Raw genomic sequence first — 48,808 nt, 5'->3', positions numbered from 1 at the left:
TCAGCGCGCTCAAGGGGCGGAAGTGGGACGCCGTGATCGACGAATCCGCGTCGCTGGCCAGCGCGCCCGAGTGGGTGAAGCTCTCGGCCGAGCTGCTGCGCGACAACGTCGACCAGTATCTGTTCATCTCGACGCGCTCGGTGTACCAGGATCTCAGCCGCGTGCCGATGTCGATCGAGGCCCCGGTGCTCACGCTCGAAAACTCGCCGGTCGAGGCGGGCAAGCCGCTCCCCTACGGTCATGCGAAGGCGTATGCCGAGAAGGCCGCGCACGCCGCCATGCCGGGGCGTGTCACGGTGGTGCGTCCGGGGCTCATCGTCGGTCCGGAAGACGACACCGACCGTTTCACGTCCTGGCCCGTGCGCATCGCCCGCGGCGGCGAGGTGCTGGTGCCGGGTGATGGTACCGACCACGTGCAGGTCATCGATGTGCGCGACCTGGTGAAGTTCTGCGTCACGTTGGTCGAGAACCGCACGTATGGCGTGTTCAACGGCGTGGGCCCGCAGATGGGGATGCCGTTCAAGGAGTTCGTGTCGCGCATTCAGAAGGGTGTCGGCAGCAATCCCACGTACACATGGGTGGATGCCGACTTCCTGCGGGCGAATGGCGCGAACCCCTATGGAAAAGAGTTGCCGGTGTTTCAGGTGATGCGTGGACGCACGGCTGGCTTCGCGCGCATCGACATCACGCCCGAACTCAAGGCGGGGCTCACGGTGCGCCCCATGGAAGACACCGCGCGCGACACGCTCGCATGGTGGCGCACGCTGCCGGCCGATCGTCAGGCCGCGATCAAGACCGGCTTCACGCCGGAGCGGGAAGCGGCGCTGCTGGCGCTCTGGAAGGCGCGTAGCCCCAAGTGAGCCCGGGCGGCACGTCGGCCCCGCTTCGTCTCGACGATTTCGACGCGGGGCCGGCCGCACTGGCCCGCCGGTGGTCGGTGTTTTCCGATCGCGTGATGGGTGGCGTGAGTATCGTGAACGGTACGATGGCGACCGTGCACGGCCGCCACGCGCTGCATCTCACCGGCCGCGTGTCCCTCGAACAAAACGGCGGATTCATCCAGGCAGCCTGCTCGCTCGGCGAGCCGCCGGGGAGCGGTGTCAACGCGCGCGGATTTCGCGGCGTGGCGCTTAGCGTGTGTGGCACCCCCGGTTCGTACTTCGTGCATCTGCGTACCGCCGATACGCGCGCGCCGTGGCAGTACTACGGCGCGCCGCTACCGGTGTCGGCGGAATGGACGCGCGTGGTGCTCGACTGGGGGGCCTTCACGCCGGTATCGCTCGCCACGCCGCTGGATGTGAGCCGCATCGTGCGCATCGGCGTCGTGGCGGCGAAGACGGCGTTTCGCGCGGATGTCGCGCTGTCGGAGCTGTGGCTCACGTGAGCTGACGGCCGCGGCGGCGTGAGCCGGCTCAGCACGGAACGCCGCCGCGCACACCGCTGATACTCACGAACAACGAATCACCAGCGCGCGCCGTGCCCGCGCGTTGCATCGGTACCGCCACCCGTGATCCGCATCGCGACGATGTGCGCACCGACGGAGTGCGCCCACCCGCAATGACACCAAGCGTGTACGAGGTTTCCTGTTCCACCGGACCGAGTGTCAGCTGTGCGTGTGCCGCCGTATCGGCGTTTGCGCCGAGGATGAGGACGGAGACAGGCAGCGTCGCGCCGCTGTCCAGCGGCATTTCCCCCGACACCAGAAACGGGTGATACGGCGCCAGCTCGATGCCACGCAAACTCCGGAGCTGCTTGCCCGAGCCGACATTCACCCGGAGTGGTTCGGCATCGGTGAACGCCGAATCCTGTGCGTAGTACGACACCTTGAGCGTTGACGGGAGCCGGGTGTCCTTCGCGCAACCGGCGCAGGCGGCCACGAGGCTCAGGAGTGCACACACACGAGTCATTCGAGGGCCAGCTGGGAGTGTTGAACGACACGCCTGGCCTACCGGCGACGCGTGCCTGCTCCACGAAACTAGCGCACGGGGCGCCGCAGGCGTCACAGGAATCGGCAGCGCAGGCGGTGTTTCCCCGTCACGTCGCCGCGCGACCCGGTGCCTCGAGACCCAACGCCGCCCATCCACCCACGCCCAGGCGGCGCATGGTGTCGATGTTCCGTTGGTAGATGTTGGGCGCGTCGGGGAAGGCTGCCACCGCGCGGCTCACACTCGCCTCGCGCAGCAGGTGGAGCATGGGGTACGGTGAGCGATTCGTGCAGTTCGTCACGTCGCTGCTCGACGTGCCGGCGAACTGATACGCCGGGTGAAAGCTGGCGATCTGCACCACGCCTTCCAGCCCCAACGCCTCAACGGTCGCCTCGGCGATGTCGAGGAAATCGTTGTACTCGAGAAAGTCGGTGAGCACGAGCGGGTGAATGAGCAACGTCGTATCGATGACACTCGCATCCGCTTGCACCAGCGCGTGCAACTCGCGCTCGAGCGCTGAACGCAGCGCGTTCGTGTTCTGCGCATCGCTCACGGTGTAGCGCACCTGCTCGTTCACGTACACCGCGCGCGCGAAGGGACACAGCTGCAGGCCGATCACCGCGCGCTCCAGCCACGTACGGGTGGCGGCGACGACGGCGGCCACCTGTGCCTCTTCACGGGAATCGCTCATCGGCGGGGCTGCGGTGCGACTGGCCGCTTCAACAACCGGTCGAGTCGTGCCGACAGCTCGTCGCGCACACCGGCCGGTGCGTTGTCCGGCAACAGGTTCCGCAACTCGTGCGGATCGGCCTGCAGATCGTAGAGTTCGTCCATCCCCGTGAGTTCGTCGTAGCGGATGTACTTGTAGCGGTCGGTACGCACAGCCTTGTATCCCATGCCCTTGAGGCGTGGGAACTCGGTATCCGAGTAGTACTCGATCAATAGCTCGTCGCGAATCTCCGTGGTGTCGTGGCGCAGGGCGCGCAGCAGCGAGCGCCCGTCCATGCTGGCTGGGATGGTCGCACCACCGAGTTCGAGCATGGTGGGCGCGATATCGACGTTGCTGGCGAGCGCATTCGGCGTCACGCCGGGCTTCACGACGCCCGGATAACGCACGATCAGCGGGATGTGCGTGCTGGGCTCGTACGCCAGCCGGCGCTCCTGCGCCAATCCGAACTCGCCGTAGAAGAACCCCTGATCGCTGGTCACGATGAACACCGTTTCGTCGAGCACGCCCTTCGCTTCCAGCGCCGTGATCACGGCGCCGATGCCACGATCCACCGCGAGGAGCATACGCAGCCGATCACGCACGTACTGGTCGGGCAGCCCACCCTGCGGGCTGCGCGGATCGTTGGCATCGACCGGCCGTTGGAGCGCCGGCTTCCCGGTCAGCGGCGCGCGCCAGCTGACGCCGTGCGGAATCGAGTCGTGGACGAACGCGCCTTCGTCGCCGGGTGCTGGCGGGAAGGAGCGCACCTGATTCGGGTAGATCTCCGGATGCGCCGCTTTCTGGGCGATGAACGCCAGGAACGGCGTGTCGGCCGGGGCGGCCTTGATGAACGACACCGCATGCGCCGTGAGAATATCGGTCATGTAGCCTTTCACGCCGGCCACCACACCGTCCACGTTCAGCGTAGGATCGAAGTAGACCCCCTGCCCCACGAAGCTCACCCAGCGGTCGAAGCCCGGCCTCGGGGAATCGTCCTCGTGGCCCATGTGCCATTTGCCGAAGAAGCCAGTATGATAGCCGGCGTCGTGCAACAGCTTCGGGAAGGTGACGAGCTGATGGCTGCGCTCCGCCCGCTCGCCGTTGTCGACGATGCCGTTATGGAATGGGTACTGTCCGGTCATGAACACGGCGCGGCTGGGCGAGCAGAGGGGCGCCGAGGTGAAGAACCGGCGGAATGACGCGCCTTCGGTGGCCAGCCGCTTCAGGTTCGGCAGATCCACGAACGGGTGGTCGACCATGTCGTCGTAGCGGACATCGTCGAGCAGGATGAACACGATGTTGGGTGGTCGCGGCGGAGCGGTTGGGGGTGCCGAGGCATCTCGGGCGCCCGCCGTGCCCGCCGATGTCAGGGCCAGCAACGCGCTGGCGAGAAGCACGAAAGGGCGTGCCCACTGCCGTGCCCGAGGCGCATGCATCCCGACGCTCCGTTTGCCCAAGGGTGAGGTCCTGCCGGTCCCGGTCAACCGCCGGCACAGCGGAAGCGCCCGGAATGTCGTACAATATGGCGTGGTTGGCTTGGAGCGTGTCCGCCTCTGTCCGGCCCCATGGAGTCTCCGTTGTGCCCGCCGCGCCACCACAACCCGAGGATCTGCTCATGACGCCGTTCACGCCATCGCCGCTCTCCCGCCGCCAGTGGCTCAAATCCTCGGGGCTGGTAGCCGGAGGGGCCATGGCCACCGGATCGCTCACGCCCGCCCTGCTCCCGGCGCTCGAACCTGACGCCACGCACGTGATCGACGGGCAGACGACGGCGGCCGGCTTCGCCGCGCATGAGCAGATGGTGGCGGCAGCCCGCCGCGCCGAGGGGCCGATCCGCCTCGCCTCCAACGAGAACCCGTACGGCATGGCGCCGAGCGCCCGCAAGGCGATCGAAGCCGGCTGGAAGCAGCATGCCTGGTACGGCGCGCCGTCGCTGCCGAATCTCAAGCAGATCTACGCCGATTCGGTGGGCGTGCCGGCCGACCATATCATGATCGTGGCCGGATCGAGTGAGCTGCTCAGCATCGTCTGTCTCGCCTACGGCATGAAGGGTGACGTGCTCACCCCCTGGCCCACGTACGAGGGACTGCCGCGGTACGCCGAGTCGCTCGGCATCCGGGTGCACAAGGTGCCGCTGGCGGCGGATCTGTCACACGATCTCGAGACGATGGACCGCCGTCTCACGCAGGCGGTCGATCTCACCTTCGTGTGCAATCCGAACAACCCCACGGGAAACCTCACCAATGACGCGAAGTTGCGCGCCTTCGTGAGCAGTGCCTCTCGTCGCTCGATGGTGCTGGTCGACGAAGCGTACCACGATTTCGTGACCGACCCGTCGTACACGTCGCTGGTGGACATGGTGAAGAAGGGCGAGAACGTGATCATCTCGCGCACCGCGTCCAAGATTCACGGACTCGCCGGCCTGCGCACGGCCTTCGTGATCGCGCGTCCCGACATCATTGCCCGCTTGCAGCCGCTCAGCACGAGCGCGCCCGGTGTGTTCGGTGCCTTGGGCGCCGCGGCCTCGATTCAGGACACGGCGTTTCAGGCCATGTGCAAGCAGCGCAACCAGGAAGGGCGCGAAATCATGAAGGCCGCCATCGCGAAGATGGGGCGCAAGATGACCGAGTCGCAGACCAACTTCGTATTCTTCCACGCCGGCATGCCGGTGGAGCAGGTGCAGAAGGCGATGCTGGCGAAGGGCTTCATGATCGGCCGCGCGTTTCCGCCGTACACCGACTGGGCGCGCATCTCGATCGGCACGCCCGACGAAATGCGGGCGGTCGCCGCAGCGCTGCCGGAAGTGATCAGCGGAGCGCCGAAATCACTGGGGTCGTCGGAGCGCTGACGCTGGCCGGTGCGGGGACGGTGCCGTAACGCCGTTCCCGCTTGGCGTAGTCCGCGAACACCGCATCGAGATCGGCGGTGGAAAGATCGGGGAAGTTCACGTCGAGAAACGCCAGTTCCGCGTACGCGCTCTCCCAGAGTAGGAAGTCCGACAGCCGTCGTTCGCCGCCGGTACGCAGCACGAGATCGACCGGCGGCAGGATGTTGGTGTCGGCCAACGCGTCGCCTCGCCCTTCGGCCATCGCGTAGGCCTCATGAATGGCCGCCCGGCTGGAGTAGTCCACCGCCACGCGGAGATGCATGCGCGTGCCCTTGGCGGTGCGCGCTTCGGTCGCGGTAATCGCCTCGCACAGCGCGCGCGGCAATCGGTCACGGCGTCCGATCACCGACAGCCGGATGCCGTGCTTGAGCAGCTTGGCGAGCTGGCGTTCGAGGTGCGACGCGAAGAGATCGAACAGGAAGCCCACTTCGTCCGCCGGACGTTTCCAGTTGTCGCTGGAGAACGCGTACAGGGTGAGCTGCTCCACGCCGCGTTGCGCACAGTACGCCACGACCTCGCGCGCCGTGTGCGCGCCGCGTGCGTGCCCCATCCAGCGGGGACGTCCCTTGCCGGTGGCCCACCGGCCGTTGCCGTCCATGATCAACGCCAGATGTTGCGGAACCCGCGTCATGCGCCTCCCACGCGCTTGATCAGCGCTTCCATGTGCGAAAGATACCGCTCGAGCGCCGAACGTCCGGCGGTCGCGAGTCGGTACTCGGTGCGCGGAATGCGCCCGTCAAAGCCCTTCGTGCAGATGATGTATCCGGCGTCTTCCAGCTTGCGCGCGTGCACCGACACGTTGCCGTCCGAGGTGTCGAGCACCGCTTTGAGTTCGTTGAACGTGAGCGATTCGTGCACCGCCAACGCACTCACGATCGCCAGGCGGACGCGCTCGTGGATGAGACGATCGAGCGTCATCGGCGTCAATGCGTCTCCGTCGACGGCGGTCAAGGGCGTTCCCTGGTTGGGTGCGATGGCGCCGGATGATGCGCGTCGGGCGCGGGCGGCACTGCCATCGCGCTTATCCACCATGCCGCCGGGCGATGCGGACGCCGAACACGAGATGCAGCGCGCCAAAGCCCAGCGCCATCATGAGGTCTCCGTTGCTGGCGGGCACGAAGAGCGCGAGCACGCCGAGGGTGATGAAGCCGCATCCCATGAGCGGCACGGCGCGGATGGAGAAGGTGCCGGCCGTCGTGACGCCGGTGCCGTACAGCAGCAGCCAGAGCCCGGGGAGCACCCGGGCGGTGAGCTGCGGCGGGATGCCCGGCGTGGTGACATCGACGAGCGCGACGGTGAGCACCGCACCCGCGAGCATGGCGGGCCAGAAGCTGAACAGGAATTTCCGGGCCGGCACACTGAGGAGGCGCGCACCGCCGTCGCCCACGCGGCGGCGCATCTTGGCGTACATCGCGGCGCCGCCGACCACCGCCCCGACCACGGCGGCCGCCAACCACACCGTCAGCCACCGTTGTGGGTCGGGTTGGCGATGGGCCAGCGGCGCGGCCACGAGCGCCATGGCGCCAATCCACGCCAATCCCCAGCCGGGCACGTCGGTGAACGACGCCGCGCCTTCCATGGTGCGCCGGATGAACGACAGGTCCTGCAGGGCCCGGTCGTGCAGGGCGGGCGGTTCCGACGACGGGGCGACCATGGGAAGGAATATCCGCCGGCCGTCGCCAGATGTCAAGTACTTTGTGTTGTAAAGTCAAATACCCGTGACCCAGTCAGATCCGGGGGGGCAGCGCGGCGTCGGGCAACTCTTCGATGAAGTGCAGCAGGTCCGCCTCCGTCACGATGCCCACGAGATGCTGGTCCTCGAGCACCGGCAGACACCCGATTCGCAGTGACCGCATGAGGTGCGCGGCCCGCTGCACCCGTTCGTCCGGCCGGATCGTGGCGATGGGCACATGCATGATCTGCCGCACCTCGATCGCGGCGTTGTGCTGCATCCGCTCGACCTCGGCGATCCGGACCTGTAGCGTCGAGATGGCAGCGCCCATGAGATCCCGATGGCTGACGATGCCGACCAGCCGCCCATGATCATCGACCACCGGGACGTGCCGTACGTGCGCCCACTTCATGATCTCCTCGACGGCGCGCAGGTGCTTTCCCGGCTGTATGGTGAACACCTTGGTCGTCATGATGTCTCTGACGCGCACAGATATCTCGCTGAGTCTCAGGTCCCGTCGACCCGGTGGCCGACGCACCCAACCTGGCCGCGCACGCCGCGGTGGACATCCGGTAAACCCGTACAACCACACCGGTTTTTGCCGTGAGCGCCCCCGGTCCGGTCGCGTGGCCGTGGCGGACCGCCCATACTTCCCGAGAGACCAGCCGTCGATCCGCTGCCGCAATCACGTGGCCGACCGACTCCACTCCGCGAAGGATTCCCGTCAAGATGAAAGTTGTCGTCACCGGCGCCGCCGGCATGGTCGGAAGCAACCTCGTGCATGGACTGAACGCCGTCGGCATCGACGACGTGATCGCCGTCGACGACCTGACCGACGGGCAGAAGTACCGCAACCTGGCCGGCGCGCAAATCAGCGACTACTTCGACAAGTCGGAGTTCTACGACCGCTTCGCGCGCGGCGAGTTCGGTCACGTCGACGCGGTCCTGCATGAGGGCGCCTGCTCCGACACGATGGAGCACAACGGCCGCTTCATGCTGGAGAACAACTATCGCCACTCGAAGGATCTGCTCGACGCCTGTCAGCGGCAGGGCACCCGCCTGCTGTACGCCTCGTCAGCCGCCACCTACGGCGGCAGTGCCTCGTTCCGCGAGGAGCCCGAGTTCGAGCAGCCGCTGAACGTGTACGGCTACTCCAAGCTGCTGTTCGACAACGTCGTGCGTCGCCTGCTGCCATCAGCCACCGCGCAGGTGGTGGGCTTTCGCTATTTCAACGTGTACGGGCCACGCGAGCAGCACAAAGCCCGCATGGCGTCGGTGGCGTTCCACCACTTCAACCAGTTCCGCGAAACGGGCAAGGTCCGCTTGTTCGGCGAGTACGGCGGCTACGCACCGGGTGAACAGTCGCGCGACTTCGTGTTCGTGAACGACGTGGTCGCCGTGAACCTGTGGTTCCTCCAGCACCCCGACCAGAGCGGCATCTTCAACCTCGGCACCGGTCGCGCCCAGCCCTTCAACGATGTGGCCGTGGCCACCGTGAACGCCGTGCGTGGGTTGCGCGGCGAAGCGGCGTTGCCGATCGACCAGCTGATCGAACACGGGCTGCTCGAGTACATCGACTTCCCCGATGCGCTCAAGGGCAAGTACCAGTGCTTCACGCAGGCCGATCTCACCCAGCTGCGCCGCACCGGCTGCGATCATCGCTTTGCCGACGTGGCCACGGGGATCACGCAGTACGTAACGTGGCTGGCCGCACAGCCGGCGGCGTGAGCAACCGAACTGGTCGTTATTGGCGGAGAGGAGTGGAGACAGACGGTTCCTGACGGCGACGCCGAACGGCATGGCGGACACGACCATCGTGACGCATACTCTCAGTAGATGGTCTGAGTTTCCGGCGCCGAGTCGGAGAGGTCCCCGATCTCGGCATGGACTTGCTACGAGGCGACGCCCCATGTCTTTGCACACGGATGTCAGCACGCCCGACCACTACCACAAGGTGGTGGATTGCCAGTGGGCCTGTCCCGCGCACACCAACGTCCCGGAATACCTCCGGCTCATCGCGCAGGGACGGTACACCGAATCGTATCTGCTCAACCGCGAATCCAACGTCTTCCCGGGCATTCTGGGAAGAACCTGCGATCGCCCCTGCGAGCCCGCCTGCCGGCGCGGCCGCGTTGACGGCAAGCCCGTCGCCATCTGTCGCCTCAAGCGGGTCGCCGCCGACCTCCGCGACGACATCAGCGCCTATCTCCCGAAGCCGGTCACCAATCGCAACGGTAAGCGTATCGCGCTCATCGGTGCCGGCCCGTCGTCGCTCACGGTGGCCAACGACCTGCTGCCGCTGGGCTACGAGGTCGTGATCTACGAGAAGAACGCGCAGGCCGGTGGACTGATGCGCGTGAACATCCCGTCGTTCCGTCTCCCTGAGCAGGTGCTCAACGAGGAGACGCAGTGCATCATCGATATGGGCGCCGAGGTACGGTACAACACGCCGGTGGAAAGCCTGCGCACCCTGCTCGATGAACAGTACGACGCCGTCTTCGTAGGCAGCGGCGCGCCCAAGGGTAAGGAGCTCGACATTCCGGGACGATGGGACCCGGCCGCGCGCGATCAGATCCATATCGGCATCGAGTGGCTCAGCTCCGTGCACTTCGGCCACATCGAGTCCGTCGGCGAGAACGTGCTCATCATTGGCGTGGGCAACACCGCCATGGATTGCTGCCGCACGTCGCGCCGGCTCGGCGGCACCAACACCAACGTCATCGCCCGCCGCGGCCGCAAGTTCTTCAAGGCGTCGCCATGGGAACTCGAGGACGCCGAGGAAGAAGGGATTCACATCATTGAGAATCACGCGCCCAAGCGGTTCGTCATCGAAGACGGCAAGCTGGTGGGTATGGAGTTCGAGCGGCTGGAGTGGAGCGAGGTGAACGGCCGCCAGACCAGTACCGTCATCGACACGATCATCATGCCGTGCGACACGGTCATCCTCGCCATCGGCCAGGACAACGCGTTCCCGTGGATCGAGCGCGACATCGGCATCGAGTTCGACCAGTGGGATATGCCGGTGGTCAACAAGGCGTCGTTCCAGTCGTCGCGCGCCGACGTGTTCTTCGGCGGCGACGCCGCGTGGGGACCCCAGAACATCATCTGGGCGGTAGAACACGGACACCAGGCGGCGATCTCGATTCACAAGCACTGCCTCGGCGAAGACGTGACCGACCGTCCCGCGCAGGGCATGCATCTGACCAGCACCAAGATGGGTATGCACTCGTGGATGTACAGCAACGAGTTCAATCCGTCGCCGCGAGCCCAGATGTCGCACGCCGAGCTCGTGAAGCGCTTCGCGAGCGTCAGTGAAGAGGTGGAGCTGGGCTACACGCCGGAGCAGACCGCCACCGAAGTGCAGCGCTGCCTGAATTGCGATATCGAGACCCACTTCACCGCGAAGCTGTGCATCGAGTGCGACGCCTGCATCGATGTGTGCCCGGTGAACTGTCTCACCATCGCGCCGGTGGCGGAGACCGAAACAGAGCTCCGCACGCGACTCAAGGCGCCGGCGGACAACCTCTCGCAGGATCTGTATGTATCCGAGGCGCTGCCGCAGACACAGCGCATCATGGTGAAGGACGAAGACATCTGCCTGCATTGCGGGCTCTGCGCTGAACGTTGCCCCACCGCCGCGTGGGACATGCAGAAATTCTCTCTCGTGTTGCCCTATGCGTTCAGCGCGTCGGGCACCGTCGTTCCGGTGAGCGTATGAGCGGCATCAACGATTTCGCCTTCAAAATGGCGACCGTGAACGGCACCGGCTCGGCCAGCGCGAACAGCTTGCTGATGCAGGCGATCTTCCGGATGGGCATCCCGGTCACGGGCAAGAACATCTTCCCCTCGAACATCCAGGGACTGCCCACGTTCTACGAAGTACGTGTCAGCAAGCACGGCTACACCGCGCGTCCGCAGCACGTCGATCTCGTGGTGGCGCTCAACCCCAGCACGTACGCCAAGGATGTGGCCACGGTGCGTCCGGGCGGCTACCTCGTGTACGACTCGTCGTGGCCACTCGACGCCGAGCTCGAGCGCGAAGGGATCACGATCATCGGCATTCCGTTCGGACGGATGTGCGTGGACACCTTCGTCGGTGACCGCGATCGCACGCTGCTGCGCAACATCGTGTACGCCGGCGCGCTGGCGGCGCTGCTGGAGATCGACATGGACATCATCGGGCAGATGCTGCTCGAGAAGTTCTCCAAGAAGAAGAAGCTGCTCGAAGCCAACAACACGGCCATCCGGCTGGGCTACGACTATGCGAAGGAGCACTTCGCCTGTCCGCTCCCCTTCCATCTCGAGAAGATGGACGCCACCGGCGACTCCATTCTCATCGACGGCAACACCGCCGCCGGCTTAGGCGCCGTCTACGCGGGCGCCACCGTGGGGGCCTGGTATCCGATCACGCCGTCCACGTCGCTCATGGAAGCGTTTCGCATGTTCTGTGAGCGCTACCGCGTGGAACCCGAGACCGGTCTACACAAGTACTGCATCATTCAGGCGGAAGACGAACTCTCGGCGGCCGGCATCGTGATCGGCGCCGGCTGGGCGGGCGCCCGCGCCTTCACGAACACGTCGGGCCCCGGCATCTCGCTCATGCAGGAGTTCATCGGCCTCGCGTACTACACCGAGATTCCTGCGGTCTTCTACGACATCCAGCGCACCGGGCCGGCCACCGGCATGCCCACCCGCACGCAGCAGTGCGATCTGATGTCGCTGGCCTACGCCTCGCACGGTGATACGAAGCATATCGTGCTGTTCCCGTGCAGCCCGGAAGAATGCTTCTACATCGGCACCACGGCGTTCGATCTGGCCGAGCGCTTTCAGACGCCGGTGTTCGTGGCGAGTGATCTCGACATCGGCATGAACGACTGGATGTGCAAGCGCCTGGTGTGGGACGACAGCTATCGGCCCGATCGCGGCAAGGTGCTCGATGCCGCCGCCCTCGAGCAGGTGAAGAAGTTCTCGCGGTACCTCGATGTGGATGGCGACGGCATCGCCGCGCGCACACTGCCCGGCGTGCATCCCAACGGCGCGTACTTCGTGCGCGGCTCGGGGCATGACAAGCACGGCGCGTACACCGAAGACTCCGACGCGTATCAGGAAGTGGTCGATCGGCTCACGCGCAAGTTCGCCACGGCGGCGACGGTCGTCCCGGCGCCGGAGTTCCACATGCAGCCGGATGCCCACGTCGGCATCGTGTCGCTGGGCAGCTGCCACGCGGCGGTACTCGAAGCCGTCGATCGCTTGCGCGAGCAGGGCATCGTGGCCGACTACATGCGCATCAAGGCGTTCCCGTTCAACAGCAGTGTGCGCGAGTTCATCGACGCACACGATGCGGTGTTCGTGGTGGAGCAGAACCGTGACGCGCAGCTCCGTTCACTGCTGGCGATCGAGACTGGTGTGCCTCGCGATAACATGACATCCGTGCTCGACTACGGTGGTATGCCGCTCACCGCGAATGTGGTCGTCTCCGCCATCGCGAACCATTTTGCCCAGGTGCCCGCATGACGTCCATTGCCAAACCACCGGTCCGCCATCCGGGGCTGCAGCGCAACGCGCTGGGCTTCACGGTCCGCGACTACGAAGGGGCCATGTCCACGCTGTGCGCCGGCTGTGGCCACGACTCGGTCACGGCAGCCCTCGTGCAGTCGTTTTGGGAGCTGTCGTTGCCGCCGCATCGCGCAGCGAAGATGAGCGGCATCGGCTGCTCGTCGAAAACCACGGCGTATTTCATGAAGCAGTCGCACGGCTTCAATAGCGTGCACGGGCGCATGCCGTCGGTCACGTCGGGCGCCAGCGCGGCCAATCGTGACCTTACCTACATCGGCATTTCCGGCGACGGCGACTCGCTCAGCATCGGTCTGGGGCAGCTGTCACACGCCATCCGTCGCAACGTGCGCATGCTGTACGTGATCGACAACAACGGCGTGTACGGCCTCACCAAAGGGCAGTTCTCCGCCTCGGCCGATATCGGCTCCACGTCGAAGAAGGGCGAGGCCAACCTGCAGCAGCCCATCGACCCGGTGTTGCTGGCGCTCACGCTGGGCGCCACCTTCGTGGCCCGCAGCTTCTCGGGCGACAAGGCGCAGCTCGTGCCCATCCTCAAGGCCGGCCTGTCGCACAACGGCCTGGCGCTCATCGACGTGATCTCACCGTGCGTGACCTTCAACGACCACGAAGGCTCCACCAAGAGCTACAAGTTCACGCGCGAGCACGAGGTCGAGATTTCGGCGGCGGACTTCGTGCCGTTGCGTCGCGAGATCACCGCACCCGAGACCGAGAGCGACGTGTCGGTGGTGGCCATGCACGACGGGAGCACGGTGCGCTTCCGCAAGACGGCCGACAGCTACGATCCCACCGACCGCGAGCAGGCCTACGCGCATGTGCGCGCCTGCCAGCTTCGCCACGAGGTAGCGACCGGGCTGCTGTTCATCGACGAGAGTGGCCAGGACATGCACACCATGGCCAGAACTGTCACGCAGCCGCTGGTCGACGTGCCGTTCGCGGATCTCTGCCCGGGGAATGCGGCGCTGCAGTCGTTGATGGAGCGGTATCGCTAGGACGGCTCGTCAGCACCGAACAAAGATCGGCTGGAGAGCGCCCTGCGCTCAGGCGCCCAGCAGCGAAGCGGCACCGCGGAGCGTCCGGTCGGGACGACACGCGGTGCCGCTTCGGCGCTGTGAGTCGCTACGTGCCCCGGCGCTCGCGACTCCCGCGACTGCCATCAGACGGGTTCCGCGGCTGCGCCGTGCGGGTGGGCGCGTTGCGTGGTTCGGGGGAACGCGCCTGCGGTGATTCCTGCGGTGACGAGGACTCCGGTGTGCGTAGCGGGGCGGCCCGCTCCGAGCGACCCTCGCTACGCTGGGTATCTCGACCGCGATTGCCGCCGCCACGCGCCTCGCCGTCACTCCGCCCGACCTCGCGCTGCGGCAGTCCGTTGCGATAACCGTCCGGCGACGCCGATCCGCCCTGCGCGCGAGGCTGCGCCGAGCGCCCGACGCGATTGTCGTCCACCAGGTCCCGACCACGCCCGTTGTCGCGCCCGTCGCGGTAGCCGTCGCGAGCACCGACGCGATTGCCAGCTCGGTACCCGTCACGGTACCCGTCACGATTGCCGTCCCGACGCGCATCGAAACGCACGTCGCGATGATAGCCCGCGTACCGATCCACGTTGCGATAGTTGACCGTGCGATAGACGACGTTGCGATTCACGAACACGTCGCGGTAGCGCGGGCTCACGTAGATGTTCGTGACGTGAATGAACGGCCGCGAGCGGGCACGCCAGCCGCCGCCATAGCCCACGTATACGTCATCCCAGCCGTTGTAGTACACGGCACGGCGGCCCCAGTCGAGATCGTAGTTCAGCCAGCCGCCGATCGGGAAACCCACCCCGAACGACCAGTAGCGGCTGGAGAACCCGACATTGAAGATGGGCCGCGTGTACACGAGAATGGGATCGTACACCGGCACGTAGATCACGCGTGGCTGTGCCGGCACGATCACGTAGCTGTTCGACTCGCGCACCACCTGCTGCTGCGAGGTGGACACCAGATTCCCCTGAGTGTCCGCCAGGCGACGCATGCGCTGCACGGCCGCCATCACGTCGCTCGACTGATAGGCGTAGGCACGCCCCAGCGTCGCGGTCCAGTCGCCCTTGTCGGCCATCATGTTGAGCGCCGACTGGTAGTGCGCGACCGATTTCACGCTCACATCCCACGACTGCTCGTCGATGCCGGCGGTGCCGTGCTCGCGCACCCAGCGCGCCGCGTCCTCCACCTGATCGGGGAAGGTGGACGCCACCAGCACCTGCGCCAGCAGCGCATCGGGATAGAGCGCGATCGGACCGACCAGATTGTCGAGCTGGTTGTCGGCGAATCGCTCGACGTCGATCACCTCGTTTCGTGGCGCCGCGACAACCTGGGCCGTGAGCGATGCGAGGGGGGAAGCAGTAACCAGCGACAGCGCCAACAGAGGAACGAACGGACTATGGGACATGGTGCCGCTCCGACAGGGGACACGGGAAAACCTCTCACGCGCCCTACGGTGCAGGATGCATACCTCGACGGTGGCGCGGCGAAGTGCGTTATGTCACAACGACTTGGCGTTTGTCGTCGGTCGTTCGGCGGCGTCGCCCTATCCTCGATTCAGGACAGGAGGCTCGCCGAAAGTGGACATTTTCGCGGGGTCGGACGTGCGGGCTAGGCTCGACGGGAACCCCGCCGCTCTGCGGGCGCTCCGCGAGAGGGAAGCCACCGGCGGCGAGCCTGACGTCGTCAGCCTCGGGGGCGACGCCGACGCGCTCACCTTTTGCGATTGCGCGGCCGAAAGCCCGCTCAGTCGCCGGAGCTGCTGTTTCGATGAAGTGGGCGAATGACATCCGGTGCGCCGCCCTTCAGCATCATCCGTGCCCGCCACACGAGTCGTCGCGGGAATGCAGGCGCTCGGGCCCGAGTGCGCCCGCGTCGATCGCTGGTGTGACAGTGGTGGTGTGTCGGCGCCCGATCGTCAGAGCACAATCAGCGAGGCAGCGGTGGCCCCGCGCACGGCGTCAATGGCAATCGATCGATCGAATGTGACAAGTGCGCCGCCGCGGCTGACGGCGAGCGCCAGCAGGTAAACATCGGTCAATTGCCGCGGTCCGTGGATGCGTGTGGTGTCGACAAGCTGATCATTGAGTACGCTGACGTCGTCGGCCCAAAACTCATGAACGGACTCGAGGCTTGCTCGACGCAGCTTTCCGACGATGTCCACGACCGCGTGCGCGCCGGGGTAGCCCGCGTGACTCATGATCCTCACACACCCGTTTTGCGTGATAGGACACGAGGCCCAGCCATTGATCGCATTCGCCGAGAACCAGCCGACGGCGGCGTGGTGCGAAATGTGATCCGCATCAAACAAGGCGATGAGCACGTTCACATCGAGCAGCGCGCGCATTAGTAGGCATCGTCCTGTCGGAGTCGGTCGATCAGGTCATTGGTAACGACAGCGCCGCGCGACGCGAACGGCTGCACACCGTAGATGGCCCGCGGCTCGTGCACCGCCGACGTCGCGAGCCCTGTCGGCTCGCGAGGCGCGGTCAGCGCTTGTCGCATCAGTTCCGAGACGACCTGCCCCATGGATTTGCGCTCGCGCCGGGCGCGCTCTTTTGCCGCGGCGAGCACATCGTCGGCAATATCGAGTGTGGTTCTCATACGTTGATGCTAGCGCATCACGCATCAGATGTCCAGTTCGTTGCGCGGGCCGATTCGGCGGCGACGTTGGCGCGCGGTTGCAATGGGCCACCGGCGGCAAGGGTACCGAGCGCACGTGGAGTCGGCGTGAGCTGGAAGCGGTGCTGGCACCGTGGCGTACACACGCCGGAGTCCGATGATTTCCTGCTGGCGCGCCCGCACACCGCTAGAACTTCCAGTTGTAGCCCACGCGGACCACCTGCGTTTCGAGGTAGTCCGTGCTCACCATCCGGAAGTTCGTGCCGCGAAGCGTGCGCTCGGCCTGCATCGTGTTCAATAAATCCGTCGCGTTCACGACGATCTCCCCCCGTCCCTGCTGCACGCTCTTCTTCATGCCGACATCGAGCGAGTAGCGACTCTCGATGCGCCCCTGCGGCAAGAGGTCGGGGGCGAGGTACACCTGGCTGACCTGCGCTTGCCACGCCTGTGGCAACTTGATCGTCGCGTTCAGCTTGGCGTTTCCCGAGGTGAGCGTTTGCCGCGCCGCGGCGTACTGCACCGGCACCGGATACCGATTGACGACCGCAAAGGCGTCGATGCTCCGGTGAAACGCATTCGCATTGGCACTCAAGGTCAGCCGCGGCGAGATGGTCTGCTGCCACACCACTTCGGCGCCCGTGCTGCGGCTGCGTCCGGCATTCTGGAACACGTTGTACAACAGCACACTGCCCGGCACCTATGTGGCGATGCGCGTGATGGTGCCGTCCACGATGCGATGGTACACGGCGGCGTACACACTGCCCTTCGACGAGCTGGTCTTGTAGCCCAGCTCCGACGACGTGGAGTACTACGGTTGCAACGCGGGGTTGCCGACCTTGATCAGCTCCGGTTCGTCGTACTTGGGGAAGATGCGGATATCGACTTCATTCGGCCGATCCACCCGCCGGTTGAAGAACAGCGACAGCTTGCGGGAGTCGTCGAACTTGTACGCCGCGCGCACATTCGGGAACGGCTGCACGTACCGGTAGCCGTCGCTCGTGTACGTGTTGTGATCGGGGTTCACCTCGTAGTCCACCTGTACCTGCTCGAAGCGCACGCCACCCTCGAGCTCTACGCGCTGCCCCTCGAACACATAGGTACCGTACAGCGCCGGGATCGTTTCACGGTACGTGGCCCAGCCGCCCGCACCGGTATCGAGGGGTGAGTTCCTGCCGGCAAAGAACTGCATGTTCACCGGAATCGATCGGTACCGCCCTTTGAAGCCGGCCTCGAGGCGCCCCTGCTTCAGTGGCTTCGTGTAGTCGGCATTGATATCCACCACGTGCTCGTCCGACAGCAACTTGAAGGCATCGTTGCCGACGAACGTGGGCACGGTGTTCGTGAAGAAGTACTGCTCGTCTTCGCGGTGAAACGAGTAGTTGCCGGTGAACGCGAGCGTGTGCCCGGGCTGCAGGAACTTGTGCGTGAACACCGTTGAACCGAACGCCGTGTACTTCACCTCGTCTTCGAGGAATTGCCACAAGCGGTACCGATTCTGCAGTGAGCCGCTGAAGTACGGATTGTCGCCGTTGTCGAGAATCTTCTCGCGGTTGAACAGCCCGGACATGCTGAACGTGTTGCGCTCGTTGAACGCATGGTCCACGCCCGCGTTCACCGTGGCGTAGTCGGTGCGTCGGTTGCGCTTGATCTGCTGAATGATCACCGTCCCGTCGTCGTACGTGCGCGTCGAGAACTCGTTCTTGTTGAGCGTGGGCGAGTAGAGCCAGTCGGCTTGCACGAAGGTGTTGGTGGCACCCTTCCGATAGTTGATTGAGGCCGACGGATTGAACTTCGGCGTGCCTTGGTACTGCGGACGGATGGTGGGCAGGTTCTCTTTTCTCACCCACAACGCGCCGGCGCCACCCATCGGTTCAAGGGGTCAGAGTCGTTGAACGCCCGCGATGTTTTGTGGCCATTCAGCATGTTTTGGTGACGGTGAACGTCGCCGGCGACGGAATATTGGCGCCTCGTTACCCAGCTGCCCCGCAACGGACGTCGCGTGGACGCGAACGGTACCCCTTCGCTCATTTTTCTGCGTGTTCTGATATGTCTCGCATCCCGCGCATTCTCCTCCCAGGTGTCCCCGTTCACCATGTGCAGCGCGGTAACAACCGAGAACCGGTCTTCGTGGATGATCGGGACCGGCGGATTTATCGAGAACTCCTGATGGAGGGCTGCCACCGGCTCGAGTGTGCGGTGCACGCATATGTGTTCATGTCGAATCACATTCACCTGCTGTTGACCCCGGCACGGGCCGACGCGGTTGCGGCGCTGACACAGTGGATGGGGCGGAAATATGTCCGGGCATACAACACGCGACACCACCGCACGGGGACGCTGTGGGAAGGACGGTTCCGGTCTAGCGTGATTGACTCAGCTCGGTATCTCCTCAACTGCTGTCGCTACATCGACCAGAATCCGGTGCGCGCCGGCATCGTTCCGTTTCCGGCCGCCTATCGGTGGTCCAGTTACGCGCGGCTGGCTCACGGGGGGCGTGATGACCTCATCACGGAGCACTCGGAATACCGCGCGCTTGGCACTTCGCCGACCGAGCGACAGGCTGCATACCGAACGTTGTGTATGCCGTCGGTCGAACCGGACGTAGCTGGGGGGATTCGCCGAGCCGTTCGCCGAGGGGAGGTGCTTGGATCAGCGGCCTTTGCCGATGAGGTGGGTATGCGGCTCGGGCGGCCTGTCAGTCGTTTGGGACACGGAGGGAACCGTCGCAATGGGTCCTTCACGGGATAGTTCGAGCGGTCTTTTCAAAGGGTCAGTCTTTTCAAGGGGTCAGAGTCGTTGAAGTCCGTCGTTCAACGACTCTGACCCCTTGAAGACCTGGACCCCTTGAAGACCTGAGTCGTTGAAGTCCGTCGTTCAACGACTCTGACCCCTTGAAGACCCCGTGAAGAGACCCCCGGAAACCCCTACACGTCCTCGCGCGTCACGCCCGCACACGCCATCACCAGCTCCGCCCCGTACACCATGGCTGGCGTTTGATAGCCAGCCCGCACCTCGCCGCGCAGCACCCGCTCCACCACCGCCAACGCGCAGGCCACGGTCCACTCCACCCCGGCCTCGGGGCCGTGCAGTCGCGCCGCCGCGCGCCCGCCCGCGCCATCCGACACCTCGCCCCACACATGCGTCACCGTCTGCGCTCGGCGCGACGCTGACGGACCGGGCTTCACGCCGCGCCGCAACAGCGCGCGGAACCAGCCCATCGAAAGGAGCGGTCGCAGCCACTGCATCACGGCCATCGACTGCCGCGCCGCACTCGGCAACACCGTGTATTCCTCGATGTTCGGAATGCCCGTGCTGTAGTACGCGGTGAACACGTCGCCCCACGTCAACTGCGTCACCACCACCGGGCCGGCGCCGAAATCCACCGACCGCGTCTTCATCGCCGAGGTGGCACGTTCGAATCGGCCGTTCACGCGCACGCGATTCCCGAAGCGTAGCAACTCGATCACGGTGCGCTGCGTGCCCGGCGGCAATCCGCTCGGCCCTACACTGTGAAAGGCCATCGTGAGGTGCGTCGCCGAGGGCAATCGCTGCTTGAGATACACGGCGAGGCAATCGGTGGGCACCACATCGAATCCCACCGCCGGCATCACCATCACCCCGCGCTGCTTCGCCTCTGCATCGCGCGCTGCAGCGGCTTCGAACACGGGAAACTCCCCCGTGATATCGAGGTAGTGCACCCCGGTTCGCAGACACGCCTCCACCATGGGGCGTGAGGTGTACAGGAAGGGTCCGGCGCAGTGCATCACCGCCGTGACCCCCGCGAGCGCCGCATCGAGCGCGCGCGCATCGTCCAGCGCGCAGACGCGATGCGCCAGCCCCAACTCGTGACCCAGCGCCGCGAGCGCCGCCGCATTGCGGCCTGCCAGAATCGGCGCCATGCCGCGTTGCACGCACGCGCGGGCCATCGCTTCGCCCACGTACCCGGTCGCTCCGTAGAGCAGAAATGTTGAAGCCATACGGGAAGCTACCGCCGGGGGCACCGTCGCGTTCGCCCGGCGGCGCAGCACGGTACGACCTCAGCCTTCGCGGGCAACCTCGCGCACGGCAACCTCGCGAACGAAGTCCGCGACCCGATCGGGCACCGTGAGCGGAAGCATGTGCCCCGCGCCCTCCACCAGCTCGAGGCGCACCTGCGGCAGCATCGCCTGAAACGCCACGCCGTGGAGCTGCGGATCGAGCACGCGGTCGCGCGTGCCGTACAACACGGCCATCGGCAGCGCGAGCGTGTGATAGCGCTGCATCAAGGGGGGCATGTCGGCGGGAACGGCCACCAGATCGGTCGAGGCCGACACGAACGCCGATGGTCGCATCCCCAGCATGCCCCCGCCCGCCGTCGCAAAGTCGACCGGCACGGCGTCGGGTCCGAAGATCACGTCGAGCATGGCATCGCGACGCGCCATCGACAGTGGCGTAGCGAGGGTCCACCCGATCGCGGCGCGCACCACGGGACGCTCCACCATGAGACCCGTGAAGATGCCGGGCACCGTGTCCTGCGGCATCGTGAGCGGCGCGATCAGCGCGAGCGCGCGCACGAGCGCGGGATGCGCCACCGCCGTGGCCAACGCCACGGCACCGCCCAGCGAATGACCGACCAGCACCGGACGGTCGAGCCCGAGCGCGCGGATGAACGCCGCCACCGTCTCCGCCTGCGCGATCGGTCCCGCCGCCACACCCGCCGCCCGCGTGCTGTAGCCCGAGCCCGGACGCTCCATCACGATCACCCGGAACTGCGGCGCGAGGCGCGCGAGCAGCGAGTGCGTGAAGTGGAAGGCATTGCCGCCCAACCCGTGCACCAACAGCAACGTGACAGGGCCCCTGCCCTGCTCGATGTAGTGGATGCGCGCGCCATCGATCTCGACGAACCGGCCGGCCGGCGGCAGCGCGCGCTCCACGCGTCGCGCAACCTGCGCCGTGAACAGCACCAGGCTCGCCATCAGCAGTGCCAGGGTGGCGACCACGATGAGGACGATCGTGGCACCGCTCATGTAGGCAGCCCTCTCGCCATGACTGACCAGTACGAGACCGGCAGCAGCCGCGCCAACAACGACAGCCCCATCGCGTCACTCCCTACAAGAAGCCGTGCCCGGCGCTGCTCGACGCCGCGCACAATGATCTCGCCCGCCGTGCTCGGCGGCATGCGGAGGAACTTCGCGAACGCGGCGCGACGACGCGCCACCTCGGGGCCGTCCACGCCCTGCGGCGCGCGCGCACGCTCGGAGATGTTCGTGCGAACGCCACCCGGATGCACCAGCGTCACGCCGACCGTACTCCCGGCGAGCTCGTGGCGCAGCGCTTCCGAAAAGCCGCGCACCGCGAACTTGCTGGCGGCGTACGCCACCTGCTCGGCCGGGGCCACGATCCCGAAGATGCTGGAGATGTTCACGAGCCGGGCCTCGGTGCTGGCCCGCAGCAGCGGCAGAAAGGCGCGCGTCATGCCGACCACGCCGTGGAAGTTGATGTTGAAGAGCCAGTCGAAATCGGCTTCGCTCACCATCTCGAAGGTGCCGCCCAACGCCACGCCGGCATTGTTCACCAACAGATCGGCGCCGCCATGCTGGGCCGACACGATCGCCGGGAAGGCCGCGACCATGGCGCGATCGGCCACGTCGAGATGATGCGACGTGATGCGCACGCCACCCGACGGCAACAACGACACCGTCTCGGCCAGCCCGCGCGCGTCGATGTCGGCCAGCGCGAGATGACAGCCGCGCTGCGCCAGCGACGTGGCGATGGCGCGCCCGATGCCGCTGCCGGCACCGGTGATGACCGCCGTGCGGCCACGCAGGATCATCGCATCAGCCATGGACGGGCTCCGTAGGTTCGGTTCAGGGGGTCTTCACGGGGCCCCGGTTCAACGACTCTGACCCCTTGAAGACCCCTTGAAGACCCCTCCTTGAAGACCCCTCCTTGAAGACCCCTCCTTGAAGACCCCTTGAACCCCTTGAACGCGGACCCGCCAACTACCGCCGTGAATTCCAGCGCCGGATCGTCCACCCGCCCGTGCCGCAGCGACAACAGATCCTTCACATAATTCTGATACAGGCGCCACGGTGCGCGATCACCCTGCTTGGGCAATCGCGACGCCGCGCGCTGCACGTACCCCGACGTGAAATCGAACACTGGCGTCTCCTGCATCGCGGGATCGCGGCGTGGCGTCACCTGCACGTAGCCGCGTGCCCGCATGTGGTTGAGCAGACGGCACACGTGCTGCGCGATCAGGTCGCACTTGAGCGTCCACGATGCGTTCGTGTAGCCCACCGCCGCCGCCATGTTCGGTACGTCGCTCAGCATCATCCCCTTGTAGATCATCGTCGTGGCGAAGTCCACCGCCGCGCCGTCCACCACCAGCGTCACCCCCGACAGCAGCGACATGCGTAGCCCGGTGGCCGCCACCACGAGGTCCGCGTCGAGGTGGGCTCCCGACTCCAGCACCACGCCCGTGGCATCGAAGTGGGCGATCCGGTCGGTCACGATCGAGGCACGATGCTCGCGCAGGGCCACGAACAGATCGCCGTCCGGCACCATGCACAGGCGCTCGTCCCACGGCTGATAGCGCGGACTGAAGTGCTCGTCGAACGGAATCTCCGGACCCAGCTGCGCTTCCGCTTCCGTGCGCAGCGTCTTCTTGAACAGCGCCGGACGCGTGCGGGCGATGTAGTAGTAGAACATGCTGCGCGCCACGTTCTTCCAGCGCGTGAGCGCGTACGCCAGTCGCGACGGCAGCCAGCGACGGAGCGCGTCAGCGACCACGTCCACCGAGGGCAGCGAGGCGATGTAGCTCGGCGAACGCTGCAGCATCGTCACGTGCGCCGCCGCCCGGTCACCGCCGGCCATTGCCGGCACCAGCGTCACCGCCGTGGCGCCGCTGCCGATCACGACCACGCGCATGCCGTGGTAATCCAGATCCTCGGGCCAGTGCTGCGGATGCACCACACGTCCCGTAAACGCCGACATCCCCGGCCACTCCGGCGTGTAGCCCTGCGCGTAGTCGTAGTAGCCCGCGCAGCTGTAGAGAAAGCCGCAGCTCAGACGTTGCGGCGTGCGGTCGGCACCGACCTCGAGGTCCACCGTCCAGCGAGCATCGGCCGACGACCACTCGGCGCGGACCAGCCGATGACGGTAGCGGATCGCCCGATCGATCCCGCACTCGCGCGCCGTCTCCTCGATGTACGCCTTGATCGAGGGTCCGTCGGCGATCGCCTTGGCTTGGCGCCACGGGCGAAAGCGATAGCCGAGCGTGTACATGTCGGAGTCGGAGCGGATGCCGGGATAGCGGAACAGGTCCCAGGTGCCCCCCATCTGCTCGCGCCCTTCCACGATGGCATAGGTGAGCCCGGCACACGATGTCTGCAGGTGCCAGGCGGCACTGATGCCGGACAGTCCAGCGCCGATGATCAGGACGTCGAGGTGTTCCACGCGCTCTCCGGGAAGTCAGGCACGACCGGCGCATCGCCGACGCACCTTGGCAAGCTATGGTGTCAGCGCGTGTCACGGCGAGGGGGCGGCCATTTGATTCCCCACGCGTTTCGCGTCAGAATAGGGAACGACCGATCGCGGCGACCCGCCGTTGCCGGATGCCAGGTATGCCCCACCCTTCGTCATCGACCGCGTTCGTACGCGAACGCCGTCCCGGGAGTGCTTCGTGAACGTCGTCCGATCCCTGTGGTGCCTCGCCCTGCTCACCGCGAGCAGCCTCGAGGCACAGCAATCGTCCCGCACCGAGCCGGTCACCGGCCTGCGGAACAACAGCACGGGCTACCACGCCCTCGTGGGGGCGCGTGTGGTTACCGCCCCAGGTCAGGTGCTGACCAACGCCACCATCGTCGTTCGCAACGGCCTCATTACCGCCGTCGGCGCCGGCATGGCCGCACCGGCCGGGGCCCGCGTGTGGGACCTCAAGGGGCTCACGGTCTATCCCGGCTTCGTCGACGCCTCGGCCGATCTCGGCGGGGACGCTCCAGCGACCGGTGGCGATGTCGGCCCCACGCACTGGAATCCGCAGGTGCGGGCGTGGTTCAGCACGACGTCCAACGTGAAGGACGACTCCACCCGTCGCACCGCGCTCCGCTCGTTGGGCTTCGGCGCGGCCCTCGCCGTGCCGCGGCAGGGCATCTTCCGCGGCACCACGTCGGTGGTGAATCTCGACGATGCCGGCGTGCGCGAACGCGTGCTGCGCCCCGATCTCACGCAGTCGGTCGGCTTCCAGCGCTCGTTCGCGCTGGGCGGCATGTATCCCAACTCCGCCATGGGCACCGTCGCGCTGATGAAGCAGACGCTGATGGATGCCGAGTGGTACGGCCGCGCCTGGGGGGCCTACGAAACCAGCGGCCGCTCGCTGCTACCGCCGGAAACGAGTGAGGCGCTCGCCGCCCTCGGCAAGGCCGTGAAGGGCACGCAGCCCGTGCTGTTCGAGACCACGAGCGAAGAGGAATACCTCCGCGCCTACAAGCTCGCGCAGGACTACAAGCTCACGCCGTGGTTCCGCGGCAGCGGGCAGGAGTACCGCCTCATCGACGTGCTGAAGGGACGCACGCAGCCGCTCGTAATTCCGCTCACCTTCCCCGACGCCCCCAACGTGTCGAGCCCGGAAGCGGCCACCAACGTGTCGCTGGCCGATCTCCGCCACTGGTATCTCGCGCCCACCAATCCGGCGCAGCTGGCCGCGGCCGGCGTGCCCTTTGCCATCACCGCCGACGGACTCTCGTCGCTCACGCAGTTCCTGCCCAACCTCCGGACCGCCGTGGCCCGCGGCCTCACGCCCGACAAGGCGCTGGCGGCGCTCACCACCGTGCCCGCCACGTGGCTGGGCATCGAGAAGACGCACGGCACCATCGCCACCGGCAAGGTGGCCAACTTCGTCATCACCGAGGGCGACCTGTTCACCGAAGAAGCGGCGGTGCGCGACGTCTGGGTGAGAGGCGCCCCCTACGCCGTCACACGACCGCCCCAGATCGACCCGCGCGGGACGTGGGCGATCACCTCCGACGATGCCGGGACGTTCAAGAACGTCACGCTGCGTCTCGACGGGCCGCTCAATCGCATCCGTGGCACGGTGGAAATGTCCGGTCGTCGCCCGGTGCCGCTGTCGTCGGTGCGCGTCATCGCCGAAACCGGACGCCTGGAGGCGACCTTCCCGGGCGAACCACTCGGTCAGGAAGGCGCGCTGCTGCTGGCCGGCTCGGTGAGTGACACCACGTTCTTCGGCTGGCTGTCGCTCCCCAATGGCACCGATGCCCGCTACCGCGGCGCACGCACGGAAGCGTTCGCCGGCCCGGCCCGCGGCACGGTGGCGGTGAAGGTGCCGAAGATCGACCTGCCGTTCATCCGTCCGTCCATGGAGTTCGGCCGTTCGGCGCCGCCGGTGCAGCCGGCCGTGGTGCTCGTGCGCAATGCCACGGTGTGGACACAGGGATCGCAGGGGCGTTTGGAAAACGCCGACCTGCTGGTGCAGGCCGGCAAGGTGGTGCGCGTGGGGCAGAAGCTCGCCGCACCGGCTGGTGCGGTGATCATCGACGCCACCGGCAAGCACGTCACGCCGGGACTCATCGATCCGCACACGCACTCGGGCGTCAGCGCGCTCAACGAGTCGGGCTTCGCGATCGTCCCTGAAGTGCAGATGGGCGATGTGATCACGCACAACAACATCTGGTTCTATCGCCAGCTCGCCGGCGGTCTCACCACCACGATGATCAAGCACGGCTCGGCCAACCCCATCGGTGGCGAGAACGTGTTCGTGAAGACGCGGTGGGGCTCGCTCCCCGACGAGTACAAGATCGAAGGGGCGCCGCGCACGGTGAAGTTTGCCCTCGGCGAGAATCCCAAGCGCAGCCCCACGCGCTATCCGAACACGCGCATGGGCGTGCAGGAAATCATCCGCGATCATTTCCTGGCCGCGCGTGATTACGAGAAGGAATGGAAGAGCTGGGAGAAGACGAAGACGGGCATCCCGCCGCGCAAGGATCTGCGCATGGACGCCATTCTCGATATTCTCAACCAGAAGCTGCTGGTGTCATCGCACGGCTATCGCGCCGACGAATTCCTCGCGCTCGTGCGGTTGGCCGAAGAGTTCGGCTTCCGCGTTCAGACGCTGCAGCACGGCGTGGAAGCGTACAAGATCGCCAGTGAGCTCAAGAAGTCCGGGATCGCGGCCGTGGTGTGGAGCGACTGGGGCGCCTTCAAGCTCGAGGCGTACGATGCCACGTCGTACAACGCGCGCCTGCTCATCGAAGCCGGCGTGGTCACGTCGCTGCACTCCGACGACGCCGAAATCTCGACCCGCATGAACTGGGAAGCGGGCAAGCTGCTGCGCTCGGGGCTGGACGAGATCATGGCGCTGTCCACGGTGACCAATCAGTCGGCGAAGGCCATCGCGATCGACAGCAGAGTCGGCTCGTTGGAAGCCGGCAAGGACGCCGACTTCGTGATCTGGAACGGCAATCCGCTCTCGCAGTTCACCAAGGCCGAGCAGACGTGGGTGGACGGCCGCAAGTATTTCTCGCTCGACGAAGACAAAGTGCTCCGCGAGGATGTCGCGAAGCAGCGCGCGCAGCTCATTCAGGCCGTGATCGCGGCTGGCGGCACCGACACCGCACCTGCCGGTGGACCGGCGCGTGGTCGCGGCGGCGAGGGTGCACGCAAGTGACCCGTCCATTTCTTTCGACCAGGCACACCATGCGAACCATGAACACCACGGCGCACCTGACCGCGCTGGCGCTGGCGACGGCGCTTGCCGGCCTGCTCGCTCCTCGCGCCGTGAGCGCGCAGGAGCGTATGACGGTGGCGCCGCAGGAGCAGCCGGTCGTGCTGCGCGGCGCCACGATTCACACCGTCACCAAGGGGACGATCACCAACGGCACCATCGTCCTCGACCGCGGCAAGATCACCGCGATCGGCGGCCCCGACGTGGCCGTGCCGCGTGGCGCGAAGGTGGTGGACCTCGCCGGGAAGCACATCTATCCCGGTCTCATCGACGCTTATAGCACGGTCGGTATCACCGAGATCGGCTCGGTGGACGTCTCGAACGACATCCGCGAACAGGGCGACTTCAATCCCAATGTGCGCGCCGAAGTGGCGGTGAACGCCGAAAGCCGGCACATCGGCACGACGCGCTCGGCGGGCGTGCTGGTGGCCTTCAGCACACCGGAAGGCGGCGTGATCTCGGGGCTGTCATCGGCACTGTCCCTGGAAGGCTGGACGTGGGAAGAGATGTCGATGAAGGGCGCGGCCGCGCTCAACGTGAAGTGGCCCGACCCCAATGCGCGTCCGGGAGGACGCTTCGGCGGCGGTGGCCCCGGTGGTCGTGGTGCGGCGGGTCCGCCGCCGAAGACGTACGCCGAGCAGGTGGAGCAGATCAAGGAGTATTTCGCGGAAGCGCGGGCGTACCGTGATGCCGTGAAGTCGAAGCAGGTGGTGCGCACCGATGCGCGCTACGCGGCGATGATTCCGGCCATCGACGGCGCGATCCCGGTGGTCGTGGCGGCGGAAGGGGCGGCGCAGATCAACGATGCGATCACGTGGGGGAAGGCCGAGGGCATCAAGCTCGTGATTCGCGGCGGACGCGACGCGCTGTTCGTGGCCGATCGCCTGAAGGCCGAGAACGTACCGGTGATTCTCACGTCCACCATGTCGGCGCCCGATCGTGAGTACGAAGGCTACGACAATGCCTACGCCACGCCGGCGAAGTTGCACGCCGCCGGTGTGAAGTTCGCGATCGCCGGCGGTTCCGGTGCGCTGTACAGCTACCGCCTGCCGTGGGAAGCGGGCGTGGCGGTGGCGTTCGGCCTGCCCGAAGAGGAAGCGCTCAAGGCGGTCACCATCAACGCCGCCGAATTCATGGGCGTCGCCGACAAGGTGGGCTCGCTGGAGGTGGGCAAGGAGGCCACGCTGCTGATCACGACGGGAACGCCGCTGGACATGACGAGCAACATCATCCAGTCGTACATCCAGGGGCGCGAGATCAACATGATGGACATCCACAAGCTCTTCTTCCAGAAGTACATGGAGAAGATCAAGCAGCAGGCGCCGCGGAAGATCACGCCGTAAGTCGGGCGTACGGCCGAGGGGCCATCCTCCACGTGATGGCCGGACACAGCAACGGGCAGCCCGTCGCGACGCGAAGTCGCCACGAGCTGCCCGTTTGTGCCATCGGCGTGGGTCAGTCCACGATCACATTGTAACCCGACGCACTGGTCATGCCGGGATAACCGCCCGCACGGCCGGCAAGGTCAGATGCCTTCATCAGCAAATCCCGTTGCCACCACGTAGCCCGAGAAGTGCCACAGGTTGAGGCGAAGGGTGTTGCCCCTGAGGGTCGCGCTGAGCACCTCATCGATGCCCACCTGTCCCTTCGCCGCATCCACCTGCGAATTCGACTTGAAGTAGCCGCCGAACAGCGGCTGCTTCTTCAGCTCATGCTTGGTCGCCTTGACGTTGACCGAGAGGGTGAGCGGCTTGAGGAACACCGTGCCGTGCGGCGCGAAGTCGTACGCGACGATCTTCCCGGGGAGGACGGTCATCGTGATCGTCATCGTGTCCCGCGGAATCGCACCCGCGGGCACCGTGAGCGTGACATCGAGGTCCGGCAACGCCAGCGACCCGCCCGACTTGGCCGTGAGGAGCCTGGACACCGTCAGCGGCGTGGACACCACCGCATTGCGCTCCAACCCCGCCACCTTCTTGGCCTGCCCGGGCGGCAACACGCCGGCCCGTACCGCGACATCGAGTTCCGCCGGTGCCGTCGCCGTTTCCGACGCACAGGCCGCGGCGACGGCGATCGTCGCCGCGCCCATCACCACGCGGAACCACGCCTGCAAACTCTGCTTCTTTGTGTTGCTGCTCATTCGACTTCCTCCTCGTTAGGGAAATTACGTCGTCATTCGGAGCCGGGCTGCGACCTCCCGTAATCCGGGTCCGACGGTTTCGAGCATCGGCACCATGATTCCGCTTCATCGTCATGGTGGCAGCCGCACTCGTTTCAGGATGACAGGGTCGGCTGGGATCGTGACATTTTTGCCCTGTCGGACGTCGAATCGGGAGAGAACTCACGTATCCTCGACCCTGCCGATTCATGTGCTCCTTCCATCCCCGTCCGGCGCTGGCCCGATTCGTCACGATCCTGGCGCTGGCAACCGGTACGGCCTGCTCGTCACGCGATTCGAAGGCGGTCGCGGAACCCGGTGCGGTGCTCACGATCGTCAGCGCGGCCGACGCCGACGCCCTGATCCCACCGATTGTCAGCACCACTCAGGGCAAGCAGGTGGTGGACCAGCTGTTCGACCATCTGGCCGAACCCGACTCGTCTCTCGAAACGGTCGGTGACGCCGGCTTCCGCCCCCAGCTCGCGACCGGCTGGCGCTGGAGCGCCGACTCGCTCTCCATCGCCTTCACCATCGATCCGCGAGCGCGATGGCACGACGGCACACCGGTGCGCGCCCGCGACGTCCGCTTCTCCTTCGCGCTCTACACCGACCCCACGGTCGCGTCACCGCATGCGCAGGACTTCGCCGGCATCGATTCCGTCACCGTGCGCGATTCACTCACGGCCGTCGTCTGGTGGCAGACCCGCCATCCGGAGCAGTTCTTTCAGGTGGCGTACAACCTGGCCGTGATGCCGGAGCACCTGCTCGCCACCAGTGCCCGCGACTCGCTGGCCCAGTCGGCGTTCGCCGATCATCCCGTGGGCTCGGGCCGCTTCCGTTTTGAGACGTGGGATCGCCAGGCCTCGCTCGTGCTGGCGGCCGACACCGCGAACTATCGCGGCGCCCCGGCAACCGCCCGCCTCATTTGGGTGGTCGCCCCCGATCCGGCCGCCGCCAACCTGCGGCTGCTGGCCGGTCAGGCCGATGTGCTCGAGTCGGTCCGTGGCGATGCCTACGTGCAGGCGCGCGCGTCGACCCTGGTGCGGACGGTGGAGTACCCCTCGCTCGACTACGGCTACCTCCTCTTCAATTATCAACGGACGGTTTCCGGCGTCCCCCGCCTCTTCGCCGATCGCGCGCTGCGCACGGCCCTGACGCAGGCCATCGACCGTGCCACCGTCGTCGCCAATGCGCTCGACTCGCTGGGCCGCGTGGCGATGGGTCCCTTCACCCATGCCGCCGCCGGCGCCGACTCCACGCTGCGGCAACTGGCCTTCGACACCGTGGCGACCGCCCGGGCGCTCGATGCGCTGGGCTGGGTGCGCAGCGCCGACGGCCAGCGCCGCAAGGGCGGTCAAGCGCTCACGTTCGACGTGCTGCTCCCCTCGTCCAGCAGCACGCGGCAGCACCTCGCCGTCCTGCTGCAGGAACAGTTCCAGCGCGCCGGCATCGGGATGCGCATCACGGCCGTCGAGCCGGCCGTGTTCGGCGCCCGCCTCGAGCAGGGCGATTTCGACGCCGCGCTCAATGTCTGGCGTACCGATCCCAGCCCGTCCGGCATCCGGCAGGTGTGGGGCACCTCCCCGCGCGGCAACATCGGCGCGAACTTCAGCCGCTACACCAACCCGTCCTTCGACGCCTTGGTCGACAGTGCGGTGCGCACCTTCGGTCCCGCCGAGCGGCGAGCGCTGTTCAGCCGCGCCTGGCAGGTAGTCATCGACGATGCCGCCGCCATCTGGATGTACGAACCCCGCAACGTTGCCGCCGTGTCCAATCGCGTCACGCCGGTCGGTCTGCGCGGCGACGCCTGGTGGGCCTCCCTGGCCCAGTGGCGGGTGACATCGCCACCGTCGCCCTGACATGTGGGAACGGGTCGTTGGCCGGCTGGCGCACGCAGGTGCCGTCATGCTGGTCGCCCTGACGCTGAGCTTCGCCCTGCTGCACGTGGCACCGGGTGACGCGCTCTCGTCGGACACCTCCCAGAGCGGGCGCAGCGCCGAGGCCCGCGATGCGCTGCGCCGCCGCCGTGGACTCGACCAGCCACTCGCCGTGCAGTTCACGGGCTACGTGGCCCGCGTGCTGCGCGGCGACCTCGGACGCTCCTACACCACCGACCGACCCGTACGCGAGGCGCTGGCGGAGGCCATCGCCCGCACGCTGCTGTTGACCGGCAGTGGCCTGCTCGCTGCCGTCGTCCTCGGGATGACCGTCGGCATCCTGCAAGGGTGGCGCGGCGACTGGTGGATCAGCCGCGCCCTCGGCGCCGCTCTGGCCGGTACCTATGCCATGCCCGAATTCGTCCTCGCCATCGTCCTGCTGTCGGCGCTGGCCTACGGCACCGGCTGGTTCCCCTCAGGGGGCATGCACGACCCGCTGGTCCAAATCACGGGCAGCCCGTCGGCACGATGGCTGGACACCGCGCGGCACCTCGTCGTGCCCGCCCTCACGCTGGCCCTCGGGTGGGGGGCGGCGGTCAGCCGGCAGCAGCGCGCCGCGCTGCTCGACACCGTCGGCGCCGATTTCGTGCGCACCGCGCGGGCCAAGGGGGTCCGGGAGCGCGCCGTGCTCTTCGTGCACGCCGTGCGGCCGGCCATGCCGGCCGTGTTGGCCGTCATCGGCCTCATGCTCCCCGTGCTGGCGGGGGGGGCGGTGGTGGTGGAGGCGGTGTTCGGCTGGCCGGGCATGGGCTCGCTCCTGCTCCGCGCGGTGTCGGCACGGGACGTCCCGATGGTGGGTGGCGCGATCCTCGTCACCACCGCGGCGGTCACCCTAAGCAGCGTTGGGATCGACCTGGCCGTGCAGCACAGCGACCCGCGCCAGCGGTGACGCCCATGGCCCACCCACTCGTGACCCACACCGCACCCGCCACGCCCGGGCGCCGATGGACCACGGCCCTCGCGCTGGGCACCCTCACCGTGCTGCTGTTGGTGGCCATCGGCGCGCCCTGGCTCGCGCCCTACGATCCCACGGCGCAGCTCGACCTCGTCGCGCTCAAGAATCGCGCACCGTCGTGGAGCCACTGGCTGGGCACCGACGCCTACGCCCGCGATGTGCTCAGCCGAGCCCTCTTCGGCGCACGCACCTCGCTGGCCGTGGCGTCGCTCTCCACCACCATCGCCGTGGCGCTCGGCACCGCGTGGGGCGCCGGCGCCGCCTCGGCCCCTCCCCGACTGGCACAGGCCATGATGGGGCTCGTGGACGTCCTGCGGAGCCTCCCGCGCCTGCTCCTCCTGCTCGGTGCCCTCGTGGCCCTCGGCACGATGACCCCCGCCGTGCTGGCCGTCGTCCTCGGCCTCACATCGTGGACCGGCATCAGCCGTCTCGTGTTCATGAAAATCCGCGCCCTCGACGCCGGGGCCTTCGTCGAGGGCGCTCGCGCTCTGGGGCTGTCCCGTACCGCCGTGCTGCGGCGGCACATCGCCCCCCATCTAGCCGCCCCCCTTGGAGCAGCCGCCCCGCTGCTGCTGGCCGACCTCCTCGCCGTCGAGAGCGGCCTGTCGTTCCTCGGCCTCGGCGTGCGCCCGCCGCTGCCCAGCTGGGGGAACATGGTGCAGGACGCCGTGCCGTTCCTCCAGTCGGCGTGGTGGCTTGTGGCGGTCCCGTGCGTCCTCATCATGGCGACCGTGCTGAGCGCATCCAGCGTGGCCGACCGGCTGGGCGACACGCTGATGTTTTCCGGTCGTCAAACCGAGACTCACTAAGCCTTTTCTTTTTTCGTTCACCCCTCTTTGGTCTGCGTCGTCCCATGCTTCGATCCACCGCGTCGAAATCCCGGCGCCTCTCCATCGCCACAGCCGTGACAGATGAGAGCACGCCCGCGACGGACGTGGACTTCGACGCGTTGGTGGCACGCGGACGGGAGGAAGAGCGAGCCGGACATCGCGAGGCCGCGCGTGCGGCCTACGAACGGGCCATGCGGCAGGTTCGGACCACAGCCGACGCCGCGCAGGTGTCGAGCGTGCTGCGCTGGATCGCCCGCACCTACCATGTCGACGGGAACGTGGCGGCCGCCCGCGACTGCCTCGATGCCGCGCTGGCCATGGCCAACCTGTGGCACGACGACGCGGCCGCCGGTCATGCGATGAATATGCAGGCCGTGGTCTGCTGGCAGCGCGGCGAACTCGATGAGGCCGAGCGGTTGTACCTGCTGGCGCGCGGCCGCGCGGTCGTGGCCAGCGACCTCAAGCTCGCCGCCATGACGGCCCAGAACCTCGGTGTGCTGGCCAACATCCGTGGCGATTTCGAGATTGCCGAAACGCAGTATCTGGCGAGCCTCGCCGATTACCGATCGCTCGGTCTGATCACCGATGTCGGCGGCGCGCTCAACAACCTCGGCAAGATGTACATCGCGCAGCAGCGCTGGACCGAAGCGGAGGCGTCGCTGCGGGAAGGGGCACAGATCTGCGCCCTGAGCGGTGATCTGCTGATCCGCACGCAAATCGACATCAACCTCGCCGAATTGTGGCTCAAGCGCGGTGATTTCGGACGAGCGCAGGAGGCCGTGCGCAAGGCGCTCGATACAGCCGGCCAGACTGGCGATGCATCGGCCATCGGCACGGCCACCAAGCTGCTGGGCATCATTGCCCGCGACACTGGCAATCTCATCGAGGCCGACAAGCACTTTCAGTACGCCGACGAGCTGGCCATCGCGCGCGGCGAAGTCCTCATGCAAGCGGAAATCGCCCGCGAACGCGCCGATCTGGCGCGGCGCACGGGCAAGAACCGCGAGGTGCTGCAGCAGCTCAACCGCTCGCACCGACTCTTCACCATCCTGCGAGCCCAGCCGGATCTCGCGGACGTGGACCAGCGCGTGGGCGACCTCGAGCAGGAGTTCCTGCATGTGGCCCGTCGCTGGGGTGAGTCGATCGAAGCGAAGGACCGCTACACGCAGGGTCACTGCCATCGCGTGGCCGAACTCGCGTGCGCCATCGCCCGGAAGAGCGGGCTCGACGAGCACGCCCTGTTCTGGTTCCGCATCGGCGCGCTGCTGCACGACGTCGGCAAGCTCGTGATCCCGGAAGACGTGCTCAACAAGCCGGGGAAGCTCGACGAGCACGAATGGAAGCTGATGCGGAGCCACACGACCGCCGGGGTCGAGATGCTGGCCGACATCGAGTTCCCGTGGGACGTGCGGCCGCTGATCGAGTCGCATCACGAGCGCTGGGATGGTCGGGGGTATCCGCACGGGCTGGCGGGCGAGCAGATTCCGCTCATCGCGCGCATGCTGAGCATTGCCGACGTCTACGACGCGCTGACCTCGGTCCGCAGCTACAAGGCGGCGCACTCGCACGCCGACGCGATGGAGATCCTGCGCAAGGACGTCGGCACCGCCTTCGACCCGCAGGTGTTCGCGTGGTTCGAGGAGATCGCCGTCGATTGGCCATCCCAGATCGCGCACCTGGAAGAGCCGCCGGCGTCGGCCCCGCACGCCGATGCCGCGATCGCGGGCGCGCTCGCCGGCGCGAGCCAGCCGGCGGCCGAGCCGGTCGTGGCGATCGCCGCCGCCCAGCTCGACGACCTCACGGGGGTCCCGTTGCGTCGCGCCCTGCGCGAGACGGCGGAACACATGCTCGAGGCACGTCGCACCACGGGGCGACCGGTGGCGCTACTGGTCATCGACATCGACCATTTCAAGGCCGTCAACGACGCGTATGGGCATCTGCACGGCGACGCGGTGCTGCGCGGCGTGGTCGAGCAGATGCGTCTCAACTTGCGGCCGTTGGACTACCTGGCCCGCTACGCCGGCGACGAGTTCGTGGTGCTGCTCCCGGGCACGCGTCTCGAGGACGCCTGTGGCGTCGGCGAACGGATCCGCGCCGCCGTACAGTCGTGCCGGTTTACCGGTGCCGATGGCGTGACGCTTCCGCTCACCGTCACGCTCTCCATTGGTGCCGCGGGTGCCCCGGCCCATGGCGACACGTTCGAATCGCTGTTCGGTGCCGCCGACAACGCCCTCTTCGGCGCGAAGCGCGGTGGCCGGAATGCGGTGACGGCGGCGCCGCGTCCCGGCGAACACCGGCAGGAAGTACTGCTCGATTGTTTCGTCGGGCGCACTGCCGAGCGCCAGCGCCTGCAGCAACTCGCCATCGCCGCATGTGACGGGGAGGCGCATGCCGTGGTGGTGTATGGCGAGGCCGGCGTCGGCAAGTCCGCGCTGCTGCGGCGGCTCAGCCCCGACATCGCCGTCCGCGGCGGCGCCATGTTGCGGGGGCAGTGTATCGAGGCAGGCGGCGGTGTTCCCTACGGACCGTGGGTGGACATCCTGCTCTCCGCCCACCGCGCCGGCCTCGTGCCGCCGCGACCGTGGCGCGAACTCACGCGCCTCGTGCCGGAGCTGGCCGCCGAACCGCTGGGCCCCGAGCGCCCGTCGGCAGCAACGCTCGACGAGGGCGCATCCACGAGTGGCCTGAAACGCGTGCTGCTCGAAGAGATCAAGCACTTCCTGCAGATCGCCGCGACGTCGGGCGCGATCGTGGCGATCCTCGACGACATGCAGTGGGGCGACAGCGCCTCCTGGGACGTCCTCGAGTACCTGCTGTCGCGCATTGACGGACAACGGCTGCTCTTCTGCCTGACCGTCCGACCGGAAGACATGAACGACGCCTGCGAATCACGGCTGCGTCGACTGTCGCGATCGGAGCGGTGCTCGGATATCACCCTGCAGCGCTTCGGACCCGACGACGTGAGCGCGCTGCTGCGCGCCACCCTCGGCGGCCCCACCCCCTCGGCGGAGTTGGTCCACTTCATCAGCGCACGCAGCGAGGGGAATCCGTTCTTTGCGGTGCACACCCTGCGGGCCATGGTCGATGACGGGTCGCTCCGCGTGGACGCCGACGGATGGCACTTCGCCATCGGTGACGGGGCGCCGGTGCCGCGCGCCATCGAGAACCTGCTGGCGCGCCGACTCGAGCGGATGAGCCGCCCGCACCGCGACATTCTCGCGCTGGCTGCCGTGGTGGGACGCGAGTTCGATCCCTCCGTGCTCGCCGCGGCCCGCGAGGGTGACGAGGCCAGCGTTCACGAAGCGCTCGACGACGCGCTCGCGGCCGCCGTGCTGGTGCCGGCCGGTCGCGCGCGCGCGACGCTGGCCTTCAGCCATGCCCTGCTCACCCGCACACTGCTGCGTGGCGTCAATCCGCTCCGGCTGCGGGCGATGCACGAACGCGTGGCCCGGGTGTACGACGCCATGCCGCTGCGCGACGTGGCGACCATCGTGATGCATTTCGACGCCGCTGGCATCCCCGCCGAGGCTTACCGGACAGCGCTCGAGGCAGGCGCGCAGGCGCAAGCCGTGTACGCCTACGAATCGGCCGCCGATTACTATCGGATCGCCCGTCGGCACGCCGTCGATGCGGCGGCGCAAGTCGCCTGCGACTGGAAGCTGGCGCTGGTGGAGGAGCTGGGCGGACGCCTCGCGAACGCCGAACGCCATTGCGACGACGTGCTCGCGCACCACGACGTCGCCAGCCACGCGAACTCGAACGCGAACGCGAACGCGACGCGTGACATGGCGCCCGCAGCCCGCCGGATGAAACAGCGGCTCCGCATGCAGCGCGGTGCAGCCGCGCAGGACGTGCTGGCCGAGTGCGAGGCGCTGCTCGCGGACGCCCGCCACGAGCAGTGGATCGAGGAAGAGATCGCGCTGCTCACGATGCTCTCCACGCTGCATCAGCGCCTCGGCAACGTCGCGACCGCCGAAAAGATCGCGCGCGATGCGGTGACGGCGGCAGAACAGCTTGGTCGGCCGTCACTGGAGGCCGACGCCATCATGCGCCTCGGATCGGTGCTGCTCACGTCGAACCCGGCCAACGCGGTGCCTCGGTATCGCCGTGCGCTCGACATCTTCACCAGGATCGGTGATCGCTACGGCCAGCTGCGCTGCCAGATCAACATCGGCAGCGCCTGCGATCGCGCCGGGAGTCACGTGCTGGCCGAAGCCTCGTACCTCACGGCCATCGAGATCGGACGCGAGATTCACGCCGTCGACTTCACGGGCGTGGCCTCGCTGAACCTCGGCGTGCTCATGCTCAAGACCGGACGCCTCGCGCCAGCCCGGCAGCGTTTCGAGGACGCCCTCGGCGTGTTCGTGGCCACTGGATACGAAGTGTATCGCCTCGCGTCGCTGTACAACCTGGCCCACGTGGCGCTGGCCGAACACGATGCGGCGCGCGCCCTCGAGCTGTACGCCGCGAGCATCACGCTGGCGAGCACGATGGCGCAGGCCGACGTGCACATCGGCGCGCTGGCTGGCGCGGGGCTCGCCGAGCTCGAGCTCCAGTCGTGGCACGGGGCGCAGGCTCAACACGAGGTGGCACAGGCCCTGATCGGCGAGCGCACCGACTGGTGGTTCCAGGGACGCGAGCTGTGGGAGGCCCTCGGTGTGCGGCTCATGGACCGGAAGCAGGGCCCCCACGCGGCGCTCCCCATGCTGCTCGACGCGCTGTCGCACTTGGAAGAGCGTGACCCGTATGCCGCGCTCTGGCTGGGCGCGGAGTGCGCGCACCTGCTGCGCCTGCCCGACCCGTACGCGGCCGCGGCACTCGACCGGCTTCGCATGCGCGCACGGGCCCACGGGTATGGGGCGCTGCTGGCCCAGTTGACGCTGCCGACGGCCGCCTGACGCCGCGGCGGTGTCGGACGCGCCGCTTGAGATAGGGTGCGCCGCGGGGTGACTGTTATATCCGGCATGACACACATCTCATCCCGTTTCCGCACCGCCCGCCGTGCCGCGCGCCGGGTGTCTGTCTTCGCCGCCATGCTGCTGGCCGCGTGCGCCACCGAGTCGCCGGTGCAGCCTGATCCATCGGCCACCGACTCCCTCACCGCGCTGCCACGCGCGCTCTCCACGGCCGAGGTGCAGGCGGTCTCGGCGAGCAACGGCTTCGCGGTGGCCCTGTTCCGGCAGGTACTGTCGGCCTCCCCGGCCGAGAACGTGGTGCTCTCCCCGTTCAGCGCCTCGGTGGCGCTGGGGATGACAATGCATGGCGCAGCTGGGGGTACCCGAGCGGCCATGCGCTCCACGTTGGGGTGGAGCGCGGCGGCCGGTGACGCCGATGTGGCCGGCGCGTACCGGGACATGCAGGCGTTACTGCCCACACTCGACAGCAGTGTGACCATGACGTCGGCGAACGCCATCTGGTACCGGCAAGGCTTCCCGGTGGAGGCGTCGTATCTGCAGGCCACCAGGGACTTCTTCAAAGCCGCCGTCACGGGCGCGGATTTCGCGGCGCCCGCCACGCTCGCCGCGATCAACAGCTGGGCCAGCACGACCACGAAAGGACGGATTCCGAAGGTCCTGGATACGATCGAGCCGCAGCAGGTGATGTTTCTGCTGAATGCGCTGTACTTCAAAGGCGCATGGCGCACCCGCTTCAATACCGCGGACACCTATACCGGTACGTTCCGGCAAGGGAATGGACAGAGCGCGTCAGTGCCGTTCATGTCGCGAACCGGCGGGAGTGGCGTCCGCTTTGCTGCCACCAACCGGTACAGCGCGCTCGAGTTGCCGTACGGCAACGGGGCCTTCGTGATGGACCTGTTCGTTCCGGCTACTGGGGTGACCCTCGCGGATCTCACCAGCGATCTGGCCGGAGCCGGGTGGCAGCAGGCGGTGAACGCGATGGCGCCGGCGCCTTCGGTCCGCATCGCCCTGCCGCGTTTTCGCGTGACCACCACCGCCCAGCTCAAGACACCGTTATCCGCGCTGGGCATGGGCGTGGCCTTCGCGCCCGGCGCGGCCGATTTCACGGGCATCTCGTCGGCCCGCGGCCGGGATCTCTATCTCGACTTCGTGAAGCAGGACGCCATGATCGAGGTCACGGAGGCGGGCACCACCGCCGCTGCGGTGACCACGATCGGCGTGGGCGTCACGTCCGCCGGACCGGAGTTCCGGGCCGATCGCCCGTTCCTCTTCGCGATCCGCGAACGGTTCAGCAATACGCTGCTGTTTCTCGGCGCGGTGCAGCAGGTGAGTGCCTTCTAGGGCACGACACGGACGCGACGTCCGTCAGCGGGGGCGCGCTGACGGCATCCACCGCACCTTGTACACCTTTTCGCCCGGCAGCGTGATGGTCGTGTCCGGATCCTGCAGGTGCAGCACTTCACTCCACCACCGCGTGCCCTCGCCCTGCACCCAGAGCAGCCGCTTGCTGGCCGGGTCGACGTGCATCGACTTCACCTTGGCCGCATCACCGAGCAACGGATGCTTGGTGAACTGGTGGCTGTCCCGATCGAACAGCCACGTGTGCGCCGCCGTGGCCAGGAGCAGGTGCGGCGAATCGGGGACCGGCATCATGTCGTGGCCGTTGATGTCCGGCAGCGGCGCCACGATCTCCGCCGTGAGCCGCGGCGCGGCGGTGCCCCAGTCGGTCAGCCGATAGCCGACGACGTCCCGTTGGGAGTCGGCCCACAGGAGCTGTCGCGCCGCGTCCCAGATAACCGCATGCGGCCACGGCGTGTCCACATGAAAGAGCTCGACGTCCGAGCGATCCAGGTCGTACACACTGAGCCGGTCCCCCGTGCCGTTGGCCACATGCGACGCGGCGATCACCACGCGGTTCCCCGGCAGCAGCTCGATCGAGTGCCCGTTCATGGCGGTGGCATAAAACGCCACGCGCCCCGTCGCCCGCTCGATCACGGCCGCGCCATGCGATGACGACGCGATCAGCAGGCGGCGACCATCCGCGCTGGGCTTGCACTCGGCAATCGTCTGGAACTTGCCGCGCATGGCCTCCGGGAGCTCCGGCCGCTCGCGGGCCCGCCAGCTCCACACCTTGCGCGGCGTTGGCGTGGCCAAGTCGAGGATGTACAGCTCATCGGCGCCGCACACGACGACCTGCTGCGCGGGGAGCGGCGCGGTCACAAGCGGCGTGACCATGATGGCGACGAGGATCAGGGCTCGGCGGAAGCGCATGCGGCGCAAAGTAGCGCGAGGCGCCGTGACTTCGCGACCGCCCGACTCGGCAAGTCGCCCGCTCAGCGCGCGGTCAGCCAGCCCAGCGCGAAGGCCACCACGGCACTCGCGGCCGCGACGCCCACCAGCATGGCCGTGGAATGGCCCGGCGCGAGGTGCGGCGTGGAGCTCGTCGGGGTGTGCCGAGCCGGCGAGTCTCCGGCACTCCGTGGTTGGAGCGCCTGCACGAACTCGTCCGCGGTGGCGTAGCGATCCTCCGGCGCGCGGCTGAGCGCACGACGGACCGCCTCGGCCACACGGCTCGGCACGCTGGGACGCACCGTGGTGACCATCCGCGCTTCAGTGGTCATCATGCGGGCAAACACCACCTGCGCACTCGGGCCCGTGTGCGGTACCTCGCCCGTCAGCATTTCGAACAGCAGCGCACCGAGCGCGTAGATGTCGGCACGGCCATCGACGTCGCGCTCACCGGCGGCCTGCTCGGGGCTCATGTACTGCGGCGTGCCGATCGACATCCCCGTTTGCGTCAGTCGCGTGCCGCCGGCCTTGCGCATCGCGAGCGCGATGCCGAAGTCCAACACCACCGGCTGCCCGTGCTGCAGCATGATATTCTCGGGCTTCAGATCGCGGTGCACCACGCCGCGTGTGTGCGCAAAGGCGAGGGCGTTCCCGATGCCCACCGCGATGCGTACCGCATCGTCCACACTCAGCTGCCCCTCCCGCGTGAGCCGCGCGCGCAGCGTTTCCCCATCGAGCAGCGGCATGACGTAGTACAGCAAGCCGTTGGCTTCGCCGCTCTCGATGAGCGTGAGCAGGTTCGGATGCTGCAGCGTAGCCGTGACCTTGATCTCGGCGAGAAACCGCTCGGCGCCGAGGATCGCGCCCACCTCCGGATTGAGCACCTTGAGCGCCACCGGGCGGTCGTGCTTGAGATCACGGGCCTGGTACACCGTGGCCATCCCGCCCTTGCCGATGTGTCCCTCAACGAGGTAGCGGCCGGCCAAAGCCGTTCCCAGTTCGGCGGTATAGTGACGGGGCATCTACGGCCTCGGCACCTTTTTCACCAGCTCGGCGCGCCACCCCAGAATCACCCGGACCGGCAGCACCTCGGGCCGTTCCACCGGTTCGACCATCAGGAACTGCGACCCGTCGGCAGTGACATCGTAACCGGTGGTGCGGTACTGGTTGATGCGCCCGGCCGCTGCCAGCTGGAAGAGGCGGACCGGTGCCCCGGGGACACCGGTGGCCGGGTCGAACGGTGCCGCGTACACATCGCGTCCGTTCCGGAAAACGATCTCGCGCCCGCCACGCGTGAAGCGCGGCTGGTCGCCACCCGCGACCGAGATCTGAACGCGGGTGGCGCCGGTGCGCGCGCGCACGATGACCTGCACCCGCCCATCGGCCTGGCGTTCGCTCAGCGCAAGCCAACGCCCGTCGGGCGAGATGACCCCACCAAGCTGCCGGGTGCGGGTCACGTCAACGCGGGTGACCTGCCGGGTGCCGACGTCGAACGTCCACAGGTTCTCCAACGGATTCACCTCGCTGTACACGAGGGTGCGCCCGTCAGGGGAGATCCCCGTGGGATGCTTATCGTTTCCGGTGCGCAGCAGCGTGTCCACCGTGGCCCCGTCGATGGCGGTGCGGGCCAAGTCGTAGGCGGGGGTTTCGACGGCGTGATACAGCGACTTGCTGTCGGGGGCCCAGACGGGTGCGAAGGTGGCCCCGTTCGCCCTGCTCAGTTGATTCAGCGTCTGGCGTTCCCGATCGAACAGCCAGAGCGACCACGGTTCGGGGCGGCTGCGGGTAAGGGCGATCCAGCGCCCATCGGGCGACAGCCGCGGGTCGGCCCACCCGGCCAACTCTGGGAACGCGTCCCGGCGCGTACCGTCGCGCGAGACCCAGACCACCCGGTTCTTCTCCTCGTACAAGCTGCCCTTGATGTACACGAGATCGCCGTTCGCCGAGACGTCATAGGCCACGCTGCCGTCGGTCTGCAGGGTATACACATCTTCGACCACCGGCACCGCCGGACCAAGCAGAGCCACCTTGTCGGCGTCGAACGGCGCGGCGAACAGGGCATTATCCCGGCCGAATAGCAGGTAGCCCGGCGCCACGTATCGCGGGAAGAACGCGTTGTCGATGATCGCGGTGACCTTGCCGGTGGCCAGATCCAGCGCCTGAATGCTCGAGCGCTCGGCGGGGGCGGCGTAGGCGCCGAAGAGCAGCGTCCGGGCTCCCGGGAGGAGCGTGGGATACCAGTGACCGAGCTCCTTCCGCGCCGGGTTGGGGCGCGTGACGACCTCGACCGGTCCACCGCTTTCACGGACGCGGGACAGCCCCTCCGACGCCGAGGGCGAGAAGTAGACCCACCCGTCGGGCGTGGTGGCCGTCACCCCAGTGTTGGCCACGTCGGCGAGCACGGTGGCCGTTCCCCCGTCTACGGGAATCCGGTAGAGCGCGCCGTTCCGCCAGAAGGAGATCCACTTGCCGTCGGGGGAGTAATGGGCGGTACTGCCGCCCTCGGACCCCAGCACCGGGACGACCGTCGTGGACCCCATGAAGCGCTGCACCACAATACTTCCCCTCGCCGAGTCGCTTACGACCTGGAGCACGGCGCGTCCGTCGGGGGCCATTGCCACCACGGCCTGCGGCGAGCCCCGCGGGCCGGGGTTGAAGGCGAACTCCACGCGGGTTTGCGGCGCCGGCGGTGTCGTGCGGCGCCCCACGATCCACCCGCCAGCGCTCGTGGCCGCGAGCAGCAGGGCGGCGAACGGCAGCCACCGCTTCGCGAAGGCGCCGGGCCGGTCGCCGCCGGCGGCGGCCGCTTGGCGCGTCGTCGCCGATTCGTCGCGCAACGCCGCCTTGAAGCCCTCGATGCTGGCAAAGCGATCCGCCGGCAGCTTCTGCAGCGCCGTGCGCACCGCCGCCTCGATATGCTCGGGGACCGCCGGCCGCAGCACCCGGATGGGGCGCGGCGCCTCGGTGAGCAGCTTGGCCACGATGGCCTGCGCATTGGCCCCGGTGTACGGCGGCTCGCCGGTGAGCATCTCGTACAGCACCGCACCCAGGGCATACGTGTCGGCGCGGGCGTCGATGACCTTGTCCCCCATGGCCTGCTCGGGAGCCATGTACTGCGGCGTACCGAGGCTGAGCCCGGTCTGGGTCATGCGCGCGCCGCCCGCGGTCTGTACGGCGAGGGCGATGCCGAAATCGGCGACGAGCGGCTGGCTTCCCTGCGCCGACTGCTGCAGCAGGATGTTCTCGGGCTTGATGTCGCGATGGACGATCCCGGCCGCGTGCGCCTCGGCGAGGGCATCGGCCACGGCGGTGGCAATGGCGAGGGCATCGGCCACCGGCAGCTGCGTTTCCCGGGTGAGGCGGGCGCGCAGCGTTTCCCCGCGCACGAAGGGCATCACGTAGTACAGCAGCCCGTCGGCGGCGCCGCTGTCGAGCAGACCGAGGATGTGGGGATGCTGCAGCCGCGCGGTGGTGCGGATTTCGCTCAGGAAGCGGTCGCCGCCGAGCGCTGCCCCGAGGTCGGGGTGAAGGACCTTGATGGCGACGGTGCGGTCGTGCTTGCGGTCATGAGCGCGGAAAACGGTCGCCATGCCGCCGGCACCGACCTCGCCGAGGACGTCGTAGCGGTCGGCGACCGCCGAGGTGAGGCGCGAGGCGATATCGGTCATTGACATGGAAGATTGCACAGCTCGGCATGAGTGCGCTACGCGCGGCGCCAGTCCTGATCAGGACGTCAGTGCGTGAACATCCGTCTGCGCGAACTCCTCTCCCACGAAGAGCAGCGGAAGGCCGCGGGTCATGGCCAGCGCGTAGGAAAAGCAGTCGCCATAGTTGAGCGCTGCCCGATGCCGCCCGCGACCAAAACGGCGGGACGCATCGCGGGCCATGCGCAGCTGAGCCGCATCGAAGGCGACCACCTCCACGCTGAAGGCGTGCAGGAAGTCATCCACCAGCAGATCGGCGGATTCGCCGAAGCGCTGTTGCAGTACGAGGGAGACCTCGAGCACCGTCCCGGCGGAGATCAGGCGGGGGCGCATCACCTCCAGCTGTTCCGTAAGGGACATCGCCGACGCCTCGCGGGTCATCATGGCCACAACGGCCGAGCTGTCGAACACCACGCCACGCGCGATCACCTCGGGAGCCCGTGCTCATCATAGAGCATGTCGTCCGGGGCGCGCGGATCGAGCACCGGCAGGGTGGCCAGGCGCTCCTGGATGCGCTGCAGCGAGGCCCGCAACGGCGCGTACTGCACGGCGCGGGTCCGCTCCAACCGCTCCGCGAGCGCTGTCCGGATCGCTTCTGTGATCGATTCGCCGGTCGCCTCCGCCAGCGCGCGGGCGAGGCGGTCGGTCTCCGGGTCCTTGATACTCAATGCCATAACACCTCGGTATAGATTTCCATACTGAAGTCTATACAGGAATAATCTGACGGCAACCCGCGATGAACACCGCACCGCCCTCAGGCGAATCGCCGTGGCGTGAAGGGTGTCGTCGGAGTATGCAGTTAAGCCAAAGCACAGCAAATGCTTACAGAAGGCTTGTGCAAATCAAATATCGGATATACGATTTGCAATGCTTCATCGACGCCTGTTCGAAATCGTCCGGCAACGGCTCGACATCATGCCCGCCGTCGTCCTGCTCGGTCCACGCCAGGTCGGCAAGACCACCCTCGCGCGGACCATCGCCAGCGAGTGGGGTGATCAGGCGCTGTACCTAGACCTCGAGCGGGAGGCCGATCGTCGCCGCCTCGACGATGCCGACGCGTACCTGCGCGCGCAGACCGGACGCTTGGTCATCCTCGATGAGGTGCACCGCGCGCCCGACCTCTTTCCCGTGCTACGCGGGATCATCGATGAGCGCCGACGCGCCGGCGATCGTACGCGGCAGTTCTTGCTGCTGGGATCGTCGTCCATCGCGCTGCAGCAGCAGGCAGGCGAATCGCTGGCTGGCCGAGCGAGCTACCTCGAGCTCACACCCATCCGTGTCGACGAGTGGCTACCGCAGGGAACCGTAGACGCCCTTTGGCTCCGCGGAGGATTTCCCGACAGCCTCCTCGCCGCAGATACCGCGACCAGCGCGATGTGGCGAGAGGACTTCGTGCGGACCTTTCTCGAGCGTGATGTGCCGATGTTCGCGCCCGGCTTGCCGGCGCCCACGATCGGGCGACTCTGGCGCATGCTCGCCAACGCACAGGGCACGCCGCTCAACAAGGCGCGCCTCGCCGGCAGTCTCGAGCTCAGCGCCCCGACGATCGGTCGCTACCTCGACTTTCTCGAGCAGATGCTGATGGTGCGGCGGCTGATGCCCTGGAGTGGCAACGTCGGGAAACGTTTGACGCGCACACCGAAGCTCTATATGCGCGACAGCGGGCTGTTGCACGCGCTGCTCGGCCTCACCTCGCTCGACGACGTGCTGTCGCATCCCATCGCCGGGGCGAGCTGGGAAGGCTTCGTGGTGGAGCAGCTGCTCGCCGCGGCCGGCCCCCAGTGGCAACCGATGTACTTTCGCACCGCGACCGGGGTGGAAGTCGACCTGGTCCTCGAGCGCGGCGGTGTGGTCGACACCATCATCGAGATCAAACGATCCTCAGCGCCCGTTGCCTCAACGGGGCTCCATACGGCCATCGCGACGCTCAAGCCCAAGGCCACGTACGTGGTGCATGGCGGCGATGCCACCTGGCCCATGTCCGGTGACATTACGGCGATATCCGTGTCCGCCCTCATGCAGCGACTCGCCGACGGCGACGCTCGCCATCGCTCGCTCAACGGCGCATTTTGAGCACGTGAACAGCATCCAGTAACGACTTACCGCGTGCGAGCGGTGACGGCTCGCATCTTGTGCGGTGTAATCCTTAAGCACTGTACTGCTGAAGCGGTACACGGAACGGATCGTGTTCGGCTTCTGCCACTCTTCGTGGATCGCGAGCATGAGCGGGCGCAGCTGCGCGAGCTCCTTGATCGTCCGGGCCCAAGTCTCGCGCTGGTCACCGGTCGGCGGCGCGGGGGGAAGACATATCTGCTCACGAACACGTGGCCGGACGCGCAGACCTTCTACTTTGTGGCGGCAGAGGGGAGCAGCCCCATCAATCGTCGAGAGCTCGTGCAATCCGTCGCACGGCACTTCGACCTGCGGCTCGACCCGGCAGACTACCCCACCTGGCGCACCGTCTTCCGGCTCCCCTACGAGCTCCGGACGCCCGAGCCGCTGGTCATCGTGCTCCCGGATGCAGATCGAAACGCTTATCGACCAGGAACGAGGCCTCCGCAAGCCCGAAGACCACAAGGCGCTTCTTCGCGCGATCGGTACGGCCCCCTTTCGCTTCCGACTCGCCGGGCACGCGTGGGCCAAGAAGGCGCTACACCCGGTGACGACGCGTACCCTCGATGACCTGTACCATGGATTGACGCCCGCCGTCGTGCCGCGGGCTCTGCGGTGGCCGGATGCGGGCTGAGCGGGCAAATTACGCCGCGTGATTTCTCCTCTCCAACGACTCACCACTGCCCTTGGCCGCAGCTACCGCGTCGAGCGTGAACTCGGCGCCGGCGGCATGGCCACTGTGTACCTCGCGCACGACCTGCGCCATGAACGCGAGGTCGCCATCAAGGTGCTGCACCCCGACCTCGGCGCCGCGCTCGGCGCCGAACGGTTTCTCGCCGAGATCAAGACCACCGCCAAGCTGCAGCATCCGCACATCCTGCCGCTGCTGGATTCCGGCGCGGCGGATGGCTTGTTGTACTACGTGATGCCCTACGTGCGCGGCGAGACGCTCCGCGCGCGCCTCGAGCGCGAGAAGCAGCTCCCCATCGCCGACGCCGTGCGCATTGCCCGCGAGGTGGCCGGCGCGCTGGACCACGCGCACAAGCAGGGCGTCATTCACCGCGACATCAAGCCGGAGAATATCCTGCTGCAGGATGGCGCCGCGGTGGTCGCCGATTTCGGCATTGCCCTCGCCGTGCAACAAGCCGGCGGGCAGCGCATGACGCAAACGGGCCTGTCGCTCGGCACGCCGCAGTACATGTCGCCCGAGCAGGCGATGGGCGAGCGCACCATCGATGCCCGCAGCGACATCTACGCGCTGGGTGCGGTCACGTACGAGATGCTCACCGGCGAGCCGCCGTTCACCGGTGCCAGCGTGCAGGCCATCGTCGCCCGCATCCTGAGTGAGAAACCGACGGCGATCACGACCTTCCGCGACATGGTGTCGCCGCCGGTGGAGCGCGCGGTGCTCTCGGCGCTCGCCAAGCTCCCGGCTGATCGCCCCGCCACCGCCGCGCTGTTTGCGAATGCACTAACACCGAGCGAAACGTCAGCACCTGCGGTGCCACCGGTCGCGGTTCCGCGGGCGGGTGGCTCGCGCCTTGCACGCGCCGCCGCGGCGCTGGTCGTGGTCGGTGCGATCGGCGCCGGTGGGTGGTGGAGCGGACGCGCAACGGCGCCGGAAGCGGCGCGCTGGTCGCGGTTCACGCAGCTCACCAAGGCGAGTGGCGTGGAGACCAGCCCCGCAATCGCACCAGACGGCGAATCGTTCGCCTATGCGAGCGATGCACGCGGCTCGATGGATATCTACGTGCAGCGCGTCGGCGGGCGTGCCGCGCAGCTCGTGGCCGGTGACAGCGCCGTCGACGAGACCTGGCCGGCCTGGAGCGCGGACGGGCGACGGCTTGCCTTCGCCCGGCGCAACGACGGCGTGTGGGTGATGGAGTCCGGCGGTGAGAACGCGCGTCGCGTGAGTGCCATCGGGACAATGCCGACGTGGTCGCCCGACGGGACACAACTCGCCTTTGGCAGCACCGAAGTGCAGAACCCGTACACTCTGGAGAATGGCGATCTCTGGATTGCCGCCGTGTCCGGAGGCACACCACGCCGCGTGCCGATCACTGGTGTGCAGCTAGCCTATCAACCATCCTGGTCTCCCTCGGGAGAACGCATCGCATTCTTCACGAATATTGGTAGTCGCCGTGACATCGCCACCGTCTCCGTCACCGGCGGTGCCGCCGTCTTTGTCACGCAGGACGCGGCGGTGGATTGGGCGCCGACCTGGTCGGCGGATGGTCGGTGGCTGTTCTTCGCGAGTGATCGTGGCGGCGCGATGGGACTCTGGCGCATCGCGATCGATGAGGAGTCCGGCGCTGTGCATGGGCAGCCGGAACTCATCGCCGCCGGCGGCGACGCGTGGTTTGACCTGCCAAGCATCTCCCGCGACGGTCGCCGGCTGTTGTTCCGCTCCAAGCTCGAGTCGGCCAATCCCACCGCGGTCGACTTCGACGTCAGCCGCGCGCGCCTCGGTGCCAGTCGGCAGCTCCAGCACCAGTCGTCGGGCGAACTCATACCGAGTGACCTCTCACCCGACGGCCGCACGCTCTCGCTGACGACTCCGGCGGATGGACGCCAGAAGCTCTCGCTGATGCAGGTGGACGGATCGCAGTTGCGCCAGCTCACCGACGACCCGTCGTTTGATCGGTGGCCGCGCTTCACGCCCGATGGTGACGCGCTGGTCTTCTTTTCCAATCGAGACGGTGGTTGGGGCGCCTACCGTATCGCCCTCGATGGTAGTGGGCTCACTCGCCTCCTCACCAACGTACCCGGCGGTGTG

The 48,808-nt window shown here is 67.3% G+C and carries 39 protein-coding genes and 1 pseudogene; 19 read left to right on the top strand and 21 right to left on the bottom strand.

Translation table 11 applies throughout. From position 1 onward, the window contains the following. A partial coding sequence (locus ACIRA7_RS04870; protein WP_396219701.1) for an NAD-dependent epimerase/dehydratase family protein occupies window positions 1–860 on the top strand: 860 nt, incomplete at its 5' end. After that, entirely contained in the window at window positions 857–1,384 is a 528-nt protein-coding gene (locus ACIRA7_RS04865; protein ID WP_396219700.1) for a CIA30 family protein, read from the top strand. The genes ACIRA7_RS04870 and ACIRA7_RS04865, both read left to right, overlap by 4 nt. A 28-nt stretch (window positions 1,385–1,412) precedes the next feature. On the opposite strand, the gene ACIRA7_RS04860 is transcribed toward ACIRA7_RS04865, so the two are convergent. From ACIRA7_RS04860 to ACIRA7_RS04850, 3 genes are all read right to left on the bottom strand, one after another. Next, entirely contained in the window at window positions 1,413–1,898 is a 486-nt protein-coding gene (locus ACIRA7_RS04860; RefSeq protein ID WP_396219699.1) for a hypothetical protein, read from the bottom strand. A gap of 136 nt (window positions 1,899–2,034) precedes the next feature. Further along, the gene (locus ACIRA7_RS04855; protein WP_396219698.1) at window positions 2,035–2,616 is read right to left on the bottom strand and encodes a DUF1415 domain-containing protein; all 582 of its coding nucleotides are present in this window, start codon (window positions 2,614–2,616) and stop codon (window positions 2,035–2,037) included. Then, entirely contained in the window at window positions 2,613–4,031 is a 1,419-nt protein-coding gene (locus ACIRA7_RS04850; protein WP_396219697.1) for a sulfatase-like hydrolase/transferase, read from the bottom strand. The genes ACIRA7_RS04855 and ACIRA7_RS04850 overlap by 4 nt, the downstream gene beginning before the upstream one ends. Window positions 4,032–4,213: 182 nt before the next feature. Between ACIRA7_RS04850 and ACIRA7_RS04845 the strand changes: the two genes are divergently transcribed. Then, window positions 4,214–5,482 carry a pyridoxal phosphate-dependent aminotransferase gene (locus ACIRA7_RS04845; protein WP_396219696.1) on the top strand — a complete coding sequence of 423 codons (1,269 nt, stop codon included), beginning with the start codon at window positions 4,214–4,216 and terminating at the stop codon, window positions 5,480–5,482. Here ACIRA7_RS04845 and uppS read toward each other — a convergent pair. The 4 genes from uppS to ACIRA7_RS04825 form a co-directional block, all read right to left on the bottom strand. Further along, entirely contained in the window at window positions 5,442–6,152 is a 711-nt protein-coding gene (gene uppS / locus ACIRA7_RS04840) for a polyprenyl diphosphate synthase (RefSeq protein ID WP_396219695.1), read from the bottom strand. The genes ACIRA7_RS04845 and uppS overlap by 41 nt on opposite strands. Continuing rightward, a complete protein-coding gene (locus tag ACIRA7_RS04835) occupies window positions 6,149–6,439 on the bottom strand; it encodes a winged helix-turn-helix domain-containing protein (RefSeq protein WP_396219694.1) in 291 nt (96 codons plus the stop codon). Before ACIRA7_RS04835 ends, uppS begins: the two co-directional genes overlap by 4 nt. Window positions 6,440–6,542: 103 nt before the next feature. Continuing rightward, window positions 6,543–7,175, bottom strand: coding sequence for a hypothetical protein (locus tag ACIRA7_RS04830; protein ID WP_396219693.1), 633 nt, complete (start codon window positions 7,173–7,175; stop codon window positions 6,543–6,545). A 73-nt stretch (window positions 7,176–7,248) separates the two neighbouring features. Further along, window positions 7,249–7,665 (bottom strand): CBS domain-containing protein, encoded by a 417-nt coding sequence (locus ACIRA7_RS04825; protein ID WP_396219692.1) that lies wholly within the window; start codon window positions 7,663–7,665, stop codon window positions 7,249–7,251. 257 nt (window positions 7,666–7,922) lie between these two features. Here ACIRA7_RS04825 and rfaD point away from each other — a divergent pair, with 257 nt between their 5' ends. The 4 genes from rfaD to ACIRA7_RS04805 all read left to right on the top strand — a co-directional run bounded on the left by rfaD (window position 7,923) and on the right by ACIRA7_RS04805 (window position 13,759). Further along, window positions 7,923–8,921 carry an ADP-glyceromanno-heptose 6-epimerase gene (gene rfaD / locus ACIRA7_RS04820; RefSeq protein ID WP_396219691.1) on the top strand — a complete coding sequence of 333 codons (999 nt, stop codon included), beginning with the start codon at window positions 7,923–7,925 and terminating at the stop codon, window positions 8,919–8,921. A 181-nt stretch (window positions 8,922–9,102) separates the two neighbouring features. After that, complete coding sequence (locus ACIRA7_RS04815) at window positions 9,103–10,911, top strand: FAD-dependent oxidoreductase (RefSeq protein WP_396219690.1); 1,809 nt, start codon at window positions 9,103–9,105, stop codon at window positions 10,909–10,911. Then, complete coding sequence (locus tag ACIRA7_RS04810; protein ID WP_396219689.1) at window positions 10,908–12,707, top strand: 2-oxoacid:acceptor oxidoreductase subunit alpha; 1,800 nt, start codon at window positions 10,908–10,910, stop codon at window positions 12,705–12,707. Before ACIRA7_RS04815 ends, ACIRA7_RS04810 begins: the two co-directional genes overlap by 4 nt. Beyond that, window positions 12,704–13,759: a 2-oxoacid:ferredoxin oxidoreductase subunit beta gene (locus ACIRA7_RS04805; RefSeq protein ID WP_396219688.1), complete on the top strand. Its 1,056-nt coding sequence runs from the start codon at window positions 12,704–12,706 to the stop codon at window positions 13,757–13,759. The genes ACIRA7_RS04810 and ACIRA7_RS04805 overlap by 4 nt, the downstream gene beginning before the upstream one ends. 127 nt (window positions 13,760–13,886) lie before the next feature. On the opposite strand, the gene ACIRA7_RS04800 is transcribed toward ACIRA7_RS04805, so the two are convergent. Next, on the bottom strand, window positions 13,887–15,194 hold the full coding sequence (locus ACIRA7_RS04800) for a DUF3300 domain-containing protein (protein ID WP_396219687.1): 1,308 nt from the start codon (window positions 15,192–15,194) through the stop codon (window positions 13,887–13,889). On the opposite strand from ACIRA7_RS04800, the gene ACIRA7_RS04795 reads away from it, so the two are divergent. Then, window positions 15,193–15,573, top strand: coding sequence for a DUF4256 domain-containing protein (locus tag ACIRA7_RS04795; protein WP_396219686.1), 381 nt, complete (start codon window positions 15,193–15,195; stop codon window positions 15,571–15,573). The two genes, ACIRA7_RS04800 and ACIRA7_RS04795, sit on opposite strands and share 2 nt — an antisense overlap. A 131-nt stretch (window positions 15,574–15,704) precedes the next feature. Here the strand turns inward: ACIRA7_RS04795 and ACIRA7_RS04790 are convergent, their stop codons facing one another. The 3 genes and pseudogenes from ACIRA7_RS04790 to ACIRA7_RS04780 all read right to left on the bottom strand — a co-directional run bounded on the left by ACIRA7_RS04790 (window position 15,705) and on the right by ACIRA7_RS04780 (window position 17,975). Continuing rightward, window positions 15,705–16,133, bottom strand: a complete 429-nt coding sequence (locus ACIRA7_RS04790; protein ID WP_396219685.1) for a TA system VapC family ribonuclease toxin — start codon at window positions 16,131–16,133, stop codon at window positions 15,705–15,707. Continuing rightward, on the bottom strand, window positions 16,133–16,390 hold the full coding sequence (locus ACIRA7_RS04785; RefSeq protein ID WP_396219684.1) for an antitoxin: 258 nt from the start codon (window positions 16,388–16,390) through the stop codon (window positions 16,133–16,135). Before ACIRA7_RS04785 ends, ACIRA7_RS04790 begins: the two co-directional genes overlap by 1 nt. 205 nt (window positions 16,391–16,595) lie before the next feature. Beyond that, window positions 16,596–17,975 (bottom strand): annotated as a pseudogene (locus ACIRA7_RS04780) (outer membrane beta-barrel family protein). A 479-nt stretch (window positions 17,976–18,454) separates the two neighbouring features. Between ACIRA7_RS04780 and ACIRA7_RS04775 the strand changes: the two are divergent. Continuing rightward, a complete protein-coding gene (locus ACIRA7_RS04775) occupies window positions 18,455–19,156 on the top strand; it encodes a transposase (protein WP_396219682.1) in 702 nt (233 codons plus the stop codon). Between the two features lie 176 nt (window positions 19,157–19,332). On the opposite strand, the gene ACIRA7_RS04770 is transcribed toward ACIRA7_RS04775, so the two are convergent. Genes ACIRA7_RS04770 through ACIRA7_RS04755 form a run of 4 tightly spaced genes read right to left on the bottom strand, consistent with a single transcriptional unit; the run spans window position 19,333 to window position 23,845 of the window. After that, window positions 19,333–20,385 carry a saccharopine dehydrogenase family protein gene (locus ACIRA7_RS04770; RefSeq protein WP_396219681.1) on the bottom strand — a complete coding sequence of 351 codons (1,053 nt, stop codon included), beginning with the start codon at window positions 20,383–20,385 and terminating at the stop codon, window positions 19,333–19,335. A 60-nt stretch (window positions 20,386–20,445) separates the two neighbouring features. Next, window positions 20,446–21,414, bottom strand: coding sequence for an alpha/beta fold hydrolase (locus ACIRA7_RS04765; RefSeq protein WP_396219680.1), 969 nt, complete (start codon window positions 21,412–21,414; stop codon window positions 20,446–20,448). Beyond that, window positions 21,411–22,232 (bottom strand): SDR family NAD(P)-dependent oxidoreductase, encoded by an 822-nt coding sequence (locus ACIRA7_RS04760; protein ID WP_396219679.1) that lies wholly within the window; start codon window positions 22,230–22,232, stop codon window positions 21,411–21,413. The genes ACIRA7_RS04765 and ACIRA7_RS04760 overlap by 4 nt, the downstream gene beginning before the upstream one ends. Beyond that, the gene (locus ACIRA7_RS04755; protein WP_396219678.1) at window positions 22,217–23,845 is read right to left on the bottom strand and encodes a flavin-containing monooxygenase; all 1,629 of its coding nucleotides are present in this window, start codon (window positions 23,843–23,845) and stop codon (window positions 22,217–22,219) included. The genes ACIRA7_RS04760 and ACIRA7_RS04755 overlap by 16 nt, the downstream gene beginning before the upstream one ends. Window positions 23,846–24,071: 226 nt before the next feature. Between ACIRA7_RS04755 and ACIRA7_RS04750 the strand changes: the two genes are divergently transcribed. Continuing rightward, window positions 24,072–27,071, top strand: coding sequence for an amidohydrolase family protein (locus tag ACIRA7_RS04750; RefSeq protein ID WP_396219676.1), 3,000 nt, complete (start codon window positions 24,072–24,074; stop codon window positions 27,069–27,071). Between the two features lie 29 nt (window positions 27,072–27,100). Beyond that, a complete protein-coding gene (locus ACIRA7_RS04745) occupies window positions 27,101–28,471 on the top strand; it encodes an amidohydrolase family protein (RefSeq protein ID WP_396219675.1) in 1,371 nt (456 codons plus the stop codon). A 182-nt stretch (window positions 28,472–28,653) separates the two neighbouring features. Here the strand turns inward: ACIRA7_RS04745 and ACIRA7_RS04740 are convergent, their stop codons facing one another. Continuing rightward, the gene (locus ACIRA7_RS04740; protein WP_396219674.1) at window positions 28,654–29,268 is read right to left on the bottom strand and encodes a hypothetical protein; all 615 of its coding nucleotides are present in this window, start codon (window positions 29,266–29,268) and stop codon (window positions 28,654–28,656) included. Window positions 29,269–29,495: 227 nt separating this feature from the next. Here ACIRA7_RS04740 and ACIRA7_RS04735 point away from each other — a divergent pair, with 227 nt between their 5' ends. From ACIRA7_RS04735 to ACIRA7_RS04715, 5 genes are all read left to right on the top strand, one after another. Further along, window positions 29,496–31,145 carry a peptide ABC transporter substrate-binding protein gene (locus ACIRA7_RS04735; protein WP_396219673.1) on the top strand — a complete coding sequence of 550 codons (1,650 nt, stop codon included), beginning with the start codon at window positions 29,496–29,498 and terminating at the stop codon, window positions 31,143–31,145. Window positions 31,146–31,191: 46 nt separating this feature from the next. Beyond that, window positions 31,192–32,112, top strand: a complete 921-nt coding sequence (locus ACIRA7_RS04730; protein ID WP_396219672.1) for an ABC transporter permease — start codon at window positions 31,192–31,194, stop codon at window positions 32,110–32,112. Window positions 32,113–32,117: 5 nt separating this feature from the next. Continuing rightward, window positions 32,118–32,987, top strand: a complete 870-nt coding sequence (locus ACIRA7_RS04725) for an ABC transporter permease (protein ID WP_396219671.1) — start codon at window positions 32,118–32,120, stop codon at window positions 32,985–32,987. 95 nt (window positions 32,988–33,082) lie between these two features. Further along, window positions 33,083–37,906, top strand: a complete 4,824-nt coding sequence (locus ACIRA7_RS04720) for a diguanylate cyclase (RefSeq protein ID WP_396219669.1) — start codon at window positions 33,083–33,085, stop codon at window positions 37,904–37,906. Window positions 37,907–37,972: 66 nt separating this feature from the next. Next, window positions 37,973–39,268 carry a serpin family protein gene (locus ACIRA7_RS04715; RefSeq protein WP_396219668.1) on the top strand — a complete coding sequence of 432 codons (1,296 nt, stop codon included), beginning with the start codon at window positions 37,973–37,975 and terminating at the stop codon, window positions 39,266–39,268. Between the two features lie 24 nt (window positions 39,269–39,292). On the opposite strand, the gene ACIRA7_RS04710 is transcribed toward ACIRA7_RS04715, so the two are convergent. The 5 genes from ACIRA7_RS04710 to ACIRA7_RS04690 all read right to left on the bottom strand — a co-directional run bounded on the left by ACIRA7_RS04710 (window position 39,293) and on the right by ACIRA7_RS04690 (window position 44,594). Further along, complete coding sequence (locus tag ACIRA7_RS04710) at window positions 39,293–40,198, bottom strand: DUF6528 family protein (protein ID WP_396219667.1); 906 nt, start codon at window positions 40,196–40,198, stop codon at window positions 39,293–39,295. Window positions 40,199–40,260: 62 nt separating this feature from the next. Further along, a complete protein-coding gene (locus ACIRA7_RS04705) occupies window positions 40,261–41,238 on the bottom strand; it encodes a serine/threonine-protein kinase (protein WP_396219666.1) in 978 nt (325 codons plus the stop codon). Then, window positions 41,239–43,890 carry a protein kinase gene (locus ACIRA7_RS04700; protein ID WP_396219665.1) on the bottom strand — a complete coding sequence of 884 codons (2,652 nt, stop codon included), beginning with the start codon at window positions 43,888–43,890 and terminating at the stop codon, window positions 41,239–41,241. It abuts the gene before it with no gap. A 51-nt stretch (window positions 43,891–43,941) separates the two neighbouring features. Further along, window positions 43,942–44,349 carry a type II toxin-antitoxin system VapC family toxin gene (locus tag ACIRA7_RS04695; protein WP_396219664.1) on the bottom strand — a complete coding sequence of 136 codons (408 nt, stop codon included), beginning with the start codon at window positions 44,347–44,349 and terminating at the stop codon, window positions 43,942–43,944. Then, entirely contained in the window at window positions 44,346–44,594 is a 249-nt protein-coding gene (locus ACIRA7_RS04690; protein WP_396219663.1) for a type II toxin-antitoxin system VapB family antitoxin, read from the bottom strand. The genes ACIRA7_RS04695 and ACIRA7_RS04690 overlap by 4 nt, the downstream gene beginning before the upstream one ends. Window positions 44,595–44,787: 193 nt before the next feature. Between ACIRA7_RS04690 and ACIRA7_RS04685 the strand changes: the two genes are divergently transcribed. The 3 genes from ACIRA7_RS04685 to ACIRA7_RS04675 all read left to right on the top strand — a co-directional run. Next, complete coding sequence (locus ACIRA7_RS04685; protein ID WP_396219662.1) at window positions 44,788–45,993, top strand: ATP-binding protein; 1,206 nt, start codon at window positions 44,788–44,790, stop codon at window positions 45,991–45,993. Between the two features lie 445 nt (window positions 45,994–46,438). Next, window positions 46,439–46,666: a hypothetical protein gene (locus ACIRA7_RS04680; RefSeq protein ID WP_396219661.1), complete on the top strand. Its 228-nt coding sequence runs from the start codon at window positions 46,439–46,441 to the stop codon at window positions 46,664–46,666. 18 nt (window positions 46,667–46,684) lie between these two features. Continuing rightward, window positions 46,685–48,808: protein kinase (locus ACIRA7_RS04675; RefSeq protein WP_396219660.1), on the top strand; the 2,124-nt coding region annotated here is incomplete at its 3' end.

It is taken from the genome of Gemmatimonas sp. (genome assembly GCF_044376735.1).
In the GTDB taxonomy this organism is placed as follows: domain Bacteria; phylum Gemmatimonadota; class Gemmatimonadetes; order Gemmatimonadales; family Gemmatimonadaceae; genus Gemmatimonas.
Note: the sequence above shows the minus strand (reverse complement) of the source record. Positions and strands in the feature narration are given on the sequence as shown.

Coding starts and splice junctions, on each gene's coding strand:
- ACIRA7_RS04815 (WP_396219690.1), top strand. CDS start 9,103: ATGTCTTTGCACACGGATGTCAGCACGCCCGACCACTACCACAAGGTG.
- uppS (WP_396219695.1), bottom strand. CDS start 6,152: ATGACGCGGGTTCCGCAACATCTGGCGTTGATCATGGACGGCAACGGC.
- ACIRA7_RS04800 (WP_396219687.1), bottom strand. CDS start 15,194: ATGTCCCATAGTCCGTTCGTTCCTCTGTTGGCGCTGTCGCTGGTTACT.
- ACIRA7_RS04760 (WP_396219679.1), bottom strand. CDS start 22,232: ATGGCTGATGCGATGATCCTGCGTGGCCGCACGGCGGTCATCACCGGT.
- ACIRA7_RS04775 (WP_396219682.1), top strand. CDS start 18,455: ATGTCTCGCATCCCGCGCATTCTCCTCCCAGGTGTCCCCGTTCACCAT.
- ACIRA7_RS04825 (WP_396219692.1), bottom strand. CDS start 7,665: ATGACGACCAAGGTGTTCACCATACAGCCGGGAAAGCACCTGCGCGCC.
- ACIRA7_RS04710 (WP_396219667.1), bottom strand. CDS start 40,198: ATGCGCTTCCGCCGAGCCCTGATCCTCGTCGCCATCATGGTCACGCCG.
- rfaD (WP_396219691.1), top strand. CDS start 7,923: ATGAAAGTTGTCGTCACCGGCGCCGCCGGCATGGTCGGAAGCAACCTC.
- ACIRA7_RS04705 (WP_396219666.1), bottom strand. CDS start 41,238: ATGCCCCGTCACTATACCGCCGAACTGGGAACGGCTTTGGCCGGCCGC.
- ACIRA7_RS04805 (WP_396219688.1), top strand. CDS start 12,704: ATGACGTCCATTGCCAAACCACCGGTCCGCCATCCGGGGCTGCAGCGC.
- ACIRA7_RS04765 (WP_396219680.1), bottom strand. CDS start 21,414: ATGAGCGGTGCCACGATCGTCCTCATCGTGGTCGCCACCCTGGCACTG.
- ACIRA7_RS04735 (WP_396219673.1), top strand. CDS start 29,496: ATGTGCTCCTTCCATCCCCGTCCGGCGCTGGCCCGATTCGTCACGATC.
- ACIRA7_RS04785 (WP_396219684.1), bottom strand. CDS start 16,390: ATGAGAACCACACTCGATATTGCCGACGATGTGCTCGCCGCGGCAAAA.
- ACIRA7_RS04770 (WP_396219681.1), bottom strand. CDS start 20,385: ATGGCTTCAACATTTCTGCTCTACGGAGCGACCGGGTACGTGGGCGAA.
- ACIRA7_RS04790 (WP_396219685.1), bottom strand. CDS start 16,133: ATGCGCGCGCTGCTCGATGTGAACGTGCTCATCGCCTTGTTTGATGCG.
- ACIRA7_RS04680 (WP_396219661.1), top strand. CDS start 46,439: ATGCAGATCGAAACGCTTATCGACCAGGAACGAGGCCTCCGCAAGCCC.
- ACIRA7_RS04700 (WP_396219665.1), bottom strand. CDS start 43,890: ATGTCAATGACCGATATCGCCTCGCGCCTCACCTCGGCGGTCGCCGAC.
- ACIRA7_RS04715 (WP_396219668.1), top strand. CDS start 37,973: ATGACACACATCTCATCCCGTTTCCGCACCGCCCGCCGTGCCGCGCGC.
- ACIRA7_RS04740 (WP_396219674.1), bottom strand. CDS start 29,268: ATGAGCAGCAACACAAAGAAGCAGAGTTTGCAGGCGTGGTTCCGCGTG.
- ACIRA7_RS04690 (WP_396219663.1), bottom strand. CDS start 44,594: ATGGCATTGAGTATCAAGGACCCGGAGACCGACCGCCTCGCCCGCGCG.
- ACIRA7_RS04730 (WP_396219672.1), top strand. CDS start 31,192: ATGCTGGTCGCCCTGACGCTGAGCTTCGCCCTGCTGCACGTGGCACCG.
- ACIRA7_RS04855 (WP_396219698.1), bottom strand. CDS start 2,616: ATGAGCGATTCCCGTGAAGAGGCACAGGTGGCCGCCGTCGTCGCCGCC.
- ACIRA7_RS04795 (WP_396219686.1), top strand. CDS start 15,193: ATGGTGCCGCTCCGACAGGGGACACGGGAAAACCTCTCACGCGCCCTA.
- ACIRA7_RS04830 (WP_396219693.1), bottom strand. CDS start 7,175: ATGGTCGCCCCGTCGTCGGAACCGCCCGCCCTGCACGACCGGGCCCTG.
- ACIRA7_RS04810 (WP_396219689.1), top strand. CDS start 10,908: ATGAGCGGCATCAACGATTTCGCCTTCAAAATGGCGACCGTGAACGGC.
- ACIRA7_RS04835 (WP_396219694.1), bottom strand. CDS start 6,439: ATGACGCTCGATCGTCTCATCCACGAGCGCGTCCGCCTGGCGATCGTG.
- ACIRA7_RS04685 (WP_396219662.1), top strand. CDS start 44,788: ATGCTTCATCGACGCCTGTTCGAAATCGTCCGGCAACGGCTCGACATC.
- ACIRA7_RS04725 (WP_396219671.1), top strand. CDS start 32,118: ATGGCCCACCCACTCGTGACCCACACCGCACCCGCCACGCCCGGGCGC.
- ACIRA7_RS04745 (WP_396219675.1), top strand. CDS start 27,101: ATGCGAACCATGAACACCACGGCGCACCTGACCGCGCTGGCGCTGGCG.